At 71.2% G+C, this 55,529-nt stretch carries 48 protein-coding genes and 11 tRNA genes (1 of these 59 only partly in view); 40 read left to right on the forward strand and 19 right to left on the reverse strand.

What is annotated here, in order from left to right; genetic code table 11:
- Positions 1–146 precede the first annotated feature (146 nt).
- The 16 genes from C7456_RS01690 (at position 147) to C7456_RS01765 (ending at position 12,700) form a co-directional block, all read left to right on the forward strand.
- Positions 147–223, forward strand: a tRNA-Pro gene (locus C7456_RS01690).
- Between the two features lie 22 nt (positions 224–245).
- Positions 246–322: transfer RNA gene (locus C7456_RS01695), tRNA-Arg, on the forward strand.
- Between the two features lie 12 nt (positions 323–334).
- Positions 335–411, forward strand: a tRNA-His gene (locus C7456_RS01700).
- Positions 412–427: 16 nt separating this feature from the next.
- Positions 428–503: transfer RNA gene (locus tag C7456_RS01705), tRNA-Lys, on the forward strand.
- 521 nt (positions 504–1,024) lie between these two features.
- Positions 1,025–1,624 (forward strand): CGNR zinc finger domain-containing protein, encoded by a 600-nt coding sequence (locus C7456_RS01710; protein WP_109722032.1) that lies wholly within the window; start codon positions 1,025–1,027, stop codon positions 1,622–1,624.
- Between the two features lie 53 nt (positions 1,625–1,677).
- Entirely contained in the window at positions 1,678–2,649 is a 972-nt protein-coding gene (locus C7456_RS01715; protein WP_109722033.1) for an arginase family protein, read from the forward strand.
- 17 nt (positions 2,650–2,666) lie between these two features.
- Positions 2,667–3,413, forward strand: coding sequence for a hypothetical protein (locus C7456_RS01720; protein WP_139942880.1), 747 nt, complete (start codon positions 2,667–2,669; stop codon positions 3,411–3,413).
- 259 nt (positions 3,414–3,672) lie between these two features.
- Positions 3,673–3,757, forward strand: a tRNA-Leu gene (locus C7456_RS01725).
- A 72-nt stretch (positions 3,758–3,829) separates the two neighbouring features.
- Positions 3,830–5,122 (forward strand): trigger factor, encoded by a 1,293-nt coding sequence (tig, locus tag C7456_RS01730; protein WP_109722035.1) that lies wholly within the window; start codon positions 3,830–3,832, stop codon positions 5,120–5,122.
- Between the two features lie 99 nt (positions 5,123–5,221).
- Entirely contained in the window at positions 5,222–5,848 is a 627-nt protein-coding gene (clpP, locus tag C7456_RS01735; protein WP_109722036.1) for an ATP-dependent Clp endopeptidase proteolytic subunit ClpP, read from the forward strand.
- 104 nt (positions 5,849–5,952) lie between these two features.
- Complete coding sequence (gene clpX / locus C7456_RS01740; protein WP_109722037.1) at positions 5,953–7,248, forward strand: ATP-dependent Clp protease ATP-binding subunit ClpX; 1,296 nt, start codon at positions 5,953–5,955, stop codon at positions 7,246–7,248.
- A 168-nt stretch (positions 7,249–7,416) separates the two neighbouring features.
- Positions 7,417–9,912 carry an endopeptidase La gene (gene lon / locus C7456_RS01745; RefSeq protein ID WP_109722038.1) on the forward strand — a complete coding sequence of 832 codons (2,496 nt, stop codon included), beginning with the start codon at positions 7,417–7,419 and terminating at the stop codon, positions 9,910–9,912.
- Between the two features lie 342 nt (positions 9,913–10,254).
- Positions 10,255–10,527, forward strand: coding sequence for an HU family DNA-binding protein (locus C7456_RS01750; RefSeq protein ID WP_109722039.1), 273 nt, complete (start codon positions 10,255–10,257; stop codon positions 10,525–10,527).
- Positions 10,528–10,547: 20 nt separating this feature from the next.
- Positions 10,548–10,622, forward strand: a tRNA-Val gene (locus C7456_RS01755).
- A 9-nt stretch (positions 10,623–10,631) separates the two neighbouring features.
- A tRNA-Asp gene (locus tag C7456_RS01760) sits at positions 10,632–10,708 on the forward strand.
- An 87-nt stretch (positions 10,709–10,795) separates the two neighbouring features.
- Positions 10,796–12,700: a SurA N-terminal domain-containing protein gene (locus tag C7456_RS01765; protein ID WP_109722040.1), complete on the forward strand. Its 1,905-nt coding sequence runs from the start codon at positions 10,796–10,798 to the stop codon at positions 12,698–12,700.
- Positions 12,701–12,957: 257 nt separating this feature from the next.
- On the opposite strand, the gene C7456_RS01770 is transcribed toward C7456_RS01765, so the two are convergent.
- Together C7456_RS01770 and gloB are read right to left on the reverse strand one after the other, a co-directional pair.
- A complete protein-coding gene (locus tag C7456_RS01770; RefSeq protein WP_342767284.1) occupies positions 12,958–14,247 on the reverse strand; it encodes a LysM peptidoglycan-binding domain-containing protein in 1,290 nt (429 codons plus the stop codon).
- Positions 14,244–14,993: a hydroxyacylglutathione hydrolase gene (gloB, locus tag C7456_RS01775; RefSeq protein WP_109722041.1), complete on the reverse strand. Its 750-nt coding sequence runs from the start codon at positions 14,991–14,993 to the stop codon at positions 14,244–14,246. The genes C7456_RS01770 and gloB overlap by 4 nt, the downstream gene beginning before the upstream one ends.
- A 219-nt stretch (positions 14,994–15,212) precedes the next feature.
- Here gloB and C7456_RS01780 point away from each other — a divergent pair, with 219 nt between their 5' ends.
- The 3 genes from C7456_RS01780 to dnaQ are packed head-to-tail and all read left to right on the forward strand — an operon-like array spanning position 15,213 to position 17,088.
- Positions 15,213–15,926, forward strand: coding sequence for a methyltransferase domain-containing protein (locus tag C7456_RS01780; RefSeq protein ID WP_109722042.1), 714 nt, complete (start codon positions 15,213–15,215; stop codon positions 15,924–15,926).
- Positions 15,923–16,366 carry a ribonuclease HI gene (rnhA, locus tag C7456_RS01785; RefSeq protein WP_109722043.1) on the forward strand — a complete coding sequence of 148 codons (444 nt, stop codon included), beginning with the start codon at positions 15,923–15,925 and terminating at the stop codon, positions 16,364–16,366. Before C7456_RS01780 ends, rnhA begins: the two co-directional genes overlap by 4 nt.
- Positions 16,363–17,088: a DNA polymerase III subunit epsilon gene (gene dnaQ, locus C7456_RS01790; protein ID WP_109722044.1), complete on the forward strand. Its 726-nt coding sequence runs from the start codon at positions 16,363–16,365 to the stop codon at positions 17,086–17,088. Before rnhA ends, dnaQ begins: the two co-directional genes overlap by 4 nt.
- Here dnaQ and C7456_RS01795 read toward each other — a convergent pair.
- Positions 17,081–17,779, reverse strand: coding sequence for a PP2C family protein-serine/threonine phosphatase (locus C7456_RS01795; RefSeq protein ID WP_109722120.1), 699 nt, complete (start codon positions 17,777–17,779; stop codon positions 17,081–17,083). The two genes, dnaQ and C7456_RS01795, sit on opposite strands and share 8 nt — an antisense overlap.
- Before the next feature lie 884 nt (positions 17,780–18,663).
- Here C7456_RS01795 and C7456_RS01800 point away from each other — a divergent pair.
- Together C7456_RS01800 and C7456_RS01805 are read left to right on the forward strand one after the other, a co-directional pair.
- Entirely contained in the window at positions 18,664–19,116 is a 453-nt protein-coding gene (locus C7456_RS01800) for a Fur family transcriptional regulator (protein WP_109722045.1), read from the forward strand.
- A gap of 122 nt (positions 19,117–19,238) precedes the next feature.
- Complete coding sequence (locus C7456_RS01805; RefSeq protein ID WP_109722046.1) at positions 19,239–21,242, forward strand: TonB-dependent receptor; 2,004 nt, start codon at positions 19,239–19,241, stop codon at positions 21,240–21,242.
- 95 nt (positions 21,243–21,337) lie between these two features.
- On the opposite strand, the gene C7456_RS01810 is transcribed toward C7456_RS01805, so the two are convergent.
- From C7456_RS01810 to C7456_RS01845, 9 genes are all read right to left on the reverse strand, one after another.
- Positions 21,338–22,489, reverse strand: a complete 1,152-nt coding sequence (locus C7456_RS01810; RefSeq protein WP_245889737.1) for a phospholipase D-like domain-containing protein — start codon at positions 22,487–22,489, stop codon at positions 21,338–21,340.
- Between the two features lie 191 nt (positions 22,490–22,680).
- Entirely contained in the window at positions 22,681–23,505 is an 825-nt protein-coding gene (locus tag C7456_RS01815; protein ID WP_170120146.1) for a CDP-diacylglycerol diphosphatase, read from the reverse strand.
- A 91-nt stretch (positions 23,506–23,596) separates the two neighbouring features.
- The gene (locus C7456_RS17115) at positions 23,597–24,436 is read right to left on the reverse strand and encodes a hypothetical protein (protein ID WP_170120147.1); all 840 of its coding nucleotides are present in this window, start codon (positions 24,434–24,436) and stop codon (positions 23,597–23,599) included.
- Positions 24,406–25,677, reverse strand: a complete 1,272-nt coding sequence (locus tag C7456_RS01820; protein WP_109722049.1) for a GTP-binding protein — start codon at positions 25,675–25,677, stop codon at positions 24,406–24,408. The genes C7456_RS17115 and C7456_RS01820 overlap by 31 nt, the downstream gene beginning before the upstream one ends.
- Positions 25,674–26,177: a DUF6176 family protein gene (locus tag C7456_RS01825; RefSeq protein ID WP_109722050.1), complete on the reverse strand. Its 504-nt coding sequence runs from the start codon at positions 26,175–26,177 to the stop codon at positions 25,674–25,676. The genes C7456_RS01820 and C7456_RS01825 overlap by 4 nt, the downstream gene beginning before the upstream one ends.
- Positions 26,178–26,188: 11 nt before the next feature.
- On the reverse strand, positions 26,189–26,920 hold the full coding sequence (locus C7456_RS17425) for a DUF3299 domain-containing protein (RefSeq protein ID WP_245889738.1): 732 nt from the start codon (positions 26,918–26,920) through the stop codon (positions 26,189–26,191).
- Complete coding sequence (locus C7456_RS01835; RefSeq protein ID WP_109722051.1) at positions 26,920–28,179, reverse strand: ABC transporter permease; 1,260 nt, start codon at positions 28,177–28,179, stop codon at positions 26,920–26,922. Before C7456_RS01835 ends, C7456_RS17425 begins: the two co-directional genes overlap by 1 nt.
- A gap of 2 nt (positions 28,180–28,181) precedes the next feature.
- Entirely contained in the window at positions 28,182–28,892 is a 711-nt protein-coding gene (locus C7456_RS01840; RefSeq protein ID WP_109722052.1) for an ATP-binding cassette domain-containing protein, read from the reverse strand.
- Positions 28,889–29,434, reverse strand: a complete 546-nt coding sequence (locus tag C7456_RS01845; protein ID WP_109722053.1) for a ZrgA family zinc uptake protein — start codon at positions 29,432–29,434, stop codon at positions 28,889–28,891. The genes C7456_RS01840 and C7456_RS01845 overlap by 4 nt, the downstream gene beginning before the upstream one ends.
- A gap of 43 nt (positions 29,435–29,477) precedes the next feature.
- On the opposite strand from C7456_RS01845, the gene C7456_RS01850 reads away from it, so the two are divergent.
- Positions 29,478–29,927 carry a MerC domain-containing protein gene (locus tag C7456_RS01850; protein ID WP_109722054.1) on the forward strand — a complete coding sequence of 150 codons (450 nt, stop codon included), beginning with the start codon at positions 29,478–29,480 and terminating at the stop codon, positions 29,925–29,927.
- Between the two features lie 278 nt (positions 29,928–30,205).
- On the opposite strand, the gene C7456_RS01855 is transcribed toward C7456_RS01850, so the two are convergent.
- Positions 30,206–30,295: transfer RNA gene (locus tag C7456_RS01855), tRNA-Ser, on the reverse strand.
- 112 nt (positions 30,296–30,407) lie between these two features.
- Entirely contained in the window at positions 30,408–32,780 is a 2,373-nt protein-coding gene (ppsA, locus tag C7456_RS01860; protein ID WP_109722055.1) for a phosphoenolpyruvate synthase, read from the reverse strand.
- Positions 32,781–33,010: 230 nt separating this feature from the next.
- Here ppsA and ppsR point away from each other — a divergent pair, with 230 nt between their 5' ends.
- Together ppsR and C7456_RS01870 are read left to right on the forward strand one after the other, a co-directional pair.
- Positions 33,011–33,826 carry a posphoenolpyruvate synthetase regulatory kinase/phosphorylase PpsR gene (ppsR, locus tag C7456_RS01865; RefSeq protein ID WP_109722056.1) on the forward strand — a complete coding sequence of 272 codons (816 nt, stop codon included), beginning with the start codon at positions 33,011–33,013 and terminating at the stop codon, positions 33,824–33,826.
- Positions 33,827–33,847: 21 nt separating this feature from the next.
- Positions 33,848–34,336, forward strand: a complete 489-nt coding sequence (locus C7456_RS01870; RefSeq protein WP_109722057.1) for a DUF1249 domain-containing protein — start codon at positions 33,848–33,850, stop codon at positions 34,334–34,336.
- 106 nt (positions 34,337–34,442) lie between these two features.
- On the opposite strand, the gene C7456_RS01875 is transcribed toward C7456_RS01870, so the two are convergent.
- From C7456_RS01875 to C7456_RS01885, 3 genes are all read right to left on the reverse strand, one after another.
- Positions 34,443–34,519, reverse strand: a tRNA-Asp gene (locus C7456_RS01875).
- Positions 34,520–34,566: 47 nt separating this feature from the next.
- A tRNA-Glu gene (locus tag C7456_RS01880) sits at positions 34,567–34,642 on the reverse strand.
- Positions 34,643–34,651: 9 nt separating this feature from the next.
- A tRNA-Ala gene (locus tag C7456_RS01885) sits at positions 34,652–34,727 on the reverse strand.
- A gap of 169 nt (positions 34,728–34,896) precedes the next feature.
- Between C7456_RS01885 and C7456_RS01890 the strand changes: the two genes are divergently transcribed.
- From C7456_RS01890 to C7456_RS01910, 5 genes are all read left to right on the forward strand, one after another.
- Positions 34,897–36,660: a cation:proton antiporter gene (locus C7456_RS01890; RefSeq protein WP_109722058.1), complete on the forward strand. Its 1,764-nt coding sequence runs from the start codon at positions 34,897–34,899 to the stop codon at positions 36,658–36,660.
- A gap of 184 nt (positions 36,661–36,844) precedes the next feature.
- The gene (bamJ, locus tag C7456_RS01895; RefSeq protein WP_109722059.1) at positions 36,845–37,603 is read left to right on the forward strand and encodes a BamJ family beta-barrel-assembly machinery protein; all 759 of its coding nucleotides are present in this window, start codon (positions 36,845–36,847) and stop codon (positions 37,601–37,603) included.
- 135 nt (positions 37,604–37,738) lie between these two features.
- Positions 37,739–39,076 (forward strand): UDP-glucose dehydrogenase family protein, encoded by a 1,338-nt coding sequence (locus C7456_RS01900; RefSeq protein WP_109722060.1) that lies wholly within the window; start codon positions 37,739–37,741, stop codon positions 39,074–39,076.
- A 1-nt stretch (position 39,077) separates the two neighbouring features.
- Positions 39,078–39,296, forward strand: a complete 219-nt coding sequence (locus tag C7456_RS01905) for a SlyX family protein (RefSeq protein ID WP_109722061.1) — start codon at positions 39,078–39,080, stop codon at positions 39,294–39,296.
- 32 nt (positions 39,297–39,328) lie between these two features.
- Complete coding sequence (locus tag C7456_RS01910) at positions 39,329–39,886, forward strand: DUF2058 domain-containing protein (RefSeq protein WP_109722062.1); 558 nt, start codon at positions 39,329–39,331, stop codon at positions 39,884–39,886.
- A gap of 611 nt (positions 39,887–40,497) precedes the next feature.
- On the opposite strand, the gene C7456_RS01915 is transcribed toward C7456_RS01910, so the two are convergent.
- On the reverse strand, positions 40,498–42,591 hold the full coding sequence (locus C7456_RS01915) for a 3-hydroxyacyl-CoA dehydrogenase NAD-binding domain-containing protein (RefSeq protein WP_109722063.1): 2,094 nt from the start codon (positions 42,589–42,591) through the stop codon (positions 40,498–40,500).
- A gap of 157 nt (positions 42,592–42,748) precedes the next feature.
- Between C7456_RS01915 and C7456_RS01920 the strand changes: the two genes are divergently transcribed.
- From C7456_RS01920 to recO, 11 genes are all read left to right on the forward strand, one after another.
- Positions 42,749–43,243 (forward strand): hypothetical protein, encoded by a 495-nt coding sequence (locus C7456_RS01920; RefSeq protein ID WP_109722064.1) that lies wholly within the window; start codon positions 42,749–42,751, stop codon positions 43,241–43,243.
- 14 nt (positions 43,244–43,257) lie between these two features.
- The gene (locus tag C7456_RS01925) at positions 43,258–45,825 is read left to right on the forward strand and encodes a putative bifunctional diguanylate cyclase/phosphodiesterase (protein ID WP_109722065.1); all 2,568 of its coding nucleotides are present in this window, start codon (positions 43,258–43,260) and stop codon (positions 45,823–45,825) included.
- A 156-nt stretch (positions 45,826–45,981) separates the two neighbouring features.
- Entirely contained in the window at positions 45,982–46,575 is a 594-nt protein-coding gene (gene rpoE, locus C7456_RS01930) for an RNA polymerase sigma factor RpoE (protein WP_109722066.1), read from the forward strand.
- Complete coding sequence (locus C7456_RS01935; protein WP_109722067.1) at positions 46,572–47,240, forward strand: sigma-E factor negative regulatory protein; 669 nt, start codon at positions 46,572–46,574, stop codon at positions 47,238–47,240. The genes rpoE and C7456_RS01935 overlap by 4 nt, the downstream gene beginning before the upstream one ends.
- Before the next feature lie 112 nt (positions 47,241–47,352).
- Entirely contained in the window at positions 47,353–48,810 is a 1,458-nt protein-coding gene (locus tag C7456_RS01940) for a DegQ family serine endoprotease (protein ID WP_109722068.1), read from the forward strand.
- 172 nt (positions 48,811–48,982) lie between these two features.
- Entirely contained in the window at positions 48,983–50,773 is a 1,791-nt protein-coding gene (gene lepA, locus C7456_RS01945) for a translation elongation factor 4 (protein ID WP_109722069.1), read from the forward strand.
- 118 nt (positions 50,774–50,891) lie between these two features.
- On the forward strand, positions 50,892–51,824 hold the full coding sequence (lepB, locus tag C7456_RS01950; RefSeq protein WP_109722070.1) for a signal peptidase I: 933 nt from the start codon (positions 50,892–50,894) through the stop codon (positions 51,822–51,824).
- A gap of 102 nt (positions 51,825–51,926) precedes the next feature.
- Positions 51,927–52,307 carry a DUF4845 domain-containing protein gene (locus tag C7456_RS01955; RefSeq protein WP_109722071.1) on the forward strand — a complete coding sequence of 127 codons (381 nt, stop codon included), beginning with the start codon at positions 51,927–51,929 and terminating at the stop codon, positions 52,305–52,307.
- A gap of 4 nt (positions 52,308–52,311) precedes the next feature.
- Positions 52,312–52,968 (forward strand): ribonuclease III, encoded by a 657-nt coding sequence (gene rnc, locus C7456_RS01960; protein WP_109722072.1) that lies wholly within the window; start codon positions 52,312–52,314, stop codon positions 52,966–52,968.
- A 58-nt stretch (positions 52,969–53,026) separates the two neighbouring features.
- Positions 53,027–53,965, forward strand: coding sequence for a GTPase Era (gene era / locus C7456_RS01965; protein ID WP_109722073.1), 939 nt, complete (start codon positions 53,027–53,029; stop codon positions 53,963–53,965).
- A 94-nt stretch (positions 53,966–54,059) separates the two neighbouring features.
- Positions 54,060–54,764, forward strand: a complete 705-nt coding sequence (recO, locus tag C7456_RS01970) for a DNA repair protein RecO (protein ID WP_109722074.1) — start codon at positions 54,060–54,062, stop codon at positions 54,762–54,764.
- A gap of 18 nt (positions 54,765–54,782) precedes the next feature.
- Here the strand turns inward: recO and C7456_RS01975 are convergent, their stop codons facing one another.
- Positions 54,783–55,529 carry the 3' portion of a response regulator gene (locus C7456_RS01975; RefSeq protein WP_245889739.1) on the reverse strand. The gene runs 15 nt beyond the window's last position, so the window shows 747 of its 762 coding nt (coding positions 16–762); its start codon lies beyond the right edge, outside the window — the gene reads right to left on this strand; its stop codon occupies positions 54,783–54,785.

Below are 55,529 nucleotides of genomic sequence, written 5' to 3' on the forward strand. Positions count from 1 at the left end.
GCCGCCTCCCGTTCCGCAGGCAGGGCATCGCCTGCGGGCCGGACGAATCGGAAGTTCGGTGTGCTTCGATACGGATTGACTGGACGAGGTGTCACCCGTAGCATTCGAGAGCTTCGGCACGCGAAAGCGGACGGAGACTCGATACGCGGGGTATAGCTCAGTCTGGTAGAGCGCCAGCTTTGGGAGCTGGATGTCGGGGGTTCGAATCCCTCTGCCCCGACCATCAGGCGATATGCTTGGTCCAAGCGCCTGTAGCTCAACCGGATAGAGCATCGGCCTTCTAAGCCGACGGTTGCAGGTTCGATTCCTGTCGGGCGCGCCAAATTGTTTTACGGTGGGCGTAGCTCAGTTGGTTAGAGTACCGGATTGTGATTCCGGTTGTCGTGGGTTCGAGTCCCATCGTCCACCCCAATCAAGAGCAGTTCCCGGGCCGTTAGCTCAGCTGGTAGAGCAGTTGACTCTTAATCAATTGGTCGTAGGTTCGAATCCTACACGGCCCACCACTTGGGAATCAGGCACTTGGAGCAATCCAAGTGCCTTTTTCTTTGCCCGGATTTCGCGCTTCGGCCTGTATGGCCTCCGGTTTTGCGCCGTTTATCACGCCGGAGCCTGACGAAGGGGCGAGCCCGATGCCCAGGCGCTTGCATGCGACCCCGGAAATCGAGGTCGAGCCCAATCGGCGCGAACGGCACGAGTGTACCTTGCGGTTCTCCTCCTCGCTCGGGACGGCCAGGGTCAAGAAGCCCGCTGGCTCTTTTCTCCTTCATCGGCCGCATCAGTGCCTCGCGGGCCTCTGGGCCACGATCCGCGGCATTCATGCCGATGCCCCGCAGCGACATCACCGCCCGACTCGCTTGTCGAGGACTACCTGAGCACCCGCTGGCGGCCGCGCAGGCCGAGGCCGGGACATGGGTTCCATGCGCTCGGCGCGGTCCGTCATGTCGAGCATTGACTAACCCTTTCGTCGGGTTATACGGTTTAACCTGACAAAGAGGTTGGACGCCATCGCCGGCGGAAGACATCCATGCCCAAGACGGCCATGCCGAGCACCCAGGACTTCCAGTTCATTGCCGGGAACCTGGCCCTGGATTTCGTCAATACGGTCGGCAACCGACTGGCGGAGCCGCGGGAATATTTCCGCGAGGCCAGGGACGTCCAGCGCTGGACCCGCCTTTCCGGCGCTGCGGAACTCCGGCGGGTCGGCGTGCCTTCCGCGCAGCACCTCGGGCAGATCCGCCTGGTCCGGGAACAGCTGTATGGGGTGTTCAAGAGGCTCGTCGACGGTGCCGCCCCGGACGCCAGACTCGTCGCCGCGTTGAACGCGCGGCTGGCCGACGTCGCCACCAGCCGCCAACTGGTTTGCGCCGGCGGCGGGGTGCGCTGGCAATGGAATGATCCGGCCGAGAGTCCGGTGCGGATTCTCGGCCCCGTCCTCTTGAGCGCGGCGAACCTGCTGACGTCGGACCACGTCGCACGGTTGCGGCAGTGCGAAGACCCTGCGTGCGGCTGGCTGTTCCTGGACCGCTCGCAGGCGTCGCGCAGGCGCTGGTGCAGCATGGCCGACTGCGGAAACCGCGCCAAGGCCCGCCGCCACTACGGGCGCGGGCTTCGCGCGCAGTCCTGAAACGGCAGGCGCCTCACCCATCGCGGACAAGGGAGCGACTCACCGTGATCGAAATGCGGGACGCCGCCGCCACCGCCCGTCCGCTCGTCGTCATCGGGGCTCCCAGCAGCGCCGGCTCCTATGCACCCGGACAGGAAAAGGCGCCTGCCGCCTTGCGCGAGGCGGGCCTGGTCGAGCTGATGCGCCGCGAGGGAATCCAGGTCGACGATCGCGGCGACGTGCCGGGGTTCCGCTGGCGCGCCGACCGCGCCCATCCGCGCGCCATGCATGCGGACGTGGCCGCGCGCGTGGCGCGCGCGACGGCGGATGAAGCCGGATCCGCATTCGCAAGGCAGTCGCCCGTCCTGGTCCTGGGAGGCGACTGCACGGTCGAGCTCGGGATCGTGGCGGCGGCCGTCGAAACCGGCGGAAGCGTGGGCCTGGTCTATATCGACCTGGACACCGACCTCAACACCCCGGCCAGTACGACCGACGGAGCGCTCGACTGGATGGGCGTCGCCCACATGCTCGGCATCGAGGGCACGGTGCCGGCCCTGGCGGAGGTGGGCCATCGGAAGCCGCTGCTGAAGCCCGGGCAGATCCTCTACTTCGGCCATGACAACGTAACGCCCCCCGAGCGCGGGATCATCGACGCGCTCGGCATCGCGGGGATTCCCCTGGGCGCCGTCAGGGCCGATCCCGAGCAGGCGGCCCGTCGGGTCCTGGACGGCTGGGCGCGACGGTTCACGCACCTGCTGATCCATCTCGACGCCGACGTGCTCGACTACCTGGACTTTCCGCTCGCCGAAAATACGCGCCGCAACCGGGGCCTGCGGTTCGACGAGCTCATGGCGGCCCTTCGCCTGTTGCTGCTCGCGCCGAACTGGGCGGCGCTCACCGTTTGCGAGGTCAATCCGGATCACGGCGAGGAAGACGGCTCCACGCTGCGGACTTTCTGCGCGGCGCTGGCGCAGGCGCTCGCCCGATCGCGGCGACTTCGCGCGCCAGAACTTCCCGACCCGGCCTTTTCGACGAGTCTCCGCTGATGCACGCCAAACCGCCCATGCACCTTGTCACCCGTACCCACGCATCCACGAGCACGACGCGCAACGCGCAAGCGGCGCGGCCGTGCACTTCCGGGAGAAAACCCGCGACGGCAGGCTGGCGCCGTGCGGCCGCCTGCGCCCTCGCGCTGGCCATCCAGCAGGATGCGGTGGCGCGCCGGCCGCTGATCGACGCATCGGCCGGCGCGCGTTTTTCCGATGCCTTGCTCGCCTGCGGCCCCTCGCCGGAGCTTCCCGCTTCCGCCGCAGCGGTCTACGGATGGCTGGTCGGCGACTGGGCGGTCGACGTCACCGACGTCCGGCCGGACGGATCGCGGCATACGAGCACTGGGGAATGGCATTTCGCCTGGGTTCTCGAAGGGCGGGCGATCCAGGACGTCTGGATCGCGCCCGTGCGTGCCCAGCGCCGGGGGAGCGTGCCGCGCGAGCACAACCGCTATGGGAGCAGCCTGCGCTACTACGACGACAGTATCAAAGCCTGGCGCGTGGTCTGGATCAATCCCGTGTCGCACGACCAGACGGAGCTCGTGGCGAGAAAAGTCGGCGACTCGGTCGTCCAGCAAAGCAGCGACCCGGACGGGACCTTCACCCGCTGGACATTCACCGACATCAAGCCGGCCTCGTTCACCTGGCTGAGCGAATACTCGTCCGACGGCGGCAGGACATGGCAGCTCGACGCGGTGTTCAAGGCCCGGCGCGTCGGCGGCAACGGACCGTGCGCTCCGGCCGTCCCCCATCCCGGATAAGCGCCCCGGGCCGTCACGCCGGGAGCGGGGCAGCCGGCTCGGCGCGGGTCTTTTTTGTGCCGCGCGGCGGCGCCCGGAGGGCGCGCCGCCGGTGCGCGCGGGCCGGCCGGCCGGGGCCGCGCGCGCTTGTGCGGAGCGCGCGTGCGACCTTAAAATGGCTTGCTTTGGCGCAAGGGAACATCGGCTTGGGCAGCGGGTCCGGCGCGTCTGCGGCAGCGCCGCGGGGCGGCAAAGCCTTTTGGAATCCGTTGCTTGCGATGCGAAAGTGGCGGAACTGGTAGACGCACTGGATTTAGGTTCCAGCGGTTCACACCGTGCGGGTTCGAGTCCCGCCTTTCGCACCATTCCCGAACGAAGGTCGACGGCCGGGCGCGCGGGGCGCCGGTCTATTACGAGAGTATCACTCAGGAGACGTCATGCAGTTTTCGGTTGAGAACGTCGGCAAGCTCGAGCGCAAGCTCACGGTCCGGTTCCCGGCGGAGCGGTTCGAGTCGCAGGTGAGCGCGCGCATCGCCGAGATGGGCCGCACCGTGCGCCTCAAGGGCTTCCGTCCGGGCAAGGTGCCCGCCGCGGTGATCCAGCAGCGCTTCGGCGCGCAGGTGCGCGGCGAGGTGCTGTCCGACCTGATCGGCAGCACGCTGCGCGAGGCGTTCGAGAAGGAGAACCTGCGCCCGGTCGCCAACCCGGCCATCGACACCACCGGCAAGCCGGAGAACGGCGAGATCGCCTACACCGCCACCTTCGAGGTGATGCCGGAGTTCCCCGAGATCGACGTCGCCGCGCTGGAGATCACCCGCACCGCCGCCGAGGTGACCGAGGCCGACATCGAGAAGATGATCGAGACGCTGCGCCAGCAGCGCCGCCGCTTCGACGAGGTGGACCGCGCCTCGGCCGAGGGCGACTTCGTGATGTTCGAGTACTCCGCCGTGGCCGGCGACTACCGCTTCCCGGCCGAGGGCGTGGAGCGCGCCGGCAGCGTGCTGGGCTCGGGCACCCTGTTCAAGGCGTTGGACGAGGCGCTGAGCGGCCGCAAGGCGGGCGACGAGTATGCGGCGGACATCGACTTCCCGGCGGACTTCCGCAACGAGAACCTGGCCGGCAAGACCGCCAAGGTGAGCTTCAAGATCGTCAAGGTGCAGGAGCCGCACCTGCCGGCGGTGGACGCCAACTTCGCCAAGCTGTTCGGCATCGCCGACGGCGACCTGGACAGCTTCCGCAAGGAGGTGCGCGCCAACCTGGAGCGCGAGCTGAAGGCCACCCTGATGGCGCGCCTGAAGGCCGAGGTGGCCGAGAAGCTGGCCAACGCCTACGAGAACCTGGACGTGCCGAACCTGATGGTGCAGGCCGAGGCGCGCAACCTCGCCGCCGGGAGCGTGCCGCGCGGCCAGCAGCCGCCCCCGCAGCTGGTCGAGGCGGCGCTGCCGATGGCCCGCAAGCGCGTGATCGCCGGCCTGCTGATGGGCGAGATCGCCCGCAAACAGGAGCTGAAGCTGGACCGCACGCGCGTGGCCGAGCAGCTCGCCGCGATCGCCTCCACCTACGAGGAGCCGGAAAAGGTCGTTGAACTTTACAACAGCGACCCCCAACTCATGTCCGGGCTGCAGAACCGCGTGATGGAGGACCAGGTGGCCGAGTGGGTGGCCGAGCACGCCAGGACCACCGTGCAGAACCTGGGCTTCGACGAGGTGATGCGCCCGGTCGGCGCCTGAGTGGGGTAAGGTTTGACGCGGCATCCCTGTCGCGGAGAGCTCCACCGGCTTTCCTGGCCGGACTTTCAATCTTCGCCTTTGGAGACTTCACCCGTGGCTATGGACCCGATCCAAAACCTCAACCTGGTGCCCATCGTCGTCGAGCAGACCGCCCGCGGCGAGCGCTCCTACGACATCTACTCGCGCCTGCTGAAGGAGCGGGTGATCTTCCTGGTGGGCGAGGTCAACGACCAGGTCGCCAACATCCTGATCGCGCAGATGCTGTTCCTGGAGTCGGAGAACCCCGACAAGGACATCCACCTGTACATCAACAGCCCCGGCGGCTCGGTCACCGCCGGCCTGGCGATCTACGACACCATGCAGTTCGTCAAGCCCGACGTCAGCACCATGTGCGTGGGCCAGGCGGCGAGCATGGGCGCGCTGCTGCTGGCCGCGGGCGCGGCCGGCAAGCGCCATTCGCTGCCGCACTCGCGGATCATGATCCACCAGCCGTGGGCGGGGGGCATTTCCGGCCAGGCCACGGACATCGAGATCCACGCCCGCGAGATCCTCACCATGCGCGAGCGGCTGAACGAGATCCTGGCCCGCCACACCGGCAAGCCGATCGAGGAGATCGCCCGCGACACCGAGCGCGACCGCTTCATGAGCGCCGTCGACGCCAAGGCCTACGGCCTGGTCGACTCCGTGCTGGACCGGCGCGCCGTCGAGACGGTCAAGTCGGCCTGACGCGCGGCCGTTAACGGTACCGGGAAGCCGGCTCCGCGCCTGGGTCCAGGCGCGGAGCCCTGTGCTATTCTCGGACCGCAATCGATTTACAGCAGGATTACAGCATGAGCGACGAGCGGCAGGGCCGTTCCAACGACAGCGGCAAGATTCTCTACTGCTCCTTCTGCGGCAAGAGCCAGCACGAGGTGCGCAAGCTCATCGCGGGCCCGTCGGTGTTCATCTGCGACGAGTGCGTGGAGCTGTGCAACGACATCATCCGCGAGGAGCTGGAGGAGAAGGCCGCCAGCGGGCGCACCCACCTGCCCAAGCCCCGCGAGATCATGGAGACGCTCGACCAGTACGTGGTCGGCCAGACCCGCGCCAAGAAGGCGCTGGCGGTGGCCGTGTACAACCACTACAAGCGGATGGAGTCGCGCCAGAAGGGCGACGACGTCGAGCTGGGCAAGTCCAACATCCTGCTGATCGGCCCCACCGGCTCGGGCAAGACCCTGCTCGCCGAGACGCTGGCGCGGCTGCTGAACGTGCCGTTCACCATCGCCGACGCCACCACGCTCACCGAGGCGGGCTACGTCGGCGAGGACGTCGAGAACATCATCCAGAAGCTGCTGCAGAAGTGCGACTACGACGTCGACAAGGCGCAGTCGGGCATCGTCTACATCGACGAGATCGACAAGATCTCGCGCAAGAGCGAGAACCCGTCGATCACCCGCGACGTCTCCGGCGAGGGCGTGCAGCAGGCGCTGCTGAAGCTGATCGAGGGCACCCTGGCCTCGGTGCCGCCGCAGGGCGGGCGCAAGCATCCGCAGCAGGAATTCCTGCAGGTGGACACCAAGAACATCCTGTTCATCTGCGGCGGCGCGTTCGCCGGCCTGGAGAAGGTGATCCAGCAGCGCTCGGAGACCACCGGCATCGGCTTCTCCGCCGAGGTGCGCTCGAAGGAGCGCACCGAGAACCTGGGCAAGGTGCTGGCCGACGTGGAGCCGGCCGACCTGGTGCGCTTCGGCCTGATCCCCGAGTTCGTCGGCCGCCTGCCGGTGGTGGCGACGCTGGACGAGCTGGACGAGGCGGCGCTGGTGAAGATCCTCACCGAGCCGAAGAACGCGGTCACCAAGCAGTTCAAGAAGCTGTTCGAGATGGAGGGCGTGGAGCTGGAGTTCCGCCCCGAGGCGCTGCAGGCGATCGCCAAGAAGGCGCTCAAGCGCAAGACCGGCGCGCGCGGCCTGCGCACCATCCTGGAGCAGGTGCTGCTGGACACCATGTACGAGCTGCCCTCGCTGGAGCACGTCAGCAAGGTGGTGGTGGACGACGCGGTGATCGAGGGACAGGCCGAGCCCTACCTGATCTACCGTGGCAACCTGCAGCAGCAGCGCGTCGCCAGCGAGGGCGGCGACGCGGCCTGAAGCGGCCGCTCCGCACGGCAAAGCCAACGGGCGCCCCGGCCACGCCGGGGCGCCTTTTTTGCGGCCACGCTCACTTGTGCCGGGAGGCCGCCGGCACCACTTGACGGAAGGAGACCTCCGGCGCAGTGTCGGAGGCGAAGTCACAGCCGTATGCCGAGGAAATTCCAGATGGCCAAGAGCGCCACATCCGCCGCCGACACCAAGACGGACGTGCTGCCGGTCCTGCCGCTGCGCGACGTGGTGGTCTACCCGCACATGGTGATCCCGCTGTTCGTGGGGCGCGACAAGTCCATGCGCGCGCTCGAGCGCGCGATGGAGGGCGAGCGGCAGATCCTGCTGGTCGCGCAGAAGAGCCCGGACATCGACGACCCGAAGATCTCCGACCTGCACCAGGTCGGCACCCTGGCCGGCGTGCTGCAGCTGCTCAAGCTGCCGGACGGCACGGTCAAGGTGCTGGTCGAGGGCCAGGCGCGCGTCGCGGTGGAGAACTACCGCGAGGAAGGCGGCATGCTGATGGCGCAGTCGCGGGTGATCGAGCCGGTCTACAGCGCCAAGGAGCGCGAGCTGGACGTGGTCTCGCGCACCCTGGTCTCGCTGTTCGAGCAGCTGGTCAAGCAGAGCCGCAAGCTGCCGCCCGAGGTGCTGGCCACGCTGTCCGGCATCGACGATCCCTCGCGCCTGGCCGACTCCATCGCCGCGCACCTGTCGGTGCGCATGGCCGACAAGCAGAAGGTGCTGGAGACCGCCGACGTGGGGCAGCGCCTGGAGCTGCTGATCGGCCTGGTCGACGGCGAGATGGACCTGCAGCAGGTGGAGAAGCGCATCCGCGGCCGCGTGAAGTCGCAGATGGAGAAGAGCCAGCGCGAGTACTACCTCAACGAGCAGATGAAGGCGATCCAGAAGGAGCTGGGCGAGGGCGAGGAAGGCCCCAACGAGATCGAGGAGCTGCAGAAGAAGATCGAGTCGGCCGGCATGCCCAAGGCGGTGCAGGCCAAGGCTCGCCAGGAGCTGGGCAAGCTGCGCCAGATGTCGCCGATGTCGGCCGAGGCCACGGTGGTGCGCAACTACCTGGACTGGCTGACCGGCGTGCCGTGGAAGAAGCGCAGCAAGGTGCGCAAGGACCTCGCGCTGGCGCAGCAGGTGCTCGACGCCGACCACTTCGGCCTGGAGAAGGTCAAGGAGCGCATCCTCGAGTACCTCGCCGTGCAGCAGCGCGTGAACGCGATGAAGGGCCCGATCCTGTGCCTGGTGGGCCCGCCCGGCGTGGGCAAGACCTCGCTGGGGCAGTCGATCGCCAGGGCGACCAACCGCAAGTTCGTGCGCATGTCGCTGGGCGGCGTGCGCGACGAGGCAGAGATCCGCGGCCACCGGCGCACCTACATCGGCTCGATGCCGGGCCGCATCGTGCAGAACCTCAACAAGGTCGGCACCAAGAACCCGCTGTTCGTGCTGGACGAGATCGACAAGATGTCGATGGACTTCCGCGGCGACCCGTCCTCGGCGCTGCTGGAGGTGCTCGACCCCGAGCAGAACCACGCCTTCAACGACCACTACCTGGAGGTCGACCTCGACCTGTCCGAGGTGATGTGGATCGCCACCGCCAACTCGTTGAACATCCCCGGCCCGCTGCTGGACCGCATGGAGGTGATCCGCATCCCCGGCTACACCGAGGACGAGAAGCTGGCCATCGCGCAGAGGTACCTGCTGCCCAAGCAGATCAAGGCCAACGGCCTCAAGCCGGAGGAGATCGGCGTGGACGAGGCGGCCGTGCGCGACATCGTGCGCTACTACACGCGCGAGTCCGGCGTGCGCAACCTCGAACGCGAGATCGCCAAGATCTGCCGCAAGGTGGTGAAGGAGCTCGCCCTCGCCGAATCCGGCAAGGCCAAGCCGAAGAAGGCGGCGGCGGGCGCGAAGGCGGCCAAGACCAGGGCGAAGGGCAAGCCGCAGGCCGGCGTGCGGGTCACGTCGGAGAACCTGGAGCGCTACCTGGGCGTGCGCCGCTTCGACTTCGGCCGCAAGGAGCAGCAGAACGAGGTCGGCCTGGTCACCGGCCTGGCCTGGACCCAGGTCGGCGGCGACCTGCTGAGCATCGAGGCCTCGGTGGTGCCGGGCAAGGGCCGGTTGGTGCACACCGGCCAGCTCGGCGACGTGATGAAGGAGTCGATCCAGGCCGCGATGTCGGTGGTGCGCGCCCGCGTGGCGCAGCTCGGCATCGACCCGGAGTTCCACCAGAAGCTCGACGTGCACATCCACGTGCCGGAAGGCGCCACGCCGAAGGACGGGCCGAGCGCGGGCATCGCCATGTGCACCGCGCTGGTCTCGGCGCTGACCAAGGTGCCGGTGCGCTCCGAGGTGGCGATGACCGGCGAGATCACGCTGCGCGGCCGCGTGCTGCCGATCGGCGGCCTCAAGGAGAAGCTGCTCGCGGCGCACCGCGGCGGCATCACCACGGTGATCATCCCGGAGGACAACAAGAAGGACCTGGCCGACATCCCGGCCAACGTCACCGGCTCGCTGCAGATCCACGCGGTGCGCTGGATCGACGAGGTGCTGGACATCGCGCTGGAGCATCCGCTGCGCCCCGCGGACGTCGAGGCCGCGGTGGAGCAGGCGGTCGCGCCGGCCGAGGAATCCGGCGAGACGCGCTCGCGCGCGCACTGAGCGCGCGCGTCCGCAGGCGACCTGTTGAGCCGCCCGGCCGGCGCCGGGCGGCGTCGCTTTTTTGGTGCGCTGCGGGGCGATTCCGCTAGCCGTTTCCGGCATCTTTTGCAAGCGCGGAACGTGCCATGCGAAACGGCCGGAAGCCTTGATATTGCTTGTATTGCGCAGCTTGTCGACGCACTGGTATAAAGGCGGCGCCGCAGTCTCCGCGCCCGCTTGAGCGGCGCAGCGATGCGGAGTTGCGAGGCGGCGCCGGAATGGGCCAACCATCAGCAATGGCGGCGTGTCTCATCCCAGACTGACCACGCGGGCCGCAAACACCGTTTACGAGGGAGTGTCTCAATGAATAAAACCGATCTGATCAATGCCATCGCTGAGAAGGCGGAACTGACCAAGGCCGACGCCGGCCGCGCGCTGGAGGCTTTCTTCGAAGTCGTGCAGAAGACGCTGAAGAAGGGCGACGATGTGTCGGTGGTCGGCTTCGGCACCTTCACCGTGCGCAAGCGCGCGGCGCGCACCGGCCGCAACCCGCGCACCAATGAGACGATCAAGATCAAGGCCTCGAAGGTCCCGGCCTTCAAGGCTGGCAAGACGCTGAAGGATGCCCTAAACTAAGCGGCTCGCCGCTTGGTTTCGGGTGCTTAGCTCAGCGGTAGAGCGTCGCCCTTACAAGGCGAGGGTCGTAGGTTCGATCCCTACAGCACCCACCAGAAAAACGCGGAGCGGTAGTTCAGTCGGTTAGAATGCTGGCCTGTCACGCCGGAGGTCGCGGGTTCGAGTCCCGTCCGCTCCGCCATTTCGTCAGCAAGGGCGCCCGCGTGGCGCCCTTGTCATTTATGCTTCGGCCTCCGGCCGGCCACATTACAAGTCTCGGGAAGGGTTCATGCTGCAGGCACTGCGTAACAAGCTCCATGGATGGCCCACCATCGTCGTTCTGGGCATCTGCGTCTTCGCCGTCGCGTTCTTCGGCATCGAGTCGTACTTCATGTCGCAGACCGAGACCTTCGTGGCCAAGGTCGGCAAGCACGAGATCAGCCAGCAGCAGTTCCAGGACCGCCTGAACCGGCTGCGCCGGCAGGACAGCGAGCGCATGGGCGCCCAGTTCGACGCCAGCGTCTACGAGAAGCCGGAGATGAAGCAGCGCGTGCTGGACGCGATGATCGACCAGCAGCTGCTGCAGCAGGCCAACGACGACCTCGGGCTGAAGGTGTCCGACCAGGCCGTGCGCGACAGCATCGCCGCCATCCCCGCGTTCCAGACCGACGGCCGGTTCGACCCGGCCGCCTACCGCGCGGCGCTCGCCGGCGCGGGCCAGACCCCGGCGATGTTCGAGAGCGACGTGCGCACCTCCCTGGCGCTGAGCCTGCTGCCGGACGCGCTCGCCGCCAGCACCATCGTCAGCGACGAGGACGTGCAGCGCTTCATCGACCTGCAGATGCAGCGCCGCGACCTGCGCTACGTCGTGCTGCCGAAGCCGGCGCCGGCCGACGCCACGGTGACCGACGCGGAGATCGAGTCCTACTACAAGGCGCACCAGGCCGACTTCATGAACCCCGAGCAGGTCTCGGTGAAGTACCTGGAAGTGAACGGCGCGGACCTCAAGGTGGACGAGCAGCCCGGCGACGCGGAGCTGAGGAAGCGCTACGAGGACGAGAAGCAGCGCTTCGTGCAGCCCGAGCAGCGGCTGGTCTCGCACATCCTGGTCAACGTGCCGAAGAACGCCACGCCGGAGCAGCAGAAGGCCGCGCTGGCCAAGGCCGAGAAGATCGCCGCGCAGGCCACGCCGGAGAATTTCGCCAAGCTGGCGGAGCAGGATTCGGACGACCTCGGCTCCAGGCGCCAGGGCGGCGACCTGGGCTGGCTGGAGAAGGGCGTCACCAACGCGGCCTTCGACGAGGCGCTGTTCTCCCTGCAGAAGGGCCGGATCTCCAAGCCCGTGCTGTCCGACGAGGGCTACCACATCCTGTGGCTGCGCGACGTGCGCAGCGGCCAGGCCAAGCCGTTCGAGGAAGTGCGCGCGCAGCTGGTGCAGGAAGCCTCGTCGGGCGCGCGCGAGCGCAAGTACGCCGAGGTCGCCGGCAAGCTGGCGGACAAGACCTACCAGAACCCGGCCTCGCTGGAGCCGGCCGCGCAGGAGCTCGGGCTGACGATCAAGGACTCCGGGCTGTTCCCGCGCAGCGGCGGCAGCGGCATCGCGGCCGACCCCAAGGTGGTGCAGGCGGCGTTCTCCGACGACGTGCTGGCGCAGGGCAACAACTCCGGCCTGCTGGAGCTCGCGCCCAACCACGCGGTGGTGATCCACGTCGACCGGCACGTGCCGGCCGCGGCCAAGCCGCTGGCGGAAGTGCGCGACGCGGTGCGCCAGAAGATCCTGGACGAGCGCGTCGCCGCGGCCGCGAAGAAGCAGGCCGACGAGCTGCTGCGGCGCCTGGAGAAGGGCGAGGACATGGCCGCGCTCGCCGCGTCCGCCGGCGCCAGCGTGCAGAGCGCGGCCGGCGCCGTGCGCATGCAGCCGGACGTGCCGCAGCCGGTGCGCGAGGCGGCGTTCCTGCTGCCGCACCCGAAGCCGGGCGCATCCGCGTTCCAGGCGGTCGCGCTGCAGGACGGCGGCTACGCGCTGCTCGCGGTGGACAAGGTGCAGGGCGCGGATGCCAGCAAGGTGTCGGCGCAGCAGCGCGAGATGCTGCGCCAGAGCATGATCCGCGCCTATGGCGAGGTGGCCACCGAGGGCTACCTCGACGCGCTGAAGAAGCGGACCGAGATCAAGGTCGCCAAGGACCGCATGTAGGCGAGGCGGTTGCGCTTGGATTCGGGAAGGGCGGCTCGGGCCGCCCTTCTTTTTTTTTCGGCGGACAGCCGAGCGGGGGCATGCCTTGTCATCGACTTGCACCGGCCAGGCGTGGCGAAGCGATAGAGCCGATTCGTCATCTTTCGAACCTGGCGGGCATGGCCCGCGGGATCGCTCCATTTCCGGAAGGCCCGGGCCTTCCGTGGAACGGCCATCAGCCCGGCTTTCGCCAACGGATGCCAGGCTTCCCGGCGCGCCTAGTTCCGGCGACCCGCCGCCGCCTGGCGCGCGGCCTGGATGCGCAGCTTCTGGCCGGGCTTGATGCGCCCGCCCTTGAGGTCGTTCCAGCGCTCGAGCTCCGCCACGCTGACGGTGTAGCGCCGCGCGATCTGCCACAGCGTCTCGCCCGCCTTCACCGTGTGGATGCGGCCGGCCGCGGCTGGCGGCCGCGGCAGCGCCGGCGTGTTCTCCAGGTCCGCCGTGACGGCCGGCCGCTCGTCGCCGCCCAGCGGCGGGATGCCCGGCGAGGCCGGCGCCAGCGCCGCGGTGAGGCTGGCCGGGCTGCCCGCCAGGGCTTCCTGGAGCTGCCCGGCATGGCTGCGCGGCAGCAGCAGGCGGGCGTCGCGCGGCGCGCTGGCCGCCGCGCCCAGGTAGCCCGCGTTGAGCTTGCGGACGTGCTCCACCGACATGCCGGCGTTCGCCGCCGCCTGCGCCAGCGGCAGCGGGCGATCGAGCTTCACCGTGGCGAGCTGCCGCTCCGGCGACAGGCCGGGCAGGGTCACGCCGAAGCGTTCCGGCGCGCGCACCACGCAGGCGATGGCCAGCAGCTTGGTGAGGTGCTCGCGCGTCACCGCGCGCACCGGCAGTCGCGGGATCGCCGGCTCGGCGGGCGGCATGCCGTGGCGGTCCACCAGCCGGCGCACGGAGAATTCGCCGGCGTTGTAGGCGTAGTCGGCCACGCGCCAGTCCTGGAACTGCCCGTAGTAGCGCCGCAGCATCGTCATCACCGCCTCGGTCGCCTCGGCGATGTCGAGCCGGGCATCGTAGTCCCTGCCGACGTGCAGGCCCATGTGGCGCGCGGTGACCGGCATGATCTGCCACATGCCGGCGGGCCGGCCGTTGCGGTGTCCCGGCGCGGTGCGGAACTCGCTCTCCACCCAGGGCAGCAGGCTGAACTCGCCGGCGACGCCGTGCGCGGCGGCGATCTTCTGCACGTAGGCCAGGCGCGGCAGCGCCTCGTCCATCTGCGCCTGGAAGCGCTGCGGGTCCTGCGTGTAGCGCCGCGCCCAGGCGGCGATGCCCGGATCGGCGTCGCAGTCGGCCATGGCGAAGCTGCCGCGCAGGCGTTCCCAGAAATCGGCCGGCGCCGGCTCGAACGGACTGTCGTCGGCGGACGGCGCGGGCGCCTGCGCCGCGGTCGCGGCGGGAGCCGGCGCGGGAGCGGGAGGCCGGCGCTCGGGACGCGGCGCGGGCGGCGTGGCGCAGGCGGCCAGCAGGGCGGCGAGCAGGACCGGCAGCGGGCGCAGGGCGTGCCTGGCCTGCCTCATGCGAACGCATCCTTGGCGGAGCGCAGGGCGGCGAAGCGGGCGACCCGGTCGCCGGCGCCGCTCCATGCCGCCACCGCGGCGCTGCCGGTGCGCAGGAAGGGGTTGCACGCCAGCTCGCTGGCCAGCGGCACCGGCACGCTCGGCATCCCGGCGGCGCGCTGGCGGGCGACCTCGTCGACGCGCGCGCGCAGCGCCTCGTTGGCGGGATCGACGGTGAGCGCGAAGCGCCCGTTCTGCGCGGTGTACTCGTGGCCGCAGCAGACCCGCGTGTCGCCGGGCAGCGAGGCGAGGCGGTCGAGCGAGGCGAGCATCTGCGCGGGCGTGCCCTCGAACAGGCGGCCGCAGCCCAGGCTGAACAGGGTGTCGCCGCAGAACAGCAGGCCTTCGCCGACGTAGGCGACGTGGCTGAGCGTGTGGCCGGGCACGGCGACGACGTCGAAGCCCGCCGCCGGCGCGTCGAACCCGATGCGGTCGCCATCGCCGACGCGATGCGTGGCCACGTCGATCCGTTCGTCGTCCGGCGCGTAGACCGGCGCGCCGTGGCGCTCGCGCAGGGCCGGCGCGCCGCCGACGTGGTCGGGATGATGGTGGGTGAGCAGGATGCCGCGCAGGCGCCATCCGTGCGCGGCCAGCGCCCGTTCCACCGGCGCGGCCTCGCCGGGATCGACCACGAGCGCCTGGCCGTCGTCGTCGTGCAGCAGCCAGATGTAGTTGTCGGCGAGCGCCGGTAGCGGTACGACGTGCAAGAAGGCCTCCGCAGCGTTTTCGTATCGACTGGCGCAGGCGTCCCGGCTTGCGCGAAGCCGGGGACTATAGAAGGCGCGCCGGGCCTGGTCGTTAGCGTGGCGTTAAAGACGCGGCGGCCGTTCATGCCTGTGCGGCGCTTCATGTCCGGGCCGCGATCCGTGCCGCGCAAGCCGTTACACTGCCGGCATACCCGCCTTGCCGGAGCCGAAGACCAGCGCATGCCCGCACGCGACCACGACATCTACGCCAGCCCGCCCATGCGTGGCCTGCTGGCCGACGAGATCGCGGCGCTGCTGCCGGACCTGCAGCGCTGCGCGGGCACCAGCGCGCTGCAGATTTCCGCCGCGCCGGGCATGGCGCCGCCGTCGCTGCCGATGCTCGGCCACTGGGTGCGCCTGCACGTCAACGGCGGCCGCTACCACGGCGACCTCTCGGCGCAGGTGGACGAGCCGCTGCCGTTCCTCGCCGATGCGTTCGGGCTGGTGCTGCTGCGCCACGCGACGGAGGCGGTGGCCGCGCCGACGCGCCTGCTCGGCGAGGTCGCGCGCGTGGTCGCGCCCGGCGGCCTGCTCGCGCTCACCGGCGTGCATCCGCTCAGCGGCTGGCTGCCGTGGTGGCTGTGGCGCGCGCGGCAGGGAGGGTTGTCGCTGCCGGTGCCGCTCGGGCTGGAAGGCTGGCTGCGCGGCGCGGATTTCGTCATCGAGCGCGCGCAGCGGGTGGGCCCGCCGTGGCCAGGCGTGGCGTCGCCCGCGGGGCGGCGGAGCCTGCTCGGCGGCGGCTACCTGCTGCTGGCGCGCAAGCGCCGCCCGGCCACGCCGGCCGTGCGGCTGAAGCCGCGGCCGCTGGTGCAGCCGGTGGGCTCCGGCCTCGCGCCGGGTGCCCGGCGCGGCGCGGCGATGCAGACCCAGGGAACGACACGAATCCATCCATGACCGAAGTCGAAGCTTTCACCGACGGCGCCTGCCTCGGCAATCCCGGGCCCGGCGGCTGGGCCGCGCTGCTGCGCGCCAGGGGCACCGAGCGCCTGCTCAGCGGCGGCGAGCCCGCCACCACCAACAACCGCATGGAGCTGATGGCCGCGATCGGCGCGCTGGAGGCGCTCAAGCGCCCGTGCAAGGTGCGGCTCACCACCGATTCGCGCTACGTGATGCAGGGTATCGAGGAATGGGTGCCGCGCTGGCGCGCCAACGGCTGGCGCACCGCCGACAAGAAGCCGGTGAAGAACCAGGACCTGTGGCAGCGGCTCGCCGCCGCCGCCGAGCCGCACGTGGTGCGCTGGCAGTGGGTGAAGGGCCACAATGGCCACGCGGAGAACGAGCGCGTCGACCGGGCCGCGCGCGAGCAGGCCGAACACTACAAGGGCAACGCATGAGGCAGATCGTCCTCGACACCGAAACCACCGGCCTGGAGGTGCGCCAGGGCCACCGGCTGATCGAAATCGCCTGCGTGGAGCTGGTCGAGCGCCGTCCCACCGGACGCCACTGGCAGACCTACCTCAACCCCGACCGCGCCATCGACGAGGGCGCGCGCCAGGTCACCGGCATCGAGGACGAGTTCCTGCTCGACAAGCCGCGCTTCGCGGACGTCGTGGACGACTTCCTCGCCTTCATCGACGGCGCCGAGCTGATCATCCACAACGCCAGCTTCGACGTGGGCTTCCTCGACGCCGAGCTGGCGCGCATCGGCCCGCACATGGGGCGCATCGCCGACCGCTGCGGCGTGCTGGACACGCTGGCGATGGCGCGCGAGCGCTACCCCGGCCAGCGCAACAGCCTGGACGCGCTGTGCAAGCGCCTGGGCGTGGACAACTCCGCGCGCGACCTGCACGGCGGCCTGATCGACGCGCAGCTGCTGGCCGACGTCTACCTGGCGATGACCTCCGGCCAGGTGGCGCTGAACTTCGGCTTCGAGAGCGTCGCGGAGGAGCGCAGCTACGCGGTGGTGACGCCGGTGACGCCGCTGCGCCGCCCGCGCGTGCTGCGCGCGGACGCCGCCGAGCTGGCCGCGCACGAGGCGCGGCTGGACGCGCTGGACAAGGCACCGGGCGGCAGCCTGTGGCGGCGCGAGCCGGCGGCGGAGAGCGCGGTCAGCTGATCCGCACCAGCACGGCGGTGATGTTGTCGCTGGCGCTGCCTTCCAGCGCCGCCAGCAGCAGGTGGTCGACGCATTCCTGCGCGGCCAGCTCGCCGCGCGCGAGCACGCGCGCGATCGCCTCGTCGTCCAGCGACTCGTTCAGCCCGTCGCTGCACAGCAGGAAGCCGGCGCCGGGCTCGATGCGCCCGCGCGCCATGCCGATGTGCAGCTGCTCCTGCCGGGTGACGCCCAGCGCCTGGGTCAGCACGTTGCGCTGCGGGTGGCGCGCCGCCTGCGCCGGGTCGAGGCGGCCGGACGCCACCAGCTCCTCCACCAGCGAGTGGTCGTGGCTGATCCGGCGCAGCTCGCGCCGCCAGCGGTAGGCGCGGCTGTCGCCCACCCACACCGCCTCGTAGGCCTCGCCGAGCAGGCGCAGCGCGACCAGGGTGGTGCCCATCGGCAGCGCCACGCAATCGCGGTTCTCCTCCAGCAGCCGCTGGTTGGCCTCGCGCACCGCCTCGGCCAGCGCATGGCCCTGCGCGACGCGCTCGGCCATCGTGTCGCGCGCGATCGCCGCCGCCACCTCGCCGTGCTGGTGCCCGCCCATGCCGTCGGCGACCAGGAACAGCCCCAGCGCGGCGTCGGCGTAGTAGGTGTCCTCGTTGCGCGCGCGGCGCAGCCCGACGTGGGTTCCGTGTCCGAATTCGATCATGGCGGCTGGCGGTTTCTGGAAGCGCAGCATGCCGCATGCGCAAGGGATGCGCAAAAGCCTGGCGGGCGGCTCGACCGACGTTGGCGACAGGGGCGCCGAGCGTCATCCGCGACTTCGGCTTGCCCGCGTTTTTTGCGCTATGGCGCCCCTGCGTGTCCGTTCCGGAAGGCCCTGTCGAATCCGGGCCGGATTCTTCCTCCGGCGATGGCGGGGCAGGATGCGTTTGCGCTTCCGGGCCAGGCGGAGTCCGGGCACGCCCGGCCGCGGATCAGTGTTCCCAATGCAAAGAGCGGTTCCTTGCCTGATCGGTGCGATGCTGCCTCGCCACGTCCAGCCATGCCACGTCACGTGACTGGCGCGTCCCGCCGGACGAGTGAGGAGCCCGCATGGAGATCGCTCCTCGAGGCCCGAATGCGAGGATGCGATGGCGGCCATGATCTGAGCGCCTGTTCACGATCTCCGAGTATCCCCCCATGAAACGTCATCCCGGCGAAAGCTGGGGTCCAGCGTCGTCGAGGGAACGTCACCGGATGACCAGCCCTTCGGCTGTTGAAAAGCGCCTCCTGCCTTCGCAGGGATGACGGCGAGGGAATGGCCGGACCGACGGTAGATCGTGGACCGGCTCCGGGAGAGGCGGTTCGCTGACGGCAAAGATCGCCCCGCTTCCGGTAGGCGGCGGTGGATGGCGCGCCATCGTCGGCATCGCCGGCCTCCGAGAATGCCGCGATGCGGTCGGAAATCGATGCGGCTGGAAATCATTGCCCACGTCGAGAGCTTGGCCCAAGGAAGGCCGGGCGCATTAATTTGCGAATGTAACATTATAACGTTACGATCCAGGCCATGGCGAGGAAAGTGATCGCGGCTGATCGAAGGCGGAGCGACTGATGTCCGTGGCGGATCGGATGGAACGGCTTGTCGTCGCTCCGCCGGGCGCGGACGGCCGCGGCATGACGCCGTTGCGCCGCGAGGTGCTGCAATTCATCACCGGCCACGCGCGACCGGTGAAGGCATACGACCTGCTCGACGCGCTGCGGCGACGCCATCCCGGCCTGCAGCCTTCCTCCGTCTACCGCGCGCTGGATTTCCTGATCCGGCAAGGCCTCGTCCGCCGCCTCGGCACGCTCCGGGCCTATGCCCGCAGGGAGGCGGCGCGCGACGAAGCGATGGTGGTCTACATCTGCCGCCGTTGCCGGCGCACGTGCGAACGGGACGGGATCGAGCTGCATGGCGTGGTGTCGGCCCAGGCGGACCGGCTCGGCTTCCGCCCGCACGGCGGGCCGCTCGAAGTCAAGGGGTTGTGCGCGGCGTGCGCCGCGGTCCTCGCGGCGTCCGGCTGACCGCAACAAGTGCACGCTTTGCGCGATTCCTTGGCGACAAGAGCTTGCGGATTGAGTGTAACGATATAACATTACGCTCGAATCTTCGTCCGACCTGTTTTTCCAGACCCGGGGAGCAACCCATGCGCAAGACCCTCATCGCCATCGCCCTCACCACGGCCCTGGGCGCCTCGATGCCCGCGCTCGCGGGCGAGACGCCGCCCGGCACGGCCGACGCCTCCGGCCAGGAGACGCGCGCCGCCAAGGTGCAGAACCTGGAAGGCGTGGTGGTCACCGCGGTGCCGCTGGGCCAGACCGCCGACCAGATCGTGCAGCCGGTCGCCGTGCTGGCCGGCTCGCGGCTGGACGACGCCAAGGGCGTTTCGCTGGGCGAGACCGTCTCGTCCATCCCCGGCGTGCAGACCACGGCGCTGGGCACGGCCGTGGGCCGGCCGGTGATCCGCGGCCTCGACGGCCCGCGCATCTCGGTGCTGGAGAACGGCCTGGCCTCGCAGGACGTGTCCAACGTGAGCCAGGACCACGCGGTCACGCTGGAGCCGTTCCTGGCCGACCAGATCGAGGTGCTGAAGGGGCCGGCCACGCTGCTCTACGGTTCCGGCGCCATCGGCGGCGTGGTCAACGTGGTGGACGGCCGCGTGCCCGAGCACGCGCCCGCCAACGGCCTGGCCGGCCGCGCGGAGGTGCGCGCCGACAGCGTGTCCGACGGCAGGACCGGCATGTTCCGCCTGGACGGCGGCAACGACGGCTTCGCGCTGCACGCCGACGGCATGCGCCGCGACAACGACAGCTACGACATTCCCGGCGGCACGCTGGCCAACAGCCAGGTGAAGACCACCGCCGGCTCGGTGGGCGCCTCGCTGCTGGGCAGCTGGGGCTACCTGGGCGCCTCGGTGGCGCGCTTCATGGACCACTACGGCAGCCCCGCCGAGCCGGGCGACCCGGAGGAGGGCGAGGCGCCGGTCACGATCAAGATGGCGCAGACCAACTACAACCTCAAGGGCGGGCTGGTCGAGCCGTTCGCGGGCATCGCCAGGATCGAGTTCAACCTGGGCCACAACGCCTACCAGCACGTCGAGTACGACGGCGACGAGCCCGGCACCACCTTCACCACGCACAGCAACCAGGGCCGCCTGGTGGTGACGCACCAGCCGCTGGCCGAATGGCAGGGCGCCTTCGGCGTGCAGACCGAGCACCGCCGCTTCACCGCGGTCGGCGACGAGACCTTCGTGCCGCCGACGACCACCAAGGACGTCGGCGTGTTCCTCACCGAGCAGCGCGAGTTCGGCCCGCTCAAGCTGGAGCTGGGCGCGCGCACCGACCGCCAGACCAGCGAGCCGGAAGGCGCGCCCAAGCGCGACTTCTCGCCGACCAGCTTCTCCGCCGGCTTAGCCTGGCGCTTCGCCGACCGCTGGCACCTGACCCTGAACCTCGACCGTGCCCAGCGCGCGCCGGCCGAGGAGGAGCTGTTCGCCAACGGCCCGCACGACGCCTCCGCGACGTTCGAGATCGGCAACCCGGACCTCGACAAGGAGACCTCCAACCAGGCCGAGCTGGGCCTGCACTTCCACGGCGACGTGGTGGAGGGCAAGGTGGCGGCGTACTACAACCGCTACAAGGACTTCATCTACCTCGCCGATACCGGCGAGGTGGACGACGACCTGCCGGTGCGCGTCTGGTCGCAGGCCGACGCCAAGTTCCGCGGCGCGGAGGCGGAGGCCACCTTCCACCTCGCCAAGGGCGCGGGCGGCAACTGGGACCTGCGCGTGTTCGGCGACACCGTGCGCGCCACCCTGTCGCACGGCGGCGGCAACGTGCCGCGCATCCCGGCCGGGCGCCTGGGCGGCCAGCTGAGCTGGAGCGCCGACGCGCTGCGCGCCAGCCTCGGCGCGGTGCGCTACTTCAAGCAGGACAAGACGGCGCCGTTCGAGACCGAGACCGCCGGCTACACCCTGGTCAACGCGCACTTCGCCTGGACCTTCCACGACGACGGCCGCAGCCAGTGGGAGGCCTTCGTGGACGGCAACAACCTGACCAACCAGACGGTGCGTCCGGCCACCTCGCTGTTCAAGGACGTGGCGCCGCTGCCGGGACGCAACGTGTCGGTGGGGCTGCGCGCCTTCTTCTAGGAAAGGCAGACCGGCCGGCCGCACATGGCCGCGCGGCCGGCGCCGCCGCGTGAGGTCCGGCGCCGCCCCGGCGCGCCGGGCGCGGCGGCGATGCCTCAGTGCGTGCGCGGCGGCGCGTAGCTGCCGCCGGGCTCGATCGTGGTCACGTAGGGGCCGTTCCAGTCGCGGTCGAAGATCGAGGCCAGCGTCCTCGCGGGCCCGGCGCCGTGCACGAACACCGAGGCGTCCACGCTGACGTTGAAGTAGCTCCATTCCCAGTTGCCGGTGCCGATGCAGGCGCTGCGGTCGTCGGCGACCGCGTACTTGGCGTGCTCGACCCGCGCGTAGGGAATGAAGCCCTGCGGCGAGGGCGGCAGCCGGCTGAACTTGACGGTGACGTTGGGCAGCGCGGCCAGGCTCTTGAGGTAGGACTGCATCGGTTCCCCCAGCGCCCAGTCGGCGACGATGATGCGCACCTCCACGCCGCGCGCCGCCGCGTCGCGCAGGGCGGCGTCGACGTCCGGCCACCAGCCCCTGGGGCCGTACTGCCGGATGGCCGAGAGCGTCATCACCTGGATGCGCAGCACGCGCCGGCTGGCTTCGATCATGTGCACCAGCGCGGGCTGCTCGGCGGTGACCCAGGCCGGCGCCAGGGATGGCGGGCTGAAGGCGGGGAAGGCGGTCAGCGGGTCGCCGCCGCCGGCGTCCAGCAGCACCGGGTCGCGTTCGGTGGCCGGCGCGAAATCCGGCGCCCGCATCGCCGCCGACGCCGCCTTGGGCAGGTCGGGGTCGCCGGCCACTTGCCAGTCGAAGTCGAAGACCGCGCCGAAGGTCCGCGCGAAGCGCGTATCGCGGACGCGCGCGCCGATCTCGTGGATCTCCTCCAGCGCGCGCCAGTCCCAGTTCGGGCTGCCAAGGAACACCTCGGTGCCGTCGACCACCATGTACTTGGCATGCAGCACGCCGCCGGTGAGCGCGTCCGCCGGCAGCGCGCGGACCGCGACGCCGGGGACCTTGCGCAGGCGCTCGACGCTGGCCGGGTTGCTTGCCAGGAAGCTGTGGTCGACCAGGAGGCGCACCGTGACGCCGGCCCTGGCGCGCGCGGCCAGCGCGTCGAGCACCGGCGCCAGCGCACCGCCGCCGCCCGGCTTTTCCGCGATGTAGAAGGCGGCGATGTCGATGCGCTGCCGGGCGCCCTGGATCATCCGCAGCCACACCGCCTGCGTGCGCGGCACGCCCGGCTCGCCGTAGACGGTGGCCGTGGGCACGCTTTCGACGATCTGGAAATCCGCGCGGCCGGATTCGGCGGCCGACGCCGCAGACGCAGCCAGCGGGGCGGCCAGGAGCAGGCGGAGGCCGAGGCCCAGGAAGCGCGGCATCGTGTCCGCGTTCGCGCAGGACCGGGCGCGGTCTCCGGCGAACCGGGCCGGATGGCGGGCAATGGCTGCCGTGGATTTTTTCATGGGGTGCCTGTAGCGGGGCCTTGGCGGGGACGTCGTGCCGCGCTTCGATGCCGGGGTGACGACGCGGCGATGGCGCAGGTGTGATCCTGCAGTTCGTCGCTGCTGCCGCGGTCGCCGCCGGACGGGTCGGCGCGGCCGCTGAGCAGGATGAAGCCGGGCCTGCCGTCGGCGGCGCGGGCGCCGACCACGGCCAGGCTGTGCCGCGCCATGCGGTCGCCGGCGGGCAGCGCGGCCGCCAGCGACTTGAAGGGATCGACCGGCAGCGTCCCGCCGGCGACCCATCTCGCCCAGTACGCATGCCCGTGCGGCGGCAGGGGCTCCTCCAGCCGGCGCCATGGCCCGGCGAGGGTCGGCAGCAGGCGGTGCAGCGCGTCGTGCACGTCGGGCCGGATGCAGTCGACGTGGATGTGCAACTGGTCCTGCGAGCGGCCGTAGGCGGAGTTCACCGCCAGGATCACCTCGTCGCGGGGCAGGCGGCGATGCAGGGCCGCCTCCAGGTACAGGCGGGCGGTCCACGCGGCGGCGAAGTAGTCGGGCGCGCCCGGCGCCAGCAGGGCCGGGCTCTCGATGCCCGTGACGCGGGCGAGCGGCAGCACCAGGTACTGGTAACGTCCCACCCTGTCCTTGAGCACGGCATGGGTGCCGTTCGCGTCGACCTCGGCGCACGGGGCGGGCGGATAGGTGCCGCGCGCCGCGGCCGCCGCGCAGGCGTCGTGGACCTTGCGCCAGAGCGCGTCGCGGTCCGCGCTCCCGGCGGGCGTCGCGCGCGGTTCCTTCGCGTGCGCGGCCACGAGCGCGCCCAGGCAGGCCATCGTCAGCATCGCCCGTCTGGCGACGCCCGGGATCACCGAAGCGCCGTGGGCATCGCCAAGCCGGCGAGGGACGGGAGCGGTCCGTGATGCGTGCATGGCGTCACCGGCACATCGCGGGCAATCTTTCCAGGTCGTCGTGGATGGAGGCCGCCAGCCGCGCCGCCGTCTGCGCGTCGGCGGCCGGCGCATCGTGCAGGCCAGCCGCGCAGGTCTCCTGCAGGCGGCGGCGCAGCGTGGCGCGCAGCCCCAGGCACTCCCAGGCGCGCTCGGCATCCAGCGGGAGCACCGCGTAGACGATGGACGTGCAGGGATCGGCGCCGCGCTCGCCCAGGTCGCGGCCGGCGACGTCGGGCGGCGGCGCGTCCAGGCCCGGATCGAAGTAGCTGTCCGGGAAGGCGGCCGCGTAGCGCTCGGGGTCCAGCGTGGCCCGGTAGCGCCCGATGGCGACGTCCAGCGGGCGGCCGCACGGCGCGGTCGCGGCGAGCCGGCGGATCAGCGCGTAGGCCGCGCCGCGCAGCTCGGGCCGCCCTTGCAGCGCGACCGTGGCGCCGTCCAGCACCGGCAGGTGCGCGGCCACCGCCATGCGCGCCAGCTCGTGGGCATGTGCCGGGGCGCAGCGGTCGCGCAGGCTCGCCGCGAGCAGAAACGCGAGATCGTGCGCGAAACCGTCGTGCGCGAGCAGCAGCGCGGCCAGCGCGTCCCGTTGCGCCGGCGCGAGCAGGGCGCCGCCATCCAGCGTCGACGGGGCCGGCGGGTGCGCCGGGGCGACTTGCGCCCGCGGATGCGGCATCTGCATGGGCCACCCGCGCAGGCCGGCCAGCCAGCCGGCGGCGACGCCGACCGCCAGCGCGCCGGCGGCCAGCGCCATCGTCAGCGCGACGTGCCGGCGCGGCGATGCCGGCGGCGGCGTCACGAAACCCGCCGGCGGGCTGGTGTCCATGCGGGAAACGGGTCGGGCATGCGCGCCCAGGCCGTCGGACCCGCGCGCCATTCCTCCTCGCGCAGCAGGCAGCGGTCGAGCGCGGCGCGGATCGCGCGCTCGGGCAGGTCCACGCCGATCAGCACCAGTTCCTGGCGGCGGTCGCCGTAGGGCGACGTCCACTGGCGCGCCAGCGCCGCCCGCTGTCCGGCATCGGGCAGCTCGTCGGCGCCGGGCGGCGGCACGTCCAGGTCGGCCGCGGCGAACGGGCGGCGCAGCCCGTCGCGCACGCGCCGCCGGCTGGCCCACCAGTGGCCGGCGGGGCGCGTCTCGGTGGCGCCGCCGGCGATCGCCAGCTCGCCGACCCAGTCCATGCGGCTGGCCAGCCAGAAGAAGCCCTTGGCGCGCAGCACGCCGGGTATCCCGCGCAGCAGCAGGTCCTGCAAGCGCGCCGGGTGGAACGGCCGCCGCTGCGCGTAGACGAAGCTGGCGATGCCGTAGGCCTCGGTCTCGGGGGTGTGCTGGCCCATCAGCTCCTTCACCCAGCCGGGCGCGGCCTGCGCGCGTTCGTAGTCGAACAGCCCGGTGTCGAGCACCTGCTCCAGCGGCACGCGGCCGCGCTCGGCCTCGACGATGCGCGCGTCGCGGTTGAGCGCGCGCAGCACCCGGCGCAGCAGCGCGCGGCCGGCCTCGTCCATCGCGTCGGATTTATTGATCACCAGCACGTCGGCGAACTCGACCTGCTCGGTGAGCAGCTGCACCAGGGCGCGCGCGTCGCCGTCGCCCGCCGTCTCGCCGCGGTCGGCCAGGCGGTCGGTCGAGCCGAAGTCGGCGAGGAAGCGGCCGCCGTCCACCACGGTGACCATGGTGTCCAGCCGCGCCACGTCGGCCAGGCTGAAGCCGTCCGCGTCGCGCACGTGGAAGGTCGCCGCCACCGGCAGCGGCTCGCCGATGCCGGTGGACTCGATCAGCAGGTAGTCGAAGCGGCCCCCGGCGGCGAGCCGGCGCACCTCGCGCAGCAGGTCGTCGCGCAGGGTGCAGCAGATGCAGCCGTTGCTGAACTCGACCAGCTTCTCCTCGGTGCGGCTGAGCGCGCCGCCATCGCGCACCAGCGCGGCGTCGACGTTGATCTCGCTCATGTCGTTGACGATCACCGCCACGCGGCGGCCCTCGCGGTTGGCGAGGATGTGGTTGAGCAGGGTGGTCTTGCCGGCGCCGAGGAAGCCGGACAGCACGGTGACGGGCAGGCGCGGGGCGCTCATTCGGCGGCTCCCGCGCGTGCCGTGTCCCGTTGCGCCTGCCAGCGCGCGATGGCGTCCTGCACGAAGGGCGCGACCAGCACGTTCTCGGTGGCGAGGACCGACCAGGTATCGCCGCGCAGCACCTCGCGCATGTAGCGCTCGTGCTCGCGGTCGACGTCCAGCCCCGAATCGTTCGAGTGGGCGCCGGCGTCGTCGCGCACCTCCAGCCAGTACAGCACGTGCGGGTCGCGCGCGGGGTCGCGGAACATCGCCTCCACGTACATGTGCTCGCGCGCCAGCGTCGCCACCGCATCGTCGTGGCGCGCGTGCAGGAAGCGCTGCCAGTCGGCGTAGCGGCCGAGCCCGTCGTCGCGGATCTCGACGCGGTGCAGGCGCACCTGCAGCGGATGGCGCAGCGCGGGCGGCGCGCCGCCGGCATCGCCGGCCCAGGCCTGCACCAGGGCGAGCAGGGCGATGCCGGCGAGCAGTCCGGCGAGGAAGGCGCTGCGGGGCTTGGACATGGCGATCGCTCTCATTCGAAGGCGTTCCTCAGGTTCTGCATGTCGTCGTCGCTGTAGGGCGTCAGCACGGCGTCGTGCATGGCGTAGGCGGAGGCGGCCATGCTGTTGCGCGTGGTCTCGATTCTCAGCACGCCCTTGAGCCAGAACGGGTCCCACAGCTGCGGCGCGTCCACGCCGCGGGCCAGCGTGACGTGCACCATCATGTTCGGGGGCGGCGGCGGCACGTGGATGCAGGCGCCGTAGAAGGGCACGAAGAAGAACTCGTTCATGCGGCCGGCGTCGTCCGAACCCAGCGGCACCACGTAGCCGGGCAGGCGCACCTTGCGGCCGTCGAGCGCGGCCACGGTGTGCAGGGTGCCGAACTGGCTGCCGCGGCGGTTGCCGATGTGCAGCACCGGCGGCGCCTTGTCGAGCAGGGCGACGTCCTCGGCGGGCAGCATGTGCGTCCATTCCAGCTCGGCGTAGCCGTCCGCGTCGGCGTCGCCCAGCGTGCCGGGCGGCAGGCCGTCGCGCGCGGCCGTCGCGTTGCGCTCGGCGGCCAGGCCCTGCGCGGCGAGGATGCCCGCGGCCTCGGCGCGCGCGCGGCGCGCGCGGCCTTCCGCGGCGGCGGCCTCGGCGCGGACCAGCACCGCCCGCGCGCTGGTGCCCGCGGGCGCGGGGCCGCCCGTCCCGCCGCCGCCGTGCCGCGAGCACGCGGCGAGCAGGCCGATGGCGAGGCAGGCGAAGCGGACGGGCCGGCGCATCACAGGCGCACCTGCAGGCCGTCGGCGAGCGAGCGCCGGTAGGCGATCCACGCCGGGATGCAGCCGGCGAGCAGGCCGAGCAGCACCACCGCGGCGAGCAGCAGGCATTCCTCGCCGGACGGCGGGCCGAGCGTCAGCAGGATGCCGTAGCGCCCGGCGACGAAGCCGCGCAGCGCGGCCAGCGCGGCGTACAGCAGGACCACGCCCAGCGCGGCGCCGGCCGCCGCCAGCAGGCCGGCCTCGAGCGCCAGCAGCGCGAACACCGTGCGCGCCGAGGCACCCACCGCGCGCAGGATCGCCATTTCGCGCCGGCGCTGGTCGAGCATGGTGAGCAGCGCGGTGAGCATGCCGCACAGCCCGGCCAGCACCACCATCGCGCTCACCGCGCGCAAGGCGTTCTCGGCGGTGCCGACCAGGCCCCAGAGCTGCCCCAGCGCCACGCCGGGCAGGATCGCCAGCAGCGGCTCGGCGGCGTAGTCGTTCACCGCGCGCTGCACGGCGAAGGCGGCCAGGCGCGACTTGAGGCCGACCAGGAAGGCGGTGACGCTGGTCGGCGTGAGGTCCATCGCGCGCGCCTGCGCGGCGCCGATCTCCATGCCGGGCAGGCGCATGCCCGAGCGCCAGTCCACGTGGATCGCCTCGATGCCGGCGAGGCTCACCATCACGGTGGCGTCCACCGGCGTGCCGGTCGGCGCGAGGATGCCGACCACGCGGAACGGCTTGTCCGCGTGCAGCATCTGCGGCCCGCCGCCGAAGCCGTGCGCGAGCACGATGCGCTGGCCCAGGCGGTAGTGCAGCTTGTCCGCGACCCGTGCGCCGATCACCGCGTCGTAGAGGTCGTCGAACGGCTTGCCGTCGGCGAAGCCCAGCGCGTGGCCGTCGCCGTAGCGGTAGCGCGTGAAGAAATCCGCGCTGGTGCCCATCACGCGGAAGCCGCGGTGCGAGTCGCCCAGCGAGATCGGCACGGTCCAGGCCACCTCGGGCAGGGCGGCGATCTCGCGGTAGCTCTGCCACGACACGTTGCTGGTGGCGTCGCCGACGTGGAACACCGCGTACAGCAGCAGGTTCACCGGCCCCGAGCGCGCGCCGACGATCAGGTCGGTGCCCGACACCGTGCTGGCGAAGCTGCTGCGCGCCTCGCGGCGCAGGCGTTCCACGCCGAGCAGCAGGAGCACGCTCAGCGCGATGGTCAGCACGGTCAGCGCGACCGCGAAGCGGCGCATGCGCATGCTTTTCACGGCGAGGACGAGCGTGCGCATGGTCAGGCGGCCTCCGCGCGCGCCGGCGCCGGCAGGCGCACGATGCGGTCGAAGTGCCGGGCCAGGGCCAGGTCGTGGCTGACGAACACCACGGCGCTGCCGTTGCGCCGGCACTCGGCCAGCAGCAGCGCGACGAAGGCGTCGCGGGCCTCGGCGTCCAGGGCCGAGGTCGGCTCGTCCGCCAGCACCAGCTCGGGGCTGCCGATCAGCGCGCGCGCCGCGGCCACGCGCTGCTGCTGGCCCACGCTGAGCGCGGCCACGCTCCTTCGTCGCAGCGGGGCGGCGTCCAGCCCCAGCGCGGCCAGCAGGCGCTCCGCCTCCGCGCGCGGCGTGCCGTGCAGGGCGGCGCAGGCGGTGCGCCGCGCGGAGAAGGCGCAGCCCAGCAGCACGTTGTCGACCAGGCCGAGATAGGGCAGCAGGTTGAACTGCTGGAAGACGTAGCCGACGTGGTCGGCGCGGAAGCGGTCGCGCTGCGCGGACGACAGGCCGGAGAGCACGGTGTCGAGCAAAACGACGCGGCCCTCGCGCGGCACGCCGACGCCGGCGAGCAGGCCGAGCAGGGTGCTCTTGCCGCTGCCGCTCGGGCCGCACACGAACACGCGCTCGCCGCGGGCGACGTCGAAATGCGGCAGCACCAGGACGTCGCGGCGGCCGTCCCAGGCGAAGCGCAGGTCGCGGCAGCTCAGCAAGGGCGTGAGTCCCCACGGGATCATGGGGCGAGCGCGACGCGGTGGTCGCCCGGACCGAGCACCTGGCGATCCTGCCGCTGCGGCAGGACCAGGTTCACCACCACCTGCCGGGTGGCGGGGTAGCGGTCGGCCAGGCGGATGTCGATGTAGGCCAGCGCCTCGGGCGTGGCGCAGCGGTAGTCGTAGCGCGCGTCGATGTCCGCGTGCGCGTCCCCGCCATCGGCCGGCGGCGCGTCGTAGCCGTGCGGTTGCACGTCGGCATCGAGCAGCCGGCAATCCGCACCGGGAGCCGGCGACAGCCAGCCGGAAGGCGCGCGCAGCGCGGCCAGCACCGCTTCCAACCGCGCGCGCTCCTGCGCATCGTGCGGCGGGTGCTCGAAGCCCACCAGATTGGCGCCGGGCGCCTCGACCGCGATCTGCAGCGCCGGCCCATCCAAGGCGACGTCGACGGTGGCGATGCCGTGCACGTGCGGACCGTGCTGGCGCAAGGTCTGGGCGCGCACGCCGTCGGCCGGCATCGAAGCGGCGACCAGCAGGAGCGCGGCCGCATACCGTATCCGTTTCATGGCAGCCTCGGCGGAAAGGTTTGTAATGTTATAACATATCAAAATGAGCCGGATGGCAAGCCTCCCGACGCGGCCGACCGGCCTGCTCGACCGCGCCGGCGCGTTGTGGGCGGGCTTGTGCGCGCTGCATTGCCTGGCGTTGCCGCTGGCGTTCGTCGCCGCACCGGCACTGACGGCGGCGCTGTATTCCTTCCACGCGCCTCAGCACGGGCTGGCCATCGCGCTGTTGCGCGCGATCAGCCTGGAACCCTGGTTCATCGGCATCAGCGCCGCGGTCAGCGGGCTGGCCATCGGCCACGGCGCCTATTGGCACCGCCGTTGGCCGCCCGTCGTGCTGGCGCTGGCCGGCGTGGCTTCGCTGGCCCTGGCCTGGTTCGGGCGCCTGGCCTTCGACGGCTGGGCGCACTTGATCGGCATCGGGCTGGGCGGTGCGTTGCTGGTCGGTGCGCACTTGTGGAACTTGCGCTTGCTGGCGCGGCTGCGCCGTAGCTGATGCGTCGTCACGGCTCGTTCTCGAACCGGATGGCGCAGTGCCATGTGTTGTTGCCCCTAGGACCATGCCCGCATGTGCAGGAGCGCGTCGCGCGCGGCGACCAGTGCGCCCTACAGCCCCGGAGCCTTCGAGCAGCGGAAATCGCCCGGAAACCCGCGCAGTTCCTCGTCCCTAGCAGTCGTCCGCACACAAGCGGTCTGTATCGTAGGGACGAAAGTAGGGACTATGGACGTCAGGCAAGAAAAAAGCCGCTTAATCCAGCGGCTTATTTCGACTTTTGGCGGAGAGGGTGGGATTCGAACCCACGGTACGGTTACCCGTACGCCTGATTTCGAGTCAGGTACATTCGACCACTCTGCCACCTCTCCAAAGCGGTGCGTGTGGTCCACGCGAGCCGGCGATTTTACGTGAGGGCAGCGGCGGCTGACAACTGCCCGCCGCCGCGGCCGGCCCGGCCGGCCGCGGCGGCTTCCGGGCGGGTCAGCCGGCCTTCTTCTTCGCCAGCCGCAGCCAGGTGTCCACCACGGTGTCGGGGTTCAGCGACACCGACTCGATGCCCTGGTCCATCAGCCACTCGGCCAGGTCCGGATGGTCGCTCGGGCCCTGGCCGCAGATGCCCACGTACTTGCCCTTCTCGCGGGCGGTCTTGATCGCCATGGCCAGCAGTTTCTTCACTGCCGGGTCGCGCTCGTCGAACAGGCCGGCGACGATGCTGGAGTCGCGGTCCAGGCCCAGGGTGAGCTGGGTGAGGTCGTTGGAGCCGATGGAGAAGCCGTCGAAGATCTCCAGGAACTCGTCGGCGAGCAGGGCGTTGGAGGGCACCTCGCACATCATGATGACCTTGAGGCCGTGCTCGCCCCGCTTCAGGCCGTTCTTCGCCAGCACCTCGATGACCTTGCGGCCTTCGCCCAGGGTGCGCACGAACGGGATCATCACCCACACGTTGTCCAGGCCCATCACCTCGCGCACGCGCTTGACCGCCTTGCACTCCAGGCCGAACGACTCGGCGAAGCCCGGGTCGACGTAGCGGCTGGCGCCGCGGTAGCCGATCATCGGGTTTTCCTCGCGCGGCTCGTAGCGCGCGCCGCCGATCAGGCCGGCGTATTCGTTGGACTTGAAGTCGGACAGGCGCACGATCACCGGCTTGGGGAACACCGACGCGGCGATGGTGGCGATGCCCTCGGCGAGGCGGTCCACGTAGAACGACACCGGGTCGGCGTAGCCGGCCATGCGCTCGTCGATCTTCTTCTTGGTCTCGGCATCCTGTTTCGCGTATTCCAGCAGCGCCTTCGGGTGCACGCCGATGTGGCTGGCGATGATCATTTCCAGGCGCGCCAGGCCGATGCCGGCGTTGGGCAGCATGCCGAAGTCGAAGGCGCGTTCCGGGTTGGCCACGTTCATCATGATCTTGAGCGGGGCTTCCGGCATGTCGCCGAGGTCGGCGGTGACGCGGTCGAACTTGAGCCGGCCCTCGTAGATCACGCCGGTGTCGCCCTCGGCGCAGGACACGGTGACCTCCGCGCCGTCCGGGATGGTGTCCAACGCGTTGCCGGTGCCGACCACGGCGGGCACGCCCAGCTCGCGCGCGATGATCGCCGCGTGGCAGGTGCGGCCGCCGCGGTTGGTGACGATGGCGGCGGCGCGCTTCATCACCGGCTCCCAGTCGGGGTCGGTCATGTCGGCGACCAGCACGTCGCCGGGCTGCACCTTGTTCATGTCGGCCAGCGAGCGGATCACGCGCGCCTTGCCGGCGCCGATCTTCTGGCCGATGGCGCGGCCCTCGGCCAGCACCTTGCCCTTCTCGCCGAGGTGGAAGCGCTCCAGCTGGGTGGCGTGCGAGCGCGACTTCACCGTCTCCGGGCGCGCCTGCACGATGTAGAGCTTGCCGGTGCGGCCGTCCTTCGCCCACTCGATGTCCATCGGGCGGCCGTAGTGCTGCTCGATCACCAGCGCCTGCCTGGCCAGCTCCTGCACGTCCTCGTCGGTGATGCAGAACCTGTTGCGCAGCCCGGCCGGGGTCTCCTCGATGCGCACGCGCTCGCCGGGCCGGTCCGAATAGACCATGCGCTGCTGCTTGGCGCCGAGGCTGCGGCGCAGCACCGCCGGCTTGCCTTGCTTGAGCGTGGGCTTGAACACGTAGAACTCGTCGGGGTTCACCGCGCCCTGCACGACCATCTCGCCCAGGCCGTAGGAGCCGGTGACGAACACCACGTCGCGGAAGCCGGACTCGGTGTCCAGCGTGAACAGCACGCCGGAGGCGCCCACGTCCGAGCGCACCATCAGCTGCACGCCGGCGGAGAGGAACACGTTCTCGTGCGCGAAGCCCTGGTGCACGCGGTAGGCGATGGCGCGGTCGTTGTAGAGCGAGGCGAACACCTCCTTGACCTTGCGCAGCACGTCGTCGATGCCGACCACGTTGAGGAAGGTCTCCTGCTGGCCGGCGAAGGAGGCGTCCGGCAGGTCCTCGGCGGTGGCGGAGGAGCGCACGGCCACGGCGACGTCCTCGGCGCCGGCGTCCTTGCACAGCTTGGCGTAGGCCGCGCGGATGGCCTGCTCCAGCTCGGCGGGCAGGGCGGTCTCGACGATCCAGCCGCGGATCTCCTTGCCGCCGGCGACCAGCGCGTCGACGTCGTCCACGTCCAGCGTCTTGAGCCGCTCGGCGATGCGCGCCGCCAGCCCGCTCTTCTCCAGATACCGCTGGAACGCGCCGGCGGTGGTGGCGAAGCCGCCCGGCACCGACACACCCAGCTTGGCGAGGTTGCCGATCATTTCGCCCAGCGAGGCGTTCTTGCCGCCGACCTTGCCGAGGTCGGTCATGCGCAACTGGTCCAGCCAAAGCACGAGGTCGTTCAAGGGAGTCTCCTTACGAGGGGAAGCGGCGGTGGTCATGCGGTCCCGCGCAGGCCGGAAGCGGCCTGCAAAGAACTGGTATTGTCCGCTGCGGATGGTGCGCGGCACAAGAAGACCATTCCGCCGGGCCGCCTTGCCAGCTGCATACCAGTCAGCGCGGAGTCAAGCGAGGACAGGCCTGCGCGCTTGCGCTAAGGTGCCGTGCAATCCAGCGCGCGCGTCCGGGAAACCCCATGCAACGTACGGTGTTCTTCATCTCCGACTCCACTGGTATTACCGCGGAGACGATCGGCAACAGCATCCTCGCCCAGTTCGACGGCGTGCAGTTCGACAAGCACCGGCTGCCGTTCATCGACGACGCGCAGAAGGCCGAGTCGGCCGCCCTGCGCATCAAGACGCGCTACGCGCAGACCGGCGAGCGCCCGATCGTGGTGAACACCATGGCCGACCGCTCGCTGTGCGAGATCGTGGCCGCCAGCGGCGCGCTGATGCTGGACGTGTTCGCGCCGTTCATCGGGCCGCTGGAGGAGGAGCTGGGCGCCAAGCGCTCGGGCGCGGTGAACCGCTCGCACGGCCTGGTCGACTTCGAGAAGTACGAGGCGCGCATCAACGCCACCAACTACGCGCTGTCGCACGACGACGGCATGGACGTGGACTACTCGCAGGCCGACCTGATCCTGGTCGGGGTGTCGCGCTCGGGCAAGACGCCGACCTGCCTGTACATGGCCTTGCATTACGGCGTGAGCGCCGCCAACTATCCGCTGACCGACGACGACCTCGACAAGCTGGAACTGCCGGCGCGCCTGCGCCCCTACCGGGACCGGCTGTTCGGCCTCACCATCGACCCGCAGCGGCTTGCGCAGATCCGCGAGCAGCGGCGCCCGGGCAGCCGCTACGCCACGCTGGAGCAGTGCCGCTGGGAGCTGGAGCAGGCCGACCGCCTGATGCGGCGGGCCGGGATTCCCAGCCTCAACACCACGCACGTGTCGATCGAGGAGATCGCCAGCAAGATCTTCGACCGCTTCGGCATCGAGCGGACCATGTTCTGACCAGGAGGAACCCCGGCGTCCATGAGCGTCGTACTCGACAACCGCAACGCGCTGCTGCCGGGCCGCTTCGGCTACCTGATGGGGCTGTACGCGGAGAACTACCACCGGCTGGCGCGCCTGTTCGCGCCGCAGGAGCTGGCGCCGGGCGAGTACGTCTCCAGCGTGGACGACGGGCTGGACGTGCACCTGAAGGTGCAGGAGCGCCACCCCTACACGCTGGAGCTGGAGCTGACCTACGCGATGGTGGACGCGCACACCGGCCTGCGCACGCCCTCGGCGCAGCTGCGCATGTACACCGACGCGCACGTGGCCGAGGCGCTGCACTGCCATCCGGGCCGGCACCTGTGGCAGGTGCTGGGCCCGTTCCCGCCGGCGCACACGGTGCTGCAGCACCGGCTGCGCATGAACGGCTTCCTCTCCCGCTGGCTGGAGTACCTGGCCGAGCAGGGGCATTCGCGCGGGACGCTGGAGCTACCGCCGGAACAGGGGCAGGGCGGCGCGGGGGGATAAGGTTTTCGGGAAGCGCGGCCGGAACGGTTGCCCTCTGTCCCTCGCTTGGACGGAAATGCCGGCGCGCGCCCAACAAAAAACCCGCGCGAGGCGGGCTTTCCGTGGATGGCGGAGCGGACGGGACTCGAACCCGCGACCTCCGGCGTGACAGGCCAGCATTCTAACCGACTGAACTACCGCTCCCCATTGTGATCCAGCTCGTGCGATCCAACCCGTCCCGGCTTTCGGCCTGGCGTCCCCACGGGGATTCGAACCCCGGTCGCCACCGTGAAAGGGTGGTGTCCTAGGCCTCTAGACGATGGGGACGGGTTAGGTTGGTGGAGCCAGCCGGGATCGAACCGGCGACCTCTTGCATGCCATGCAAGCGCTCTCCCAGCTGAGCTATGGCCCCGCCGCTGGAAGCCCGGAATCATAGGCAGGCTTTGGAATTACGTCAAGCATCCGTCGAAAAATTTTTTCGGCCGCGTTGCGCCGGAGACGCCCGCATGCCGGCCCGGCGCGCATGTCGCTGCGTCACTGGCGACTGCTAGGCTTGCGGAACGTTTCCGAAGGCGTCGTCGATGCACGAACTGCAATTCATCCAGGACCTCGCCACGGTGATGCTGGTCGCGGGCCTCACCACCGTGGTCTTCCAGCGCCTGCGCCAGCCGGTGGTGCTGGGCTACATCATCGCCGGCGTGCTGGTGGGGCCGTACACCCTGCCGGTGGTGTTCATCCACGACGAGCGGACCATCCGCACGCTGTCCGAGCTGGGCATGATCCTGCTGCTGTTCGCGCTGGGGCTGGAGTTCAGCCTGAAGAAGCTGCGCGAGGTGGGCGGCGCGGCCCTGGTGGCGGCGCTGTGCGAGATCGTGCTGATGCTGTGGCTGGGCTACGAGATCGGCCGCTTCTTCGGCTGGGGCTCGATGGATTCGCTGTTCCTCGGCGCGATGCTGTCGATGTCCTCCACCACCATCATCATGAAGGCGCTGGACGACCTGGACCTCAAGCGCGAGCGCTTCGCGCGGCTGATGTTCGGCATCCTGATCATCGAGGACGTGCTGGCGATCGTGCTGATGGCACTGCTCACCGGCATCGCCAGCACGGGCGGCCTGGAGGCGGGCGAGGCGATGGGCGCCATCGGCCGGCTGACCCTGTTCATGGCGGTGTCGCTGGTGGTGGGCCTGCTGCTGGTGCCGCGGGTGGTCGACTACATCGCCCGGGTCAGCCGCGACGACGTGCTGCTGGTGGCGGTGCTGGGCCTGTGCTTCGGCTTCTGCCTGCTGGTCACCGAGATGGGCTACAGCATCGCCCTGGGCGCCTTCATGATCGGCGCGATCGTGGGCGAGTCGGCCAGCGTGGCGCGCATCGAGCGCATCATCGGGCCGGTGCGCGACATGTTCAGCGCGGTGTTTTTCGTGGCGATCGGCATGCTGATCGACCCGGCGACGCTCGCGCAGTACTGGCTGCCGATCCTGGTGGTCACCGCGGCGGTGGTGCTGGGCAAGGTGGTCACCTGCAGCTTCGGCACCTTCATCGCGGGCAACGACGGTCGCACCTCGCTGCGCGTGGGCATGGGGCTGGCGCAGATCGGCGAGTTCTCCTTCGTGATCGCCTCGCTGGGGCTCAGCCTGCACGTGACCAGCGGCTACCTCTACCCGGTGGCGGTGGCGGTCTCGGCCATCACCACCTTCCTCACCCCGTACCTCATTCGCGCCTCCGATCCGCTGGCCAGCCTGCTGGGGCGGACCCTGCCGGTCCGCTTCACCGGGCTGTTCGGCGCGTATACCGACTGGATGGGCGGCCTCAGCCTGAGCGGGCAGGGCGCGATGGTGGCCAAGATGATCCGCCGCCTGGTCTGGCACGTGCTCATCAACGCGATGCTGGTGGTGGCGGTGTTCCTGATCATGGCCTACCTGTACCGGCGCGGCGCGTTCCACTGGGACATCCTGGCGGGCCGGGAGCAGGTCAAGCGCAGCCTGGCCTGGTCGATCGCGGCGCTGGTGTCGCTGCCGATGATCGTGGCGGCCTACCGCAAGGCGGAGGCGCTGGGCATGCTGCTGGCCGAGCTGAGCATTCCCGAGCACATCGGCGGCGCGCGCACCATGCGCGGCCTGCTGGCGCGCATCATTCCGCTGGCGACCATGGGCGTGCTGGGCCTGCTGGTGGCGGCGCTGGCCTCGACCATCCTGCCGCCGCGCGAAGTGGCGCTGGTGCTGCTCCTGGTCATGCTGCTGCTGGCCTGGCTGCTGTGGCGGGTGCTGGTGCAGGTGCATGCGCGCCTGCAGGGGGCGCTGCGCGACACCCTGGAAAAAACCGGGCAGCCGGATGACCGCCATCACTGAACGGTCGCGGAAAACAACGTAAAAAAGCGCGAATCCGGCCATTCCGTGAAACTTTGCCGGGATACGGCGGTCGCAACCGGGCATCGTTGCCAAGACTCGACCGGGACCGCACAATGCGGGGCCTGCCTCCATAGGGGGGGCGAGTCCGGTAGCGCCGGCACATCCAAATACGAGGGAGTTCCACATGAAGCACTTTTTGCGTCCCACGCTGACGGCGGTTGCGCTGGCTGCTGCACTGGGCACGACCGCGGGCGTGTACGCACAGGCCGCCAAGTCGGGCGCCGCTCCCGCGGTGGACAAGACCAAGGCCAGCTACGTGGTCGGCTGGGATCTGGCCAGCTCGCTGCCGCCGCTGGTGCGCGAGGAGGTCGATCCGGCCACCGTGGCGCGCGCCGTGCAGTCGGCGCTGTCGGGCCAGAAGCCGACCATGAGCGAGGCCGAGTACAAGGCCACCCGCGAGGCCTTCGTGGCCCACCTGCAGGCCAAGGCCAAGGCGGAGTACGAGCAGGTGGCGGCCAAGAACAAGGCCGAGGGCGAGGCCTTCATCGCCAAGAACAAGACCGCGCCGGGCGTGAAGGCCACGGCCTCCGGCCTGCAGTACCAGGTGATCAGCGAGGGCACCGGCCCGCGTCCGGGCCCGAACGACACCGTGCAGGTGAAGTACACCGGCACCTTCATCAACGGCGAGAAGTTCGACGCCTCGGCCGACCACGGCCAGGGCGACCAGCCGGCGCCGATCCCGCTGGCGAACGTGATCCCGGGCTTCCGCGAGGGCCTGCAGCTGATGAAGACGGGCGCGCACTACAAGCTGTTCATCCCGTCGAACCTGGCCTACGGCGCGCAGCCGCAGAACGGCTTCCCGCCGAACGCCACGATCATCTTCGACGTGACCCTGGTGAAGACCGGCCCGACGCCGGCCGGCCAGGGCGGCGACGGCAAGTAAGCCGCGTCGCCAGCGACGGCACCCGGCGGGGCGCGAAGCGATTCGCGCCCCGCCGCTTTTCCGCGCGCGCCGCGGGCCGCGGTTGCGGCACGCCCTGCTAGAATCGGCGCTTCCCCGATCCGGAACCTCCAGGACATGAAAGTCACGATCTTCGGCACCGGCTATGTCGGCCTGGTCACCGGCGCCTGCCTTGCGGAGATGGGCAACCACGTGGTGTGCGTGGACATCGACGCGGCCAAGGTGGCGCGGCTGGAGCGCGGCGAGATCCCGATCTACGAGCCGGGGCTGGAGCCGATCGTGCGGCGCAACCACGCCAGCGGCCAGCTGGCCTTCACCACCGACCCTGCGCCGGCGGTCGCGCACGGGCAGGTGATCTTCATCGCGGTGGGCACGCCGCCGGACGAGGACGGCAGCGCCGACCTGCAGTACGTGCTGGGCGTGGCCCGGACCGTCGGCCGCCACCTGGACCGCTACGCGGTGGTGGTGAACAAGTCCACCGTGCCGGTGGGCACCGCCGACAAGGTGCGCGAGACGATCGCCGCCGAGCTGGCCGCGCGCGGCGCGGCGGTCGAGTTCGACGTGGTATCCAACCCCGAGTTCCTCAAGGAGGGCGACGCGGTGGAGGACTGCCTGCGCCCGGACCGCATCGTCATCGGCAGCGCCAGCGCGCGCGCGGTGGCGCTGATGCGCAAGCTGTACGCGCCGTTCAACCGCAACCACGACCGCACCGTGGTGATGGACGTGCGCTCGGCCGAGCTGACCAAGTACGCCGCCAACGCGATGCTGGCGACCAAGATCAGCTTCATGAACGAGATCGCCAACATCGCCGAGCGGGTGGGCGCGGACGTGGAGCTGGTGCGCCAGGGCATCGGCTCGGACCCGCGCATCGGCTACCACTTCATCTATCCAGGCGCCGGCTACGGCGGCTCGTGCTTCCCCAAGGACGTGCAGGCGCTGGAGCGCACCGCGCGCGCGGCGGGCTACGAGGCGCGCCTGCTCGGCGCGGTGGAGGCGGTCAACCACGACCAGAAGACCAAGCTGTTCGAGCTGATCTCGCGCCATTTCGGCGGCCAGCTGGCCGGCCGGACCATCGCGCTGTGGGGCCTGGCGTTCAAGCCCAACACCGACGACATGCGCGAGGCGTCGAGCCGGCGCCTGATGGAGTCGCTGTGGCAGGCCGGCGCGAAGGTGCGCGCGTTCGACCCGGAGGCGCGCGAGGAGACCCGGCGCATCTACGGCGAGCGCGCCGACCTGGTGCTGTGCGACAGCGCCTACGCGGCGCTGGAAGGGGCCGACGTGCTGGCCATCGTCACCGAGTGGAAGGCCTTCCGCAGCCCGGACTTCGCGCGCATCCGCGCGGCGCTGAAGGAGCCGGCGATCTTCGACGGCCGCAACCTGTACGACCCGGCCACGGTGGAAGAGGCCGGCCTGGCCTACTACGGCATCGGCCGCGGCCGCTCGCTGAGGCGCTGAGATGTCCGACGAGAAGCTCTCGCAGCGGCTGGACGAGCTGGAGGCGCGGCTCACCTTCATCGACGACACGGTGAGCGCGCTGGCCTCGGCCGACGCCGAGCAGGCGCTGCGCATCCTCGCGCTGGAGCGCCTGGTGAGCGACCTGCGCAGCGAGCTGTCCGCGCTGCGGCTGGGGCAGGGCCCCGATCCGCACAGCGAACCGCCGCCGCCGCATTACTGACCCTTGCAACGCAAGCAACGGACGGAACGACCATGGCCGAGTCCCTGCGCGATCAGCTGCTCAAGAGCGGCATCGTCAAACAGGTCCGCGACGACAAGCGCGCAAGCGCGCCGGGCAAGGGTGCGCGCCCGGCCCCGCGCGGCAAGCCGGCGCCGAAGGGCAAGCCGCAGCCGCGCAGCCAGGAGGAGATCGACCTGGCCAGGGCCTACGCGCTGCGCGCGCAGACCGAGGCGGCCGAGCGCCGCCACGCCGAGCAGGAAGCCGCCGAGCAGGCGCGCCTGAGGCGCGAACGCAGGGCGAAGCTGCAGCAGCTGCTGGAAGGCCAGGCGCTCAACAGGCCCGACGCCGAGCACGTGCGCCACTTCGAGTACGGCGGCAAGATCCGCCGCGTGCACGTGGACGCCGGGCAGCTCGCCGCGCTGAACGCCGGCACGCTCGGCGTGGTGCAGCAGAACGGCCGCTACCTGGTGGTGAGCCGGGCGGTGGCCGAGCAGGCGCGCGCGATCGACCCGCACGCGCTGGCCCTGCTGGTGGACCCGTCGGCGCCGCGCGAGGACGACGACGGCGTGCCTGCCGACCTGATGTGGTGAAGGCGGCAGGGGAGCGGTGGGCGCATCGCCTGGCCCGGCCGGCATCGGAATGGCGGGCCAGCTGGGGCGGTGACGACAGGCACCGCGCTTCGGCGCGAAGCCCCGAGGCATTCTGGATGACCGCGGACTTGCGCCGGAACGCCGGCAGGCATGCCCGCGCAACGAGCAAGGCGCGCTTGGGAGCCTGATCGTGATCTCCGCGTCCCCACCGGGAGGCGTCTGCGTGTGGCCAGGGAAGAGTGGACGCCGGTCCGCGATGGCGCGGTATGGCAGGAGTGGAGTGATGGCCCGGGCATCGCGGCCGGAGGCCGTTCCCACAAGGCCTGCGGTGCCCCCCGTGGGAGCGGCCTCCGGCCGCGATTGATCTGCCGCGAACCGCCAGCGGTCTCGATGCCAGGTCATGCCCGACGCCGTGCGGGCGAACGCGGGCTTGCATGGCCGGAAAAACACGGGAGCGATGAAAGGAACGGCGAGCGCTACCTCCCCGCCCACCCGCGGTCCATTCAAATGGCCTTTCTGGCGCTCTTCCCCGGAAGATTTCGAACAGGTCCTGACGGGAATGCGGAGAGGGCCGCACGCCGCGGCCCTTTACTTCCCGTGGCCGAACGCTCCTACGAACGTGGCTCGCCGCCCCCGGCCGCGGCGACCGGATCGGCCGGCTCCCGCAGTGCCGGCAGGTCCCAGCCCTGCTTGGGCTGGAAGCGCTCGCCGTGGCGCTGCGCCAGCTTCTCCAGCCGGCCCTTGACCACGCCGGCGCCCTCGCTGCGCACGTACTGGATCGGGCCGCCGCGGAACGGCGCGAAGCCGGTGCCGAAGATCACGCCGGCGTCGAGCAGGTCGGCGTCGTCCACCACGCCGTCGGCCAGGCAGGCCACCGCCTCGTTGACCATCGGCAGGATCAGGCGGTCCTGCAGGTCCTCCGCCGGCGCGTAGTCGGGGTCGACCTCCGGTTTCTTCGGCTTGCCGTCTTCCCACACGTACAGGCCCTGGCCGTCCTTCTTGCCGCGCTTGCCGGCCTCGAGCCTGTCCTCGATGCCCGGCGGCAGCTCCAGCCCGAGGAACGGCGCCAGCTCCTTGCCCACCGAGGCGCACACGTCCAGCCCCACGGTGTCGGCCAGCTCGATCGGGCCCATCGGCATGCCGAACGCCTTGGCGGTGCGGTCCAGCACCGGGCCGGGCACGCCCTCGCTGTACAGGCGCAGCGCCTCCAGCAGGTAGGGCATCAGGATGCGGTTGACCAGGAAGCCGGGCGTGCCCTTCACCGCCACCGGCAGCTTGCCGATCGCCTTGCAGAAGGCCAGCGCGCGCTTCTCCACCGCCGGGTCGAGCCGGTCGTGGCGCACCACCTCCACCAGCGGCATCTGCGCCACCGGGTTGAAGAAGTGCAGGCCGAGGAAGCGCTGCGGCGCCTTCAGGCCGGTGCGCAGCTCGTCCAGCGGGATGCTGGAGGTGTTGCTGGCGAGGATCTCGTCGGCCTGGAACTGCGGCTCGATCTGCGCGTACAGCGCGCGCTTGGCCTCGGCGTTCTCGAAGATCGCCTCGATGGCGAGGTCGGCCTCGGCCACGCCCTTGCCCTCGACGTCGGCGCGCAGGCGGCCGGCGGCCTCGGCGACCTTCTCCGGCGTCTTGAGCTTCTTCTCGTAGAAGGCGCGGGCGCGGTCCAGCGCGGGCTGGACGTACTTCATCTCGCGGTCCTGCAGGGTCACCTGGAAGCCCTTGAAGGCCGTCCAGGCGGCGATGTCGCCGCCCATCACGCCGGCGCCCACCACGTGCACGTGCCCGATGCCGTGCTCGACGCCGCCGCCCTGGTTCTTCAGCCGCTCCTGCAGGAAGAAGATGCGGATCAGGTTATGCGCGGTGGGCGTCTGCGCCAGCTTGGCCACCGAGCGCGCCTCCAGCTTCAGCCGCTGCTGGATGCTGGCGCCGCCGCGCCGCCACACCTCGATCAGCGCGAACGGCGCGGGGTAGTGTTCCTTGCGCACCTTGGCCGCGGTCTGCTTGAGCACCATCGGCGCCAGCAGCTGGCGCACCGGCCACAGGTTGGTGGCCCAGGCCTTCGCCCGCCGCGCCGCCGGCACCGGCTGCGGGCGGCGCAGCAGCGCGCGCGCCTCGGCCAGCAGCTCGTCCGGGCGGGCCAGCCGGTCGACCACGCCCAGCGCCAGCGCGCGCCTGGCCGAGAGCGGCTTGCCGGTCAGCATCACCTGCAGCGCGTCGGGCGCGCCGATCAGCCGCGGCAGCCGCGCCGTGCCGCCCCAGCCGGGGTGGATGCCCAGCATCACCTCGGGCAGGCCGATGCGGGTCTTGTCGTCGTCCGCGGCGATGCGCTGGCGGCAGGCCAGGATCAGCTCGGTGCCGCCGCCCATGCAGGCGCCGTGCACCGCGGCCACCGTGGGGCAGGGCAGCCGCGCCAGCGCCTCGTACACGCGCTGGCCGTTCTCGATGTTCTCCAGCACCGTGCCCTGGCGGGCGTACTCGACGAACTCCTTGATGTCCGCGCCCACCGCGAAGCCGGCGGGCTTGGCCGAGTGCACGATCACCCCGGCGGGCTTCTCGATCGCCAGGCGCTCGACGATCTGGCCCAGCTCGTCCAGCACGGCGCGGGAGATCGCGTTGACGCTGCTGCCGGCGCGGTCCAGGGTCAGCGTGACGATGCCGCTGTCGTCCTCGCTGGCCTTCCAGTGGTTGAAGCGCAGTCCTTCGAACATGGGCGTGTAGGGGGCGGTCGCAGGGCTCCTGAACATACCGCTCCGTTGCGCCGAATGCGAGACGCGGCGCATCGTCGCGGCCGCTTTTGCCACCCCGGTCAGCTCTTGCGCAGCCGGCTATTGCGCTTCGCCCCGGAGCGCGCAACGCTACGCCGCGATGACCTCTCTCCTGGCCTCCACGCCGCCGCAGGCGGGCACCGAACTGTTCGAACGCATCCTGGCCACCGAGGCCGGGCTGCTGGTGCTCGAGGGCGGGGACATGCAGGCGCTGGTCGCCAACTTCCGTGCGATCGCGCGCCACAGCGGGCAGTCGGTCTACCTGTGGGAGCCGGACGGCGGCCTGGGCAACCTGCGCGAGGCGCATGCGCGCGTGCCCGGCTGCCAGCGCCTGGGCAGCGCGTTGCGCTACATGCAGCAGAGCATGCATTTCGGCGTCTACCTGCTGGCCGGCCTGGAGCTGCCGCTGTCGGCGATGGACAACAGCCTGCTGCGCCAGCTGGCGCGGCCGGCCACCGGGCACCTGCGCCGGGTGGTGCTGCTGGACCCGCCGCCGGCGCTGGTCGAGCAGCTGGGCGAGCTGGCGGTGCGCCTGCAGGGCGAGGCGGGCGCGCCCCGGCGCCCGCGGCTGCGCGACGGCCGCTGGGTGGTCTGACGTCGGGGGCGGGGATGAGCGCCGGTGTCCTGATCGTGGCCGCGCAGCGGGACCTGCGCCGCGCACTGTTCGATACCCTGGACCGCGCCGGCCACGCGCCGATCCACACCGCGCGCGGGCTGTCGCACGCGGCCATCCTGCTCGACGGCCGCGCGCCGCTGGGCCTGGTGGTGATGGCCTTCGACGGCGACGCGGACGACGCCCGGCAGCGCTGCGAGCAGCTGCGCCGCATCCCCGCCTGCGCCGACGCGCCTTTGCTCGCCGTGCTGGCCGACGGCGCCGGCATGCGGCCCTCGCAGCTGCCGGAGGACGTGTCGGACTGGCTCTATCCCGCCCAGGTCGAGCACGAGCTGGTGGCGCGCTGGCAGCGCGCGCGGCCGCCCTCGGCGCTGCCGGCGGGGGCGGCCTCCGACGACTACCGCTTCGCCTTCGAGCAGGACGACAGCGAGTGGCTGGTGGTCGACCCGCTGGCCGCGCGCGTGCTGGAGGCCAGCCCCGCGGTGGCGCGCAACAGCCGGCTCGGCATGGAGATGCTGCGCGGCGCGCTGCTGCACGACGTGCTCGGCTTCGAGGGCGTCGCCGCCGAGCAGGTGCTGGAGCAGGCCGACCATGCCTGGTATCCCTGCCAGCGCCGCGCCCAGCACGGCGCCGACACCGGCCAGGCCAGCGCGCGTCGCGTGCGCCACGGCGGGCGCGAGGCGGTGGCGCTGCTGTTCCGCAGCGACCGTGCCGACCTGCGCGCGGAGGCGGCGCTGGCGCTGCTCTCGCGCATCTACGCCGCCGGCGGCGGGCTGGACATGCAGAAGCTGGTGGCGCGGCTGCTGCTGGACGAGCTCAACCTGGACTACCTCGCGCTGTGGTCGGCGCGCCCGGAGGAGCGCGGCGGCGCGCCGACCCTGCTGGCCCAGCTGTGGCGGGGCGACGAGCAGCCGGCGCCCGCGCTGGCGCAGCAGGGCGCGCTGCGGCTGGTGCTGGGCGGGCGCAGCCTGCTGCACGCCGACGACGCGCAGCGCCTGGCGGCCTCCGACCCGCTGCTGGCCGAGCTGAAGCTGGCCGGCTTCGTCGGCCTGCCGCTGTTCGACGAGCGGCGCGCCGTGCTCGGCGCGCTGCTGGCCGGGCGCCGCGCGCCGCTGGGCGACATGGGCATCATCGAGCCGGTGCTGCGCTGCGCCGCGGCGCGCTTCGCGCACAGCCTGGAGCTGCGCCGCACGCGCGAGCAGGGCCGCGCCGAGGGCCTGATCGACGCGCTCACCGGCCTGCCCAACCGGCTGCTGTTCAACGACCGCCTGGACACCATCATCCGCGAGGCGCGCCGCACCGGCGAGTGCTTCGCCGTGCTGTTCGTCGACCTGGACAACTTCAAGGGCATCAACGACAGCCACGGCCACGCCGCCGGCGACCAGGTGCTGCGCGCGGTGACCCAGCGGCTGGTCGGCAGCGTGCGCGCCTCCGACACGGTGGCGCGCTACGCCGGCGACGAGTTCATCGTGGTGCTGCGCCACATCGTCAAGACCGACGACGCGCTGCGCGTGGCCGAGAAGATCGTGCAGGTGATGGAGGCGCCGCTGGCGATCGGCGGCGGCACGCAGCTGCAGGTCACCGCCTCGATCGGCATCAGCTTCTACCCGGACGATGCGCCCGACGCCGACACCCTGCTCAAGCACGCCGACGAGGCGATGTACGCGGCCAAGCACCTGGGCCGCAACAACTTCCAGATCTACGAGGTCAGCCCCGAGCAGGCCCGGCAGCACGACGTGGCGCTGAAGAGCCGGCTGCGCACCGCCGCGCGCAACGGCGAGCTGAAGCTGGTCTACCAGCCGCAGGTGGACGCGGCCAGCGAGGACATCGTGGGCATGGAGGCGCTGCTGCGCTGGGAGCATCCGGAACTGGGCCCGATCAGCCCGGCCACGTTCATCCCGCTGGCCGAGGAGACCGGCCTGATCGTCTCCATCGGCGAATGGGTGCTGCGCACCGCCTGCGCGCAGGCGCAGGACTGGGAGCGCCGCTACGGCCTGCGCCTGCGCCTGGGCGTGAACCTGTCGGCGGTGCAGCTGATGGAGGCGGACCTCTTGGACACGGTGGCCGCGGTGCTGCGCGAGACCGGGCTCGACCCCGGCCTGCTGGAGCTGGAGGTGACCGAGAGCATCAGCATCAAGGCCGTGCCCAACCTGCTGGAGAACCTGCACGGCCTGCACCGGCTGGGCTGCCGCATCGCCATCGACGACTTCGGCACCGGCGCCGCCTCGCTGGACTACCTGCGCAAGCTGCCGGCCGACCGCATCAAGATCGACCAGAGCTTCGTGCGCAACATCGGCCTGGACCCCGACGACGAGGCGATCGTGCGCGCCACCATCGAGATGGCGCACCGGCTCAACCGCGGGGTGGTGGCCGAGGGCGTGGAGATCGAGTCGCACCTGGCCTTCCTGCGCGCCAACCAGTGCGACGAGCTGCAGGGCTACCTGTTCTGCCGGCCGCTGACCCAGATCAGCTTCGAGAACCTGCTGGCCGAGCGCCAGCGCCTGCTGGCCGGGGCCGCCGCCGGCTTGAGCGCCGGCGAGGCCAGCCCCATACAGGTGGCTTGACGCGCGCCGCCGCATCGGCCCTGATAGGCCGGATCGGCGCGGCGCGGAAGCCCGGCCGCGCCCGCCTGAACTTGCGCGGCGCGGCGCGGTCTGAAGGCGCTCACATCCGGCGGAGCTCCGCGACGAGTGGCAGCAGAGACGAAGGAGACGGCCCGGATGGGCGAAAACGAACTGGATAGCGCACTGGTCGAGCGGGTCCAGGGCGGCGACAAGCGGGCCTTCGACCTCTTGGTGCGCAAGTACCAGCACAAGGTGATCGGGCTGATCGCGCGCTACGTGCGCAACCCGGCCGAGTGCGAGGACGTGGCGCAGGAGGCCTTCGTGCGCGCCTGGCGCGCGATCGGCTCGTTCCGCGGCGACAGCGCCTTCTACACCTGGCTGTACAAGATCGCGGTGAACACCGCCAAGAACCACCTGGTGGCGATGGGCCGGCGGCCGCCCAGCGACGACGTGGCGATCGAGGACGCCGTGTTCGGCGCCGGCGCCGAGCGCATGCAGGACAGCGCCACCCCCGAGCGCGAACTCTTGCGGCAGGAAATTGAACAAACCGTGTTCGACACGGTCCAAGCCTTGCCGGAAGAGCTGCGGGCCGCCATCACGCTGCGCGAGGTGGACGGCCTGAGCTACGAGGAGATCGCCGAGGCGATGGGCTGTCCCATCGGCACGGTGCGCTCGCGCATCTTCCGCGCGCGCGAGGCCATCGACCAGAAATTGCGGCCCCTGCTGTCGGACCGCGAGGATCGAACATGAGCGAACTGCAACGCGAACACCTGTCGGCCGGCATGGACGGCGAGCTGTCCGGGGACGAGCTGCGCTTCCTGCTGCGCCGGCTGGACCACGACGCCGCGGGCCGGCAGGCCTGGTCGCGCTACCACGTGGCGCGCGACGGCCTGCGCCGGCAGCTGCCGCCGCTGGCCTCGGCCGGCTTCGCGGAGCGCGTGATGGAGGCGATCGGCCAGCCCGCCGCGGAAGGCGGCCGCGTGCCGCACTGGCTGCGCTGGTCGGCCGGCGGCGCGATCGCCGCCGGCGTGGCCGCGATCGCGCTGATGACCGCGCGGCCGGCCGGCGAGGGCGCCGACCTGGCCGCCGGCGGCGCGGCGGCGAACGGCGCCGTCGCGGCGGCCAGCCGTCCCGCGGCGACCCCGGAGTCGGCCACCCCGGCCAGCGTGCCGCCATGGCTGCTGCTCAACGACAACAAGGCCGTGCGCTACAGCCAGCAGGCCTCGGCGATGCTGGGCGACGGCTACGGCGAGACGGTGCCGTACGGCGAGGCGGCCCAGCCCTACCTGCAGCGGCTGTCGCCCTACCAGCTGCGCCGCCTGCCGGTGAACGGCGACGGCAGCTACCTGCTGCTGATCGACAGCCCGCAACCCGTCCGGCAGGAAGCGCCGCGCCAGGCGGCCGCCGCCCGCTGATGCGGTGCCGCGTGCCGTCGCCGCGGTCCCGCCCCCATCCCGCGAACCACCGGCCCGCCGCCCGGGCCGGCGGTTCGCCGCGTCCCTTCGATCCGTCCCAAGGAGGAATCCGATGACCCATCCGAAACTGCGCGGCCTGGCTTGCGGCCTGCTGGTGGGGCTGGCCATGGCGGGTTGCGTCCAGGCGCAACAGCCGGCGCCGGGCGCCGCCGCGGCGCTGCCGGACTTCACCGGCATCGTGCAGAAGAACGCCGCCGCGGTGGTGCACGTCGAGGCCAAGTACAACGGCAGGCGCCAGGCGCGCCCGATGGTCCGCCAGCGGATGCCCGACGATCCCTCGGAGGAGTTCTTCCGCCGTTTCTTCGGCATGCCGATGCTGCCCTCGCCGGAGGAGCAGAAGCACACCTCGCTGGGCTCGGGCTTCATCATCTCGTCGGACGGCTACATCCTCACCAACAACCATGTGGTGGAGGACGCCGACGAGGTGAGCGTGCGCCTGCAGGACCACCGCACGCTCACCGCCAAGGTGGTGGGCGCCGACCCGACCTACGACATCGCCCTGCTCAAGGTGAGCGCCGGCGGCCTGCCGGCGGTGACCATCGGCGACTCGCGCTCGCTCAAGCCGGGCCAGTGGGTGCTGGCGATCGGCTCGCCGTTCGGCTTCGACTACACCGTGACCCAGGGCATCGTCAGCGCGGTGGGCCGCAACCTGGGCGCCGGCGACCAGCCGTACACCTCGTTCATCCAGACCGACGTGCCGATCAACCGCGGCAACTCCGGCGGCCCGCTGTTCGACCTGCAGGGCCGCGTGGTGGGCGTCAACTCGCAGATCTACTCCAACACCGGCGGCTACCTGGGCGTCGCGTTCTCCATCCCGATCGACGTGGCGATGCACGCGGTGGAGCAGATCAAGGCCAAGGGCTACGTCTCGCGCGGCCAGCTGGGCGTGTCGCTGCAGGCGCTGACCGACGACGCGGTGAAGGCGCTCAAGCTGGGCAGCGCCAACGGCGCCATCGTGGCCGACGTGACCAAGGGCAGCGGCGCGGACAAGGCCGGCATCCAGTCGGGCGACATCATCGTCGGCTACAACGGCCAGACCATCAGCCAGGCGGCCGACCTGCCGCCGCTGGTGGGCATGACCAAGCCGGGCACGCGGGTGCCGGTGGAGCTCCTGCGCGACGGCAAGCGGCAGACCCTGCAGGTGACCATCGGCGAGGCGCCGCGCGACGGCAAGGCCCTGGCCGCGGCCGGCGGCGAAGCGCCGTCCGCGCGCACCGGCTCGGCGGCGCTCGGCCTGTCGGTGCAGGGCGTGGACGCGGACACGCGCGAGCAGATGGGCCTGCCGGCCGGCGAGGGCGTGCAGATCAGCGACATCACCGGCCCGGTCGCCGCCGCCGCGGGCCTGCAGCCGGGCGACGTGATCCTGCGCGTGAACCAGCGCAAGATCGGCAGCGTGGCCGATTTCCGCGAGGCCACCAGGGACGTCAAGCCGGGCGGCACCGTGCTGCTGCTGGTGCGCCGCGGCGACCAGAGCAGCTTCATCGGCCTGACCGTGCCGGACGACGAGTGAGCGCCGGGCGGCGGTCGCCGGCGCGCCGGCGGCCGCCGCGCTGCCGGGGCCGTCCCACGGAAGGCATAGGCGGCCGCCGCGCCGTTCCATGCGATAATGCCGGGTTCGCGCCGCCATCCCGGCGGCGCGCCGCCCGCGCCCCGCGCGGCGGGGCAAGCCGACAGCGTGTTCCATGGAACTGATCCGCAACTTCTCCATCATCGCCCACATCGACCACGGCAAGTCGACGCTCGCCGACCGCATCATCCAGATCTGCGGCGGCCTGCAGGAGCGCGAGATGGAAGCGCAGGTGCTCGACAGCAACCCGATCGAGCGCGAGCGCGGCATCACCATCAAGGCGCAGTCGGTGTCGCTGCCGTACAAGGCGCGCGACGGCCGCACCTACCAGCTCAACTTCATCGACACCCCCGGCCACGTGGACTTCAGCTACGAGGTGTCCCGCTCGCTGGCTGCCTGCGAGGGCGCGCTGCTGGTGGTGGACGCCGCGCAGGGCGTGGAGGCGCAGTCGGTGGCCAACTGCTACACCGCCGTCGAGATGGGCCTGGAAGTGGTGCCGGTGCTCAACAAGATCGACCTGCCCACCGCCGACATCGAGAAGGTGAAGGGCGAGATCGAGGCGGTGATCGGCATCGACGCCACCGACGCGGTGGCGGTGAGCGCCAAGACCGGCCTCAACGTGGTCGAGGTGCTGGAGGCGATCGTCGCGCGCATCCCGCCGCCGAAGCCGCGCGACACCGACCGCCTGCAGGCGCTCATCATCGACTCCTGGTTCGACAACTACCTGGGCGTGGTGTCGCTGGTGCGCGTGATGCAGGGCGAGATCCGGCCCGGCGACAAGCTGCTGGTGATGTCCACCGGGCGCACCCACGAGGCGAGCGAGGTGGGCGTGTTCACGCCCAAGCGCAAGAAGCTGGACCGGCTCTCGGCGGGCGAGGTGGGCTGGCTCACCGCCTCGATCAAGGACGTGCACGGCGCGCCGGTGGGCGACACGCTCACGCTGGCCGCCAGGCCGGCCGAGCGGCCGCTGCCCGGCTTCCAGACCATGCAGCCGCGCGTGTTCGCCGGCCTGTTCCCGGTCTCCGCCGACGACTACCCGGCGCTGCGCGAGGCGCTGGAGAAGCTGCGCCTCAACGACGCGGCGCTGTTCTTCGAGCCGGAATCCTCCGAGGCGATGGGCTTCGGCTTCCGCTGCGGCTTCCTCGGCATGCTGCACATGGAGATCGTGCAGGAGCGGCTGGAGCGCGAGTACGACCTGGACCTGGTGACCACCGCGCCCACCGTGGTCTACGAGATCCTCCGCACCGACGGCAACACGATGAGCCTGGACAACCCGGCCAAGCTGCCGCCGTCGCCGCAGGTGCAGGAGATCCGCGAGCCGATCATCGTCGCCAACATCCTCACCCCGCCGGACTACATCGGCAACATCATCACCCTGTGCGAGGAGAAGCGCGGCGTGCAGCGCTCGATCCAGTACCTGGCCAGCCAGGTGCAGATCAGCTACGAGCTGCCGCTGGCCGAGGTGGTGCTGGACTTCTTCGACAAGCTCAAGTCGGTCTCGCGCGGCTACGCCTCGATGGACTACCACTTCGACCGCTTCGAGGCCGGCCCGTTCGTGCGCGTGGACGTGCTGATCAACGGCGACCGCGTGGACGCGCTCAGCCTGATCGTGCACCGCTCGCACGCCGACCGCCGCGGCCGCGAGCTGGTCGAGCGCATGAAGGACCTGATCCCGCGCCAGCAGTTCGACGTGGCGATCCAGGCGGCGATCGGCGCGCAGATCATCGCCCGCTCCACGGTCAAGGCGCTGCGCAAGAACGTCCTGGCCAAATGCTATGGTGGCGACGTCAGCCGCAAGAAGAAACTGCTGGAGAAACAGAAGGAAGGCAAGAAGCGCATGAAGCAGGTGGGGCGGGTGGAGATCCCGCAGGAGGCCTTCCTCGCCGTACTGAAAGTGGACAAATGAGCAGGGTGGCGAACGGGGAGCAGGGAACGGGGAGCGTGCGGGGCGCGGCGACGCCGGCTCGACGCGCGCTTCCCGTTCCCCGCTCCCCATTCCCCGTTCCCCGACGTTAGGAGCACGCATGGATTTCGATTTCTCGGCGATTCTGCTCGGCCTCACCGTGCTGTTCGGCGTGGTGTGGGGCCTGGACCGCCTGTTCCTGTACAAGAGGCGCAAGGCGCGGCTGGACGCGGCCGGCGAGGAGTACCGCGACCCGGTGCCGGTGGACTGGTCGCGCTCGCTGTTCCCGGTGGTGCTGGTGGTGCTGCTGCTGCGCTCGTTCGTGGCCGAGCCGTTCCGCATCCCGTCCGGCTCGATGATGCCGACGCTGGACGTGGGCGACTTCATCCTGGTCAACAAGTTCGCCTACGGCCTGCGCCTGCCCGCCTTCAACACCAAGTTCCTCGGCGTGGGCGAGCCCAGGCGCGGCGACGTGGTGGTGTTCCGCTTCCCCGGCTACCTGTGCCGCGACGCCTCGGGCAAGCTGGCGCGCGTGGGCGGCGACGAGAGCGGCCCGCCGCGCCTGGGTCCGGGCGACCGCTGCCCGGACGACCGCCTGCCGGTGCAGAGCCAGAACTGGATCAAGCGCGTGATCGGCCTGCCGGGCGACGTGGTCGAGGTGCGCGACAGCCAGATCATCATCAATGGCGAGCCGGTGAAGGCCGACCTGGTCGGCCCCTTCGTGGGCGACCGCCGCCGCGCCGAGGACGCCGAGCTGCTGGCCTACGGCGCCACGGTCTGGACCGAGCACCTGGGCAACGTGAACCACCTGATCGCGCGCATGCCCGAGCGCATGGCCACCCAGCCGGTGCCCAACAGCCTGGTGCCCTCGCGGGTGCCCGACGACTGCTACCTGGTGATGGGCGACGACCGCGAGAACAGCCTGGACAGCCGCTGGTGGGGCTGCGTGCCGGAGAAGAACCTGGCCGGCAAGGCCTTCCTGATCTGGATGAGCTGGAAGGGCTGGGGCACCGGCGGCGTGGATTTCTCGCGGATCGGCACGATCGTGCACTGATCCCGCTTCGGCGGACGGCGGCGCTGGCATAATCGCCGCGCCGGCCGTCGCCGGCCGTGCATTCGTGGGGCAGCGTCGCGCAGGCGGCATAGCGAGGGGACTATGAGAACGAAGCAGAAGGGCATCACCCTGATCGGATTCCTGTTCGTCCTCGCCATCGTGGCCTTCTTCGGCTACATGGCGATGAAACTGGTGCCGGCCTACGCCGAATACATGGGCGTCAACAAGGCGATGAACCAGATCGCCAGCAGCGGCGTGGAGGGCAAGACCCTCGACGACATCCGCCGCGACCTGATGTTCAAGATGGGCTTCCAGTACGTCGACGACGCCACCATCAAGCCCAGCGACATCACCATCCAGCGCGCCAACAACGGCGCGACCCTGCACGTGGAATACGACAAGGTGGTGCCGTTCCTCTACAACATCTCCTTCCTGCTGCACTTCGAGAAGAGCGTGCAGCTGCAGGGCAACGTGGGCCAGTGATGCCTTGAAGCTGGACTACCGCTTCCGCGACCCCGCGCTGGCCAGGCTGGCGCTCACCCACCGCAGCGCCGGCCGGCCCAACAACGAGCGACTGGAGTTCCTGGGCGACGCGCTGCTCGGCGCGGTGGTCGCGCAGATGCTCTACGAGGCGCACCCGAACGCCAGCGAGGGCGAGCTGTCGCGGTTGCGCGCGCAGCTGGTGAACGGGCAGGCGCTGGCGGTGATCGCGCGCGAACTGGAACTGGGCGAGGGGCTGCAGCTGGGACCCGGCGAGCTCAAGAGCGGCGGCTTCCGCCGCGACTCCATCCTGGCCGACGCCTTCGAGGCGCTGGTCGCCGCGGTCTACCTCGACGGCGGCTTCGCCGCCTGCAGCGCGGTGGTGCGCGGGCTGTTCGAGGCGCGCGTCGCCGCGTTGCCGAAATCCTCCAAGGACGCCAAGACCCGCCTGCAGGAATGGCTGCAGGCGCGCGCGCTGCCGCTGCCCGGCTACGAGCTGCTGGGCAGCCACGGCGAGGAGCACGCCAAGGTCTTCGACGTGCGCTGCACCGTCGCCGAGCCGGTGCCGTTCAGCGCCGAGGCCAGCGGCACCAGCCGCCGCCAGGCCGAGCAGGACGCCGCCGACCTCGTGCTCGCCCGCCTGCTGGCGCTGCCGCGGGACTGAACCCGATCCACCCGGCGCGGCGCTATGCTTCGCCCCCTGAAGGCACCCGACAGACGACATGAACGACGCAACCGAAACCGGCACGGCCGCCGGCGAACTGCCGCACGGGGATTTCCGCTGCGGGCTGGTGGCGCTGGCCGGACGGCCCAACGTGGGCAAGTCCACCCTGCTCAACGCGCTGATCGGCTTCCGCCTGTCCATCGTCAGCCCGCGCCCGCAGACCACCCGCCACCGCATCCTCGGCATCGCCACCAGCGAGGCGGGGCAGGTCATGTACGTGGACACGCCGGGCCTGCACCGCGGCGCCAAGCGGGCGATGAACCGCAGCCTCAACCGCGCCGCGCGCACGGCGATCAGCGAGGTGGACCTGGCCGTGCAGGTGATCGAGGCCGGCCGCTGGACCGACGAGGACGAGGCCCTCTACGCGGCGATCGCCGAGCAGAAGGTGCCGCGCCTGCTGGCGATCAACAAGGTCGACCTGGCCAAGGACAAGGCGGCGCTGCTGCCGTTCGTGGCCGGGCTCTCGGCCACGCACGAGTTCGGCGAGATCCACTACGTCAGCGCGCTCAGGCGCAAGGGGCTGGAGCGGCTGCAGGCCGGCATCCTCGAGCGCCTGCCGGTGCGCCCGCCGGTGTTCGGCGCCGACGAGATCACCGACCGCAGCGAGCGCTTCCTCGCCGCCGAGATGGTGCGCGAGCAGCTGATGCTGCGGCTGGACCAGGAGCTGCCCTACGCCACCACGGTGGAGATCGAGCGCTTCAAGGACCGCGACGACGGCGTGGCCGAGATCCACGCGGTGATCTGGGTCGAGCGCGAGGGGCAGAAGGCCATCGTGATCGGGCAGGGCGGCGCCCAGCTCAAGGCGATCGGCAGCACCGCGCGCCGGCACATGGAGCGCATGTTCGAGCGCAAGGTGTTCCTCAAGCTGTGGGTGAAGGTGCGCGAGGGGTGGGTGGATGACGAGGCGATGCTCAAGCAGCTTGGCTATACCGATTGAGGCGAGGGGTGAGTAGCGAGGGCGCAAGGTCGGTGCTGGCGACGAGCCGCGGCGCTGCGCCCTCGCCACTCATCCCTCGCCCCTAGTCTTCCCCATGCGCATCGAGCAGCAGCCCGCCTACGTCCTGCACGCGCGGCCCTACCGCGAGACCTCGCTGCTGCTCGAGTGCCTGAGCCGCGACCACGGGCGCCTGGGCGTGGTCGCCCGCGGCGTGCGCCGCGCGCGCGCGCGCACCTCGCGCGCGCAGCTGGAGCCGTTCCGGCCGCTGCTGCTCGACCTGCTGCTGAAGGGCGAGCTGGCCACCCTGGCGGCCGCCGAGGACGCCGGCCTGCCGGCGCGGCTGCACGGCGACGCGGGACTGGCCGGGCTCTACCTCAACGAGCTGGTGGTGCGCTTCACCAGCCGGCAGGACCCGCATCCGGCGCTGTTCGACGCCTACGCGCGGACGCTGGCGCGGCTCGCCGCGGACGAGGCGCCGGGCTGGCCGCTGCGCCGCTTCGAGCGCGACCTGCTGGAAGCGGTCGGCTACGGCCTGCAGCTCGACGCGGAGGCCGGGAGCGGCCTGCCGCTGGCCGCGGACGGCTGGTACGTCTACCAGGTGGAGCACGGGCCGGTGCGCTGCCCGCCCGGCCGCGCGCACGCGCTGCGCGGCGCCGACCTGCTCGCCTTCGCGCAGGACCGCCGGCCCGCGCCGGAGGCCGACCTGGCCCTGCGCGCGATGATGCGCGAGGCGATCCGCCACCACCTGGGCGGCGAACCGCGCACCTGGCAGATGCTGGCGGCGATGGCGCGGCGCTGAGCCGTCGATCGTCCGTTCCTAGGCGTCCTGCAGGCCCAGGCCGGCGGGATGGTCCAGCGCCGCGAGCGTGGCGCGCAGCGCGCGACGGAAGCGCTGCACGGCGGCGCCGGCGTCGCGCGGCTCGCCGCGCAGGTCGCGCTGCAGCCGCGCCGCCTGTGCGGCCAGCGCGCTGGCGCCGCAGAAGCCGCAGGAGGAGCGCAGCCGGTGCAGCCGGTCGATCAGCGTGCCGGCGTCGTTGCCGTCGCGGCCGAGGTCGCGCTCCAGCGCCAGCAGCTCCTCGCGCAGCAGGCCGCGCAGCGCCTGCATGGTGCCGGTGTCGCCGGTGGCGACCAGCGCCGCGGCGTCGTCCAGCACGGGCAGGTCCTGGCGCTGCGCCTCGTGGCGGGCGAGGTTGAGCACGCGCTGCAGCGCGCCCAGGTCGCAGGGCTTGGCGAGCACGTCGCCGAAGCCTTCCGCGAGCAGCTGGCGGCGGTCGTCGGGCGAGAGCTCGGCGCTGGTCGCCACCGCCACGCTGTCGCCGGAGGCGGCCCGGGCGTCGCCGCGCAGCGCGTGCAGCAGCGCCCGCGCGCCGCCGCCGGGCATGCGCAGGTCCAGCAGCAGCAGGTCGAAGGCTTCGCCGCGGGCCAGCTCCAGCACCGCGGCGCCGTCGCCGCAGGCCTTCACCCGCGCGCCCAGGCTGTGCAGTCCGTCGCTGAGGAAACGCCGGCTGGCGGCATCGTCGTCGGCCACCAGCACGTAGGGGACGCGGTCGGGCGTGGCCTCGGA

Origin of the sequence: Fulvimonas soli (assembly GCF_003148905.1) — a bacterium.
GTDB classification, from domain to species: domain Bacteria; phylum Pseudomonadota; class Gammaproteobacteria; order Xanthomonadales; family Rhodanobacteraceae; genus Fulvimonas; species Fulvimonas soli.

What these genes read in the sequence shown, in the direction of transcription:
- C7456_RS01710 (WP_109722032.1), top strand. Translation starts at nt 1,025, where the DNA reads ATGCCCAAGACGGCCATGCCGAGCACCCAGGACTTCCAGTTCATTGCC.
- C7456_RS01715 (WP_109722033.1), top strand. Translation starts at nt 1,678, where the DNA reads ATGCGGGACGCCGCCGCCACCGCCCGTCCGCTCGTCGTCATCGGGGCT.
- C7456_RS01720 (WP_139942880.1), top strand. Translation starts at nt 2,667, where the DNA reads ATGCACCTTGTCACCCGTACCCACGCATCCACGAGCACGACGCGCAAC.
- tig (WP_109722035.1), top strand. Translation starts at nt 3,830, where the DNA reads ATGCAGTTTTCGGTTGAGAACGTCGGCAAGCTCGAGCGCAAGCTCACG.
- clpP (WP_109722036.1), top strand. Translation starts at nt 5,222, where the DNA reads ATGGACCCGATCCAAAACCTCAACCTGGTGCCCATCGTCGTCGAGCAG.
- clpX (WP_109722037.1), top strand. Translation starts at nt 5,953, where the DNA reads ATGAGCGACGAGCGGCAGGGCCGTTCCAACGACAGCGGCAAGATTCTC.
- lon (WP_109722038.1), top strand. Translation starts at nt 7,417, where the DNA reads ATGGCCAAGAGCGCCACATCCGCCGCCGACACCAAGACGGACGTGCTG.
- C7456_RS01750 (WP_109722039.1), top strand. Translation starts at nt 10,255, where the DNA reads ATGAATAAAACCGATCTGATCAATGCCATCGCTGAGAAGGCGGAACTG.
- C7456_RS01765 (WP_109722040.1), top strand. Translation starts at nt 10,796, where the DNA reads ATGCTGCAGGCACTGCGTAACAAGCTCCATGGATGGCCCACCATCGTC.
- C7456_RS01770 (WP_342767284.1), bottom strand. Translation starts at nt 14,247, where the DNA reads ATGAGGCAGGCCAGGCACGCCCTGCGCCCGCTGCCGGTCCTGCTCGCC.
- C7456_RS01780 (WP_109722042.1), top strand. Translation starts at nt 15,213, where the DNA reads ATGCCCGCACGCGACCACGACATCTACGCCAGCCCGCCCATGCGTGGC.
- rnhA (WP_109722043.1), top strand. Translation starts at nt 15,923, where the DNA reads ATGACCGAAGTCGAAGCTTTCACCGACGGCGCCTGCCTCGGCAATCCC.
- dnaQ (WP_109722044.1), top strand. Translation starts at nt 16,363, where the DNA reads ATGAGGCAGATCGTCCTCGACACCGAAACCACCGGCCTGGAGGTGCGC.
- C7456_RS01795 (WP_109722120.1), bottom strand. Translation starts at nt 17,779, where the DNA reads ATGATCGAATTCGGACACGGAACCCACGTCGGGCTGCGCCGCGCGCGC.
- C7456_RS01800 (WP_109722045.1), top strand. Translation starts at nt 18,664, where the DNA reads ATGTCCGTGGCGGATCGGATGGAACGGCTTGTCGTCGCTCCGCCGGGC.
- C7456_RS01805 (WP_109722046.1), top strand. Translation starts at nt 19,239, where the DNA reads ATGCGCAAGACCCTCATCGCCATCGCCCTCACCACGGCCCTGGGCGCC.
- C7456_RS01815 (WP_170120146.1), bottom strand. Translation starts at nt 23,505, where the DNA reads ATGCTGACGATGGCCTGCCTGGGCGCGCTCGTGGCCGCGCACGCGAAG.
- C7456_RS17115 (WP_170120147.1), bottom strand. Translation starts at nt 24,436, where the DNA reads ATGGACACCAGCCCGCCGGCGGGTTTCGTGACGCCGCCGCCGGCATCG.
- C7456_RS01820 (WP_109722049.1), bottom strand. Translation starts at nt 25,677, where the DNA reads ATGAGCGCCCCGCGCCTGCCCGTCACCGTGCTGTCCGGCTTCCTCGGC.
- C7456_RS01825 (WP_109722050.1), bottom strand. Translation starts at nt 26,177, where the DNA reads ATGTCCAAGCCCCGCAGCGCCTTCCTCGCCGGACTGCTCGCCGGCATC.
- C7456_RS17425 (WP_245889738.1), bottom strand. Translation starts at nt 26,920, where the DNA reads ATGCGCCGGCCCGTCCGCTTCGCCTGCCTCGCCATCGGCCTGCTCGCC.
- C7456_RS01835 (WP_109722051.1), bottom strand. Translation starts at nt 28,179, where the DNA reads ATGCGCACGCTCGTCCTCGCCGTGAAAAGCATGCGCATGCGCCGCTTC.
- C7456_RS01840 (WP_109722052.1), bottom strand. Translation starts at nt 28,892, where the DNA reads ATGATCCCGTGGGGACTCACGCCCTTGCTGAGCTGCCGCGACCTGCGC.
- C7456_RS01845 (WP_109722053.1), bottom strand. Translation starts at nt 29,434, where the DNA reads ATGAAACGGATACGGTATGCGGCCGCGCTCCTGCTGGTCGCCGCTTCG.
- C7456_RS01850 (WP_109722054.1), top strand. Translation starts at nt 29,478, where the DNA reads ATGAGCCGGATGGCAAGCCTCCCGACGCGGCCGACCGGCCTGCTCGAC.
- ppsR (WP_109722056.1), top strand. Translation starts at nt 33,011, where the DNA reads ATGCAACGTACGGTGTTCTTCATCTCCGACTCCACTGGTATTACCGCG.
- C7456_RS01870 (WP_109722057.1), top strand. Translation starts at nt 33,848, where the DNA reads ATGAGCGTCGTACTCGACAACCGCAACGCGCTGCTGCCGGGCCGCTTC.
- C7456_RS01890 (WP_109722058.1), top strand. Translation starts at nt 34,897, where the DNA reads ATGCACGAACTGCAATTCATCCAGGACCTCGCCACGGTGATGCTGGTC.
- bamJ (WP_109722059.1), top strand. Translation starts at nt 36,845, where the DNA reads ATGAAGCACTTTTTGCGTCCCACGCTGACGGCGGTTGCGCTGGCTGCT.
- C7456_RS01900 (WP_109722060.1), top strand. Translation starts at nt 37,739, where the DNA reads ATGAAAGTCACGATCTTCGGCACCGGCTATGTCGGCCTGGTCACCGGC.
- C7456_RS01905 (WP_109722061.1), top strand. Translation starts at nt 39,078, where the DNA reads ATGTCCGACGAGAAGCTCTCGCAGCGGCTGGACGAGCTGGAGGCGCGG.
- C7456_RS01910 (WP_109722062.1), top strand. Translation starts at nt 39,329, where the DNA reads ATGGCCGAGTCCCTGCGCGATCAGCTGCTCAAGAGCGGCATCGTCAAA.
- C7456_RS01915 (WP_109722063.1), bottom strand. Translation starts at nt 42,591, where the DNA reads ATGTTCGAAGGACTGCGCTTCAACCACTGGAAGGCCAGCGAGGACGAC.
- C7456_RS01920 (WP_109722064.1), top strand. Translation starts at nt 42,749, where the DNA reads ATGACCTCTCTCCTGGCCTCCACGCCGCCGCAGGCGGGCACCGAACTG.
- C7456_RS01925 (WP_109722065.1), top strand. Translation starts at nt 43,258, where the DNA reads ATGAGCGCCGGTGTCCTGATCGTGGCCGCGCAGCGGGACCTGCGCCGC.
- rpoE (WP_109722066.1), top strand. Translation starts at nt 45,982, where the DNA reads ATGGGCGAAAACGAACTGGATAGCGCACTGGTCGAGCGGGTCCAGGGC.
- C7456_RS01935 (WP_109722067.1), top strand. Translation starts at nt 46,572, where the DNA reads ATGAGCGAACTGCAACGCGAACACCTGTCGGCCGGCATGGACGGCGAG.
- C7456_RS01940 (WP_109722068.1), top strand. Translation starts at nt 47,353, where the DNA reads ATGACCCATCCGAAACTGCGCGGCCTGGCTTGCGGCCTGCTGGTGGGG.
- lepA (WP_109722069.1), top strand. Translation starts at nt 48,983, where the DNA reads ATGGAACTGATCCGCAACTTCTCCATCATCGCCCACATCGACCACGGC.
- lepB (WP_109722070.1), top strand. Translation starts at nt 50,892, where the DNA reads ATGGATTTCGATTTCTCGGCGATTCTGCTCGGCCTCACCGTGCTGTTC.
- C7456_RS01955 (WP_109722071.1), top strand. Translation starts at nt 51,927, where the DNA reads ATGAGAACGAAGCAGAAGGGCATCACCCTGATCGGATTCCTGTTCGTC.
- era (WP_109722073.1), top strand. Translation starts at nt 53,027, where the DNA reads ATGAACGACGCAACCGAAACCGGCACGGCCGCCGGCGAACTGCCGCAC.
- recO (WP_109722074.1), top strand. Translation starts at nt 54,060, where the DNA reads ATGCGCATCGAGCAGCAGCCCGCCTACGTCCTGCACGCGCGGCCCTAC.